The organism is Coleofasciculus sp. LEGE 07092 (assembly GCF_015207375.1).
Classification (GTDB): domain Bacteria; phylum Cyanobacteriota; class Cyanobacteriia; order Cyanobacteriales; family Coleofasciculaceae; genus LEGE-07092.
Genome location: NZ_JADEWY010000043.1, coordinates 1 through 45,353, shown reverse-complemented (window position 1 = coordinate 45,353; position 45,353 = coordinate 1). Strand labels below are relative to the sequence as shown.

At 45.0% G+C, this 45,353-nt stretch carries 43 protein-coding genes, 1 tRNA gene and 1 pseudogene; 21 read left to right on the top strand and 24 right to left on the bottom strand.

Annotated elements, in window-relative coordinates:
- The first annotated feature begins 281 nt into the window (after positions 1-281).
- Genes IQ257_RS12855 through IQ257_RS12845 form a run of 3 tightly spaced genes read left to right on the top strand, consistent with a single transcriptional unit; the run spans position 282 to position 2,644 of the window.
- Positions 282-818, top strand: coding sequence for a hypothetical protein (locus IQ257_RS12855; protein ID WP_193878133.1), 537 nt, complete (start codon positions 282-284; stop codon positions 816-818).
- A 14-nt stretch (positions 819-832) separates the two neighbouring features.
- The gene (locus IQ257_RS12850) at positions 833-1,666 is read left to right on the top strand and encodes a DUF1822 family protein (protein WP_193878135.1); all 834 of its coding nucleotides are present in this window, start codon (positions 833-835) and stop codon (positions 1,664-1,666) included.
- A 33-nt stretch (positions 1,667-1,699) separates the two neighbouring features.
- Positions 1,700-2,644: an Rpn family recombination-promoting nuclease/putative transposase gene (locus tag IQ257_RS12845; protein WP_193878155.1), complete on the top strand. Its 945-nt coding sequence runs from the start codon at positions 1,700-1,702 to the stop codon at positions 2,642-2,644.
- A 93-nt stretch (positions 2,645-2,737) separates the two neighbouring features.
- On the opposite strand, the gene IQ257_RS12840 is transcribed toward IQ257_RS12845, so the two are convergent.
- The 8 genes from IQ257_RS12840 to IQ257_RS12805 form a co-directional block, all read right to left on the bottom strand.
- Positions 2,738-3,934, bottom strand: coding sequence for a hypothetical protein (locus IQ257_RS12840; protein WP_193878137.1), 1,197 nt, complete (start codon positions 3,932-3,934; stop codon positions 2,738-2,740).
- A gap of 51 nt (positions 3,935-3,985) precedes the next feature.
- Positions 3,986-5,176: a tetratricopeptide repeat protein gene (locus IQ257_RS12835; protein WP_193878139.1), complete on the bottom strand. Its 1,191-nt coding sequence runs from the start codon at positions 5,174-5,176 to the stop codon at positions 3,986-3,988.
- Positions 5,177-5,464: 288 nt separating this feature from the next.
- Positions 5,465-7,234 (bottom strand): hypothetical protein, encoded by a 1,770-nt coding sequence (locus tag IQ257_RS12830; RefSeq protein ID WP_193878141.1) that lies wholly within the window; start codon positions 7,232-7,234, stop codon positions 5,465-5,467.
- 18 nt (positions 7,235-7,252) lie between these two features.
- Entirely contained in the window at positions 7,253-8,872 is a 1,620-nt protein-coding gene (locus IQ257_RS12825; RefSeq protein WP_228060668.1) for a glycosyltransferase family 39 protein, read from the bottom strand.
- Between the two features lie 55 nt (positions 8,873-8,927).
- Positions 8,928-10,490, bottom strand: coding sequence for a glycosyltransferase family 39 protein (locus IQ257_RS12820; RefSeq protein ID WP_193878143.1), 1,563 nt, complete (start codon positions 10,488-10,490; stop codon positions 8,928-8,930).
- 347 nt (positions 10,491-10,837) lie between these two features.
- Positions 10,838-11,146, bottom strand: a complete 309-nt coding sequence (locus IQ257_RS12815; RefSeq protein WP_193878145.1) for a hypothetical protein — start codon at positions 11,144-11,146, stop codon at positions 10,838-10,840.
- Positions 11,147-11,397: 251 nt separating this feature from the next.
- A tRNA-Ser gene (locus tag IQ257_RS12810) sits at positions 11,398-11,482 on the bottom strand.
- Positions 11,483-11,504: 22 nt separating this feature from the next.
- The gene (locus IQ257_RS12805) at positions 11,505-12,455 is read right to left on the bottom strand and encodes a TIGR04168 family protein (protein ID WP_193878147.1); all 951 of its coding nucleotides are present in this window, start codon (positions 12,453-12,455) and stop codon (positions 11,505-11,507) included.
- A gap of 180 nt (positions 12,456-12,635) precedes the next feature.
- Between IQ257_RS12805 and nadA the strand changes: the two genes are divergently transcribed.
- The 3 genes from nadA (at position 12,636) to IQ257_RS12790 (ending at position 15,228) form a co-directional block, all read left to right on the top strand.
- Positions 12,636-13,607: a quinolinate synthase NadA gene (nadA, locus tag IQ257_RS12800; protein WP_193878149.1), complete on the top strand. Its 972-nt coding sequence runs from the start codon at positions 12,636-12,638 to the stop codon at positions 13,605-13,607.
- Between the two features lie 137 nt (positions 13,608-13,744).
- Positions 13,745-14,425 carry a TIGR04282 family arsenosugar biosynthesis glycosyltransferase gene (locus IQ257_RS12795; RefSeq protein WP_193878151.1) on the top strand — a complete coding sequence of 227 codons (681 nt, stop codon included), beginning with the start codon at positions 13,745-13,747 and terminating at the stop codon, positions 14,423-14,425.
- A 119-nt stretch (positions 14,426-14,544) separates the two neighbouring features.
- Positions 14,545-15,228 carry a TIGR04283 family arsenosugar biosynthesis glycosyltransferase gene (locus tag IQ257_RS12790; protein ID WP_193878153.1) on the top strand — a complete coding sequence of 228 codons (684 nt, stop codon included), beginning with the start codon at positions 14,545-14,547 and terminating at the stop codon, positions 15,226-15,228.
- Positions 15,229-15,376: 148 nt separating this feature from the next.
- On the opposite strand, the gene IQ257_RS12785 is transcribed toward IQ257_RS12790, so the two are convergent.
- Both IQ257_RS12785 and IQ257_RS12780 read right to left on the bottom strand, forming a co-directional pair.
- Complete coding sequence (locus IQ257_RS12785) at positions 15,377-15,673, bottom strand: hypothetical protein (RefSeq protein WP_193882651.1); 297 nt, start codon at positions 15,671-15,673, stop codon at positions 15,377-15,379.
- Positions 15,673-15,960, bottom strand: a complete 288-nt coding sequence (locus IQ257_RS12780; protein WP_228060667.1) for a hypothetical protein — start codon at positions 15,958-15,960, stop codon at positions 15,673-15,675. Before IQ257_RS12780 ends, IQ257_RS12785 begins: the two co-directional genes overlap by 1 nt.
- 191 nt (positions 15,961-16,151) lie before the next feature.
- Here IQ257_RS12780 and IQ257_RS12775 point away from each other — a divergent pair, with 191 nt between their 5' ends.
- Positions 16,152-16,538, top strand: coding sequence for a hypothetical protein (locus tag IQ257_RS12775; protein ID WP_193882655.1), 387 nt, complete (start codon positions 16,152-16,154; stop codon positions 16,536-16,538).
- Between the two features lie 183 nt (positions 16,539-16,721).
- On the opposite strand, the gene IQ257_RS12770 is transcribed toward IQ257_RS12775, so the two are convergent.
- The 4 genes from IQ257_RS12770 to IQ257_RS12755 form a co-directional block, all read right to left on the bottom strand.
- On the bottom strand, positions 16,722-19,703 hold the full coding sequence (locus IQ257_RS12770; RefSeq protein ID WP_193933058.1) for a tetratricopeptide repeat protein: 2,982 nt from the start codon (positions 19,701-19,703) through the stop codon (positions 16,722-16,724).
- Positions 19,704-19,778: 75 nt separating this feature from the next.
- Positions 19,779-20,219: a hypothetical protein gene (locus tag IQ257_RS12765; RefSeq protein ID WP_193882690.1), complete on the bottom strand. Its 441-nt coding sequence runs from the start codon at positions 20,217-20,219 to the stop codon at positions 19,779-19,781.
- Positions 20,220-20,468: 249 nt separating this feature from the next.
- Positions 20,469-21,794: a DUF2254 domain-containing protein gene (locus IQ257_RS12760; protein ID WP_193882693.1), complete on the bottom strand. Its 1,326-nt coding sequence runs from the start codon at positions 21,792-21,794 to the stop codon at positions 20,469-20,471.
- Between the two features lie 69 nt (positions 21,795-21,863).
- A complete protein-coding gene (locus tag IQ257_RS12755) occupies positions 21,864-22,085 on the bottom strand; it encodes a hypothetical protein (RefSeq protein WP_193877131.1) in 222 nt (73 codons plus the stop codon).
- A 150-nt stretch (positions 22,086-22,235) separates the two neighbouring features.
- On the opposite strand from IQ257_RS12755, the gene IQ257_RS12750 reads away from it, so the two are divergent.
- The 4 genes from IQ257_RS12750 to IQ257_RS31195 all read left to right on the top strand — a co-directional run bounded on the left by IQ257_RS12750 (position 22,236) and on the right by IQ257_RS31195 (position 25,024).
- Positions 22,236-22,544, top strand: coding sequence for a hypothetical protein (locus IQ257_RS12750; RefSeq protein WP_193877133.1), 309 nt, complete (start codon positions 22,236-22,238; stop codon positions 22,542-22,544).
- Positions 22,545-23,000: 456 nt separating this feature from the next.
- The gene (locus IQ257_RS12745; RefSeq protein ID WP_193877135.1) at positions 23,001-23,609 is read left to right on the top strand and encodes a leucine-rich repeat domain-containing protein; all 609 of its coding nucleotides are present in this window, start codon (positions 23,001-23,003) and stop codon (positions 23,607-23,609) included.
- Positions 23,610-23,666: 57 nt separating this feature from the next.
- A complete protein-coding gene (locus IQ257_RS12740) occupies positions 23,667-24,749 on the top strand; it encodes a hypothetical protein (RefSeq protein WP_193877137.1) in 1,083 nt (360 codons plus the stop codon).
- 95 nt (positions 24,750-24,844) lie between these two features.
- The gene (locus IQ257_RS31195) at positions 24,845-25,024 is read left to right on the top strand and encodes a leucine-rich repeat domain-containing protein (RefSeq protein ID WP_193877139.1); all 180 of its coding nucleotides are present in this window, start codon (positions 24,845-24,847) and stop codon (positions 25,022-25,024) included.
- Positions 25,025-25,180: 156 nt separating this feature from the next.
- Here the strand turns inward: IQ257_RS31195 and IQ257_RS12730 are convergent, their stop codons facing one another.
- Positions 25,181-26,140, bottom strand: a complete 960-nt coding sequence (locus IQ257_RS12730; protein WP_193877142.1) for a GAF domain-containing protein — start codon at positions 26,138-26,140, stop codon at positions 25,181-25,183.
- Positions 26,141-26,550: 410 nt separating this feature from the next.
- On the bottom strand, positions 26,551-27,651 hold the full coding sequence (locus tag IQ257_RS12725) for a pentapeptide repeat-containing protein (RefSeq protein WP_322744308.1): 1,101 nt from the start codon (positions 27,649-27,651) through the stop codon (positions 26,551-26,553).
- Positions 27,652-27,781: 130 nt separating this feature from the next.
- Between IQ257_RS12725 and IQ257_RS12720 the strand changes: the two genes are divergently transcribed.
- The 7 genes from IQ257_RS12720 to IQ257_RS12690 all read left to right on the top strand — a co-directional run bounded on the left by IQ257_RS12720 (position 27,782) and on the right by IQ257_RS12690 (position 34,397).
- Positions 27,782-28,705, top strand: coding sequence for a nucleoside hydrolase (locus tag IQ257_RS12720; protein WP_193877146.1), 924 nt, complete (start codon positions 27,782-27,784; stop codon positions 28,703-28,705).
- Between the two features lie 462 nt (positions 28,706-29,167).
- Complete coding sequence (locus IQ257_RS12715) at positions 29,168-30,250, top strand: hypothetical protein (protein WP_228060666.1); 1,083 nt, start codon at positions 29,168-29,170, stop codon at positions 30,248-30,250.
- A gap of 202 nt (positions 30,251-30,452) precedes the next feature.
- Positions 30,453-31,172: a metal ABC transporter ATP-binding protein gene (locus tag IQ257_RS12710; protein ID WP_193877149.1), complete on the top strand. Its 720-nt coding sequence runs from the start codon at positions 30,453-30,455 to the stop codon at positions 31,170-31,172.
- Positions 31,173-31,257: 85 nt separating this feature from the next.
- The gene (locus IQ257_RS12705; RefSeq protein ID WP_193877151.1) at positions 31,258-32,145 is read left to right on the top strand and encodes a metal ABC transporter permease; all 888 of its coding nucleotides are present in this window, start codon (positions 31,258-31,260) and stop codon (positions 32,143-32,145) included.
- Positions 32,146-32,295: 150 nt separating this feature from the next.
- Positions 32,296-33,456, top strand: coding sequence for a DUF58 domain-containing protein (locus tag IQ257_RS12700; protein ID WP_193877154.1), 1,161 nt, complete (start codon positions 32,296-32,298; stop codon positions 33,454-33,456).
- A 63-nt stretch (positions 33,457-33,519) separates the two neighbouring features.
- Positions 33,520-33,885 carry a ferredoxin-thioredoxin reductase catalytic domain-containing protein gene (locus IQ257_RS12695; RefSeq protein ID WP_193877157.1) on the top strand — a complete coding sequence of 122 codons (366 nt, stop codon included), beginning with the start codon at positions 33,520-33,522 and terminating at the stop codon, positions 33,883-33,885.
- A gap of 77 nt (positions 33,886-33,962) precedes the next feature.
- Positions 33,963-34,397 carry a DUF309 domain-containing protein gene (locus tag IQ257_RS12690; protein WP_193877160.1) on the top strand — a complete coding sequence of 145 codons (435 nt, stop codon included), beginning with the start codon at positions 33,963-33,965 and terminating at the stop codon, positions 34,395-34,397.
- 234 nt (positions 34,398-34,631) lie between these two features.
- On the opposite strand, the gene IQ257_RS12685 is transcribed toward IQ257_RS12690, so the two are convergent.
- The 8 genes from IQ257_RS12685 to psbD all read right to left on the bottom strand — a co-directional run bounded on the left by IQ257_RS12685 (position 34,632) and on the right by psbD (position 43,044).
- Complete coding sequence (locus IQ257_RS12685; RefSeq protein WP_193877162.1) at positions 34,632-35,126, bottom strand: CAAD domain-containing protein; 495 nt, start codon at positions 35,124-35,126, stop codon at positions 34,632-34,634.
- Between the two features lie 343 nt (positions 35,127-35,469).
- Complete coding sequence (locus tag IQ257_RS12680; protein WP_193877164.1) at positions 35,470-36,342, bottom strand: 6-carboxytetrahydropterin synthase; 873 nt, start codon at positions 36,340-36,342, stop codon at positions 35,470-35,472.
- 135 nt (positions 36,343-36,477) lie between these two features.
- Positions 36,478-37,179 (bottom strand): J domain-containing protein, encoded by a 702-nt coding sequence (locus tag IQ257_RS12675; protein ID WP_193877166.1) that lies wholly within the window; start codon positions 37,177-37,179, stop codon positions 36,478-36,480.
- A gap of 2 nt (positions 37,180-37,181) precedes the next feature.
- Positions 37,182-38,150, bottom strand: a complete 969-nt coding sequence (cysK, locus tag IQ257_RS12670; protein WP_193877168.1) for a cysteine synthase A — start codon at positions 38,148-38,150, stop codon at positions 37,182-37,184.
- A gap of 77 nt (positions 38,151-38,227) precedes the next feature.
- Positions 38,228-38,683 carry an RrF2 family transcriptional regulator gene (locus IQ257_RS12665; RefSeq protein WP_193877170.1) on the bottom strand — a complete coding sequence of 152 codons (456 nt, stop codon included), beginning with the start codon at positions 38,681-38,683 and terminating at the stop codon, positions 38,228-38,230.
- A 139-nt stretch (positions 38,684-38,822) separates the two neighbouring features.
- A complete protein-coding gene (locus tag IQ257_RS12660) occupies positions 38,823-40,844 on the bottom strand; it encodes an iron uptake porin (RefSeq protein WP_193877172.1) in 2,022 nt (673 codons plus the stop codon).
- A 316-nt stretch (positions 40,845-41,160) separates the two neighbouring features.
- On the bottom strand, positions 41,161-41,442 hold the full coding sequence (locus tag IQ257_RS12655; protein WP_193877174.1) for a 4a-hydroxytetrahydrobiopterin dehydratase: 282 nt from the start codon (positions 41,440-41,442) through the stop codon (positions 41,161-41,163).
- A gap of 543 nt (positions 41,443-41,985) precedes the next feature.
- A complete protein-coding gene (gene psbD / locus IQ257_RS12650) occupies positions 41,986-43,044 on the bottom strand; it encodes a photosystem II D2 protein (photosystem q(a) protein) (protein ID WP_193877176.1) in 1,059 nt (352 codons plus the stop codon).
- 542 nt (positions 43,045-43,586) lie between these two features.
- On the opposite strand from psbD, the gene IQ257_RS12645 reads away from it, so the two are divergent.
- The 3 genes and pseudogenes from IQ257_RS12645 to IQ257_RS12635 form a co-directional block, all read left to right on the top strand.
- Positions 43,587-44,153, top strand: a complete 567-nt coding sequence (locus IQ257_RS12645; RefSeq protein WP_193877178.1) for a photosystem I assembly protein Ycf4 — start codon at positions 43,587-43,589, stop codon at positions 44,151-44,153.
- Between the two features lie 75 nt (positions 44,154-44,228).
- A complete protein-coding gene (locus IQ257_RS12640; RefSeq protein WP_193877180.1) occupies positions 44,229-44,996 on the top strand; it encodes a peptidylprolyl isomerase in 768 nt (255 codons plus the stop codon).
- Between the two features lie 31 nt (positions 44,997-45,027).
- Positions 45,028-45,353, top strand: a pseudogene (locus IQ257_RS12635) (beta-ketoacyl-ACP synthase); the annotation flags it as partial.

Sequence of the window (45,353 nt, the reverse complement as noted above, 5' to 3'; positions counted from 1 at the left end):
GTGGTGGGGTTGGCGGTTGGGAAACAGCCGTACAGCTTATTAGGCTGACACTACTGAGTACAATGGGTAGATGTTGAAGTTTCATGGTGAGTTGGGTTCCTAGAGTCGTTTTCAGTGGTAAATTAACCTTATTTAGCAGTCTAGAAGCAGGCTATACCCAACAATCAACCCAACAACCCAACAAAATCGGTTAAAAAAGTTGGAAGTTTCCTAAGATAGGTTTCTGGGGTTTATCTGCCCTAAGCAAATTGGGTAGTCTTAACAAAGAGAGGATGGACAAGATGAACCGACAACTTTGCTTAGAATGTAGGGAAGCGGAGGAGGAATCAGGAATCGATATCAATCGCCTCCTAAATGAATTGGCTTTAATCAAAGGCAAAGGACATCCAACTGAACTGTCTGAGAAAGAAACCCTCTATTTATGTCTATCGCTGTGTGGGTGCAGCAATTCTGAAACAGCCTATCGATATTATCTTGATAGGAAGCCAAATGAGGAGGAGTTGGCTTGTCAAGATTATATTAAAAGACTGAGGAGAAATATGAATGCTGAAATGTCTGATAAAGTCAATGGATATATTAAAGAGCTTATGGGGATAGAAGCCAATAAATATAAACCCACTTGGTCGAAAGTTAGGCAATTTTTGAGCAGCCATGGATATGCGCGTCCACAGAATTCGCCTCAGGTTCAGCCCAAAGACATGAGAAAGGCGGTGATGATAGTCGAACTTCAAGAAATTGTTGTTGAGGATGTGAGAAAGACATTAGAAGATAAATACGGAATAAATATTAATATTTTACAAGTTTTAGACATAAAATAAGGAGAACTAAAATAGTGACTATCAATCAAAAGAAAGGTAGAGTAATTATTTTTGAAACCTCCTCGGAGGAATTAGAACAGCTTCAAGCGCTTTTTGAATCAGGAGAGTTGAGTAGAGTCCTAGGTATTCAAGTTTCGGATATCGGTGCAATAGCTGAATCAAACCCCACCGCCCCTGTATCAATCGGTGTGCAGTTACGGCAATGGTTTCAGCAAAATGTACTGGATAAATGGGAAGCAGAAGCAACACTGATTGGTACATTCCTCGCCCAAGAAATGAATGATACATCCAGTTGGCGTCAGGAATTAGAAGGAGTGCGGGGGGGGTCGAGATCAGGGGTGATTCGTCGCTATATAGAATTACTGGATAATCCCGATAAACAGGTGAGTTTTCAAGCAGCCTTGGAATTAGGGGAAACAGGAAATCCTGATCCAGCGATTATTCAGGCATTAGTCAAAGGATTGCAAACCTGTCACCATGAGGAAACCTCTTGGCAAATTGCGTTAAGTTTAGGAGAACTGGAACCCAGCCATTCGCAAGCCGCATTTGCCCAACATAAAACGATAGAATTAGCTGGACAAGCGGTGGAGTTATTGGTGGGGGTGAAGCGGAATTCAGAACAACAGATTGATGTTGTGTTGCAGGTGTATTCGACAGAGTTAGAGGATACATTACCGGAAGGGTTAGAGTTAACTGTATTGGATGAATTGGGGCAAATTTGGCGAAAAATGACAGCACAGGCGGGGGATTATTACAGTCAGGTGGGATTAACGATTCCTTTGGGGAAAGGGTTTACAGTTGAATTGGGATTAGGGGATGTTCGGGTTAGGGAAAGTTTTGTGGTTTAACGTTCGCTTTTCAAGTGTTGAGGAATTATGAAGCTGAGATTTATTAGCCCTAAAACCGACTTTGCTTTCAAGAAAATATTTGGCTCAAACGACAGCAGAGATATCTTGATTAGCTTTTTAAATGCCTTAATCTATGATGCCAATCCTGTGATTCAGGATTTAGAAATCATTGACCCTTATAATCCCAGAGATGTCGTTGATCTCAAAGATAGCTATCTAGATGTAAAAGCCTTACTAGATAATGGCTCAACCGTATTAATTGAAATGCAGGTACTCAACGTGGCATCCTTTGAGAAGCGTGTCATTTATAACCTAACCAAAACTTATGCGAATCAACTCAAATATGGGGAAGGATACTCTTATCTTAAACCCGCTATTGCCTTAACCATTACCGATTTTCTCATGTTTAACCAAACGCAACGGTTCCTGACACGCTTTGGCTTAAAGGAAACACAGGAGTTGTTTGATTATCCTGATCCGGAAATCGAGTTGATTTTTGTGGAATTACCCAAATTCACGAAAACCCTGGATGAATTAGACAGTTTAACGGATAAATGGATTTACTTTATTAAAGAAGCTCCCAGCTTGGAAGTCATTCCACCCACATTTAGTCAACTTCCGGCACTGGATAAAGCCATGAATATCGCGAATCAAGCGAATTTAAGTGTAGAGGAATTGGAAAAATTGCGTAAACAAGAAATGTTTCTCGAAGACCAACGGGGATTTATTATTCAGGCAGAGCAGGATGGATTAGCTAAAGGCTTGGAGCAAGGATTAGAGCAAGGGCGTCGAGAGGAAGGAATCCGATGGACACTCCGTTTACTGGAGCGACAGTTTGGATTAATTGCTCCAGAAATTATTAACCAAATTCAAAACTTGTCCTTTGAACAAGTAGAACAGTTAGGAAATGATGTTTTAGGTTTCAATAGTTTAGAAGACTTATCAAACTGGCTACAAGAAAATGGAATGAGTCGGTGATGCTATAGCGCTACGCGCCAGGGAATAGGGAATAGAATCATGGTGTGTTAGCGAAGCGTAACGCACCCTACAATTTATACAATTTATAAAATTTCAAAGGGAAGCATATTTGAGATCACCGAGAGGATTTTCGATACTTAGGAAAGATAAGGATGGGGATTGAGTTCGCTGGGTGGCTTTTCGCTGTTGGTTGTCAAGTCCGACTTTGATACTGGGGAGATAGGTAATCGTAAAGGTATCGAGAAATAAGCCATGAATTGGTAATAAGTGCAAGTCTCGGTGGGGAACTAAAATTAAATGGGTGATGGAGGGACAATGCTGCTTGAGGTGCTGCCTAATTCCTGGAATATCCAGCAGTTCCTTGAGGCGTTTTAAGGATTTGGGCATAGTTTTTGCCCAGCGCTTCTCCTCGTCTGAGGGAATACAGGGTTGAGGATTTCCCCTGTCTCTGGAATTGGCTTGGTTGCGCCGTTGGTCAAATTGGCGATAAGCTTGATAATCCTGTTTCCAGGTTTTCATCCAGTCTTCAAATTTGAGCAGTTGTTGAAAGGATGGGGGCGGGGATTGGGGATGGTTATTTTCAGTGGCTGGATTCCTGGGTTTGAGAACATGAAGTGGCTGTTCGTGTCCCAGGATAAATGTGGTAATCGCCGCCGGACTGATGTGCCAGTAAATAATCGCGGTATGGGGATTTAATAGGTGTTGCATTTGCTGATAACTGGAACTGTCTTCGGTAGATTTATAAGTACCGTAGCGCAGCCAGCGCAGGCAGAGATTTTTGCGTTCTTCGGCTAATTCCAGGGCTTTTATCGGGTGAGTGGGTTCGGGGGAGTGGGCGAGTTCATCAACCCGCAATTGCACCAAGCTGGCAAATTTTCGGGAGAGTCTGATTTTATCAGCGTCTAAGGACATTTCTTGCAGTAAACGTCCCAGTAAGTCGGTGGCTTCTGCGAGTAATACCTGCACGTCTTGGGTTTGATTTAAGCCACGGTAGACTTGAATGAGATCTTGTAAAACTTCTAGACGCCGTAATCGTAAATGCGGTGAGGTGAGGAATTTTAGGGCTTGTTGATAACATCGTTTGGCATCACGCCAGTAGGGTAAACAGTTTTGTTGTTGTTGTCCTTGGGAATAGTAGAATTGACCTTTTTTCCAATGTAAATAGCCACACCCTTCGTTATATTCGGGGTTATCGGGTTGGAGGGCTTGCAATCCGTTATTATAGTTTTGAATTCTTGCTTCATAACCATCTATATAAGAGACAGCTAAAGCTCGATTCGCCCAAGCCATCCAATCTTGATTATTAGTTAGCTGTAAGGCGTGGTCATAAGCATCAATGGCTTATTGATATTGACTGAGCATATAGAAAACGCTTCCCTGTCCATACCAAACAAAATAATAATTTGGTTGTATTTTCGTGGCTTTTTTATGACATTTTAAAGCTTGTTTGTATTTTTTTAGGCTATAAAAAATATTGCCTTTTTTATTCCAAGCTGAAGAATCGCTTGATTTTAGAGCAATAGCTCTGTTATAACTATATAGCGCTTCTCTATAGCGTTCTAAGGCACTGAGAGTATCACCTATTCTCAGCCAATCATCATAGGATTCTGGTTGAACTTCTAATATTTTTTGTTGCAATTGCAAAGCTTCATGATAGCGTCTTAACTTATAAAGAGCAAAAGCTTTTTTTCGCCATGTAGTATAATATCCTTTTCCTTGTAAATTTAACGCATAATTATAGCAATACAGTGATTCTTTATACTGCATTAACTCTGAAAACACATCACCATTAGTTATCCAATCGTCATAGTTTTGAGGTTGGAACTGTAGTGCCTGTTTATAGCTAGCTTGTGCTTCTTTATAGCGTTTTAAAACTTTGAGGACTCTACCTTTAGCATCCCATGAGATAGAATAGTCAGGTTTAATAATCAGTGCTTTTTCATAGCACGCCAAGGCTGCCTCATAGCATCCGCAGTCTTTTAATAGATTGCCCTTGTTATGCCAGATAATATATGCATCTGGCTTTATTTCTAGTGCCTTTTCGTAGGACAGTAATGCTTTTTCATGATCTCCTAATTCTTTGAGAACATTTTCTTTACCATGCCAGGGACTGGAGTCATTAGGATTAATTTCTATAGCTTTTTCATAGCTAGCTAGGGCTTCTTTCCAGCGACCTAAGCCATGGAGTACAATTCCATAATTATTCCAGGCATTGTAGTTATCTGGTTGTTTGGCTATTGCTTGCTCCAAGTAAACTAATCCTTCTTCGTAGCGCCCTAATGCATTGAGAACTAAACCCTTGCCATTCCATGCAGCAGAGTCGTTAGGGTCAATCCTTAAAGCTTGTCCGTAGCAATCCAAGGCTTCTTCATACCGCCCTAAATACCATAAACAATTGCCTTTGTAACACCAAGCTTGAGGGGAGTCAGGTTGAATCTCCAACGCCCTGTCAAAACTAGCCAATGCTGCTTCGTAATTCCCCGCATTATATTCCTGAACACCTTTGTCATACCATTGTTGTGCTGTCTCCATCGCTGACCTCACCCTGCTACAGCAAGCCTTACGCTAACTCTCTATTGTAGAAAAACCCAAGAGTACGTGCGCTTTCCTCCGCCAAATTTTAACCCACCTTCCGCACTTCAAGATGTAATATAACAGAAACATAAAGAGCGATCGCTAAAACGAGGTAGTGACTGAGTAAAAATATTTAGTTGGTTGACTAGCCAAAATTTGACTAAATGAATCAACACCCAAGAGGGACAATCGAATTGCCGCGAATTCTAAGTTAACTGAGTATTTTTACTTGATTCTTTGGGTCGGTTAGCGATCATTTTCAGTATGTTTTTTCTGTGTTACAAACTGAAGTGCGGAATGTGAGTTCAAAATACAATCTGCCTTCAGAACCACTAAATCTTGGGTTTCTAAGACGGAACAAGGTACTACTAAGGGTTTTAGGGCGGGTATTTTCCCGGCTTCTAGTTGGGCGATCGCTTCGTTAGCAGCGGGTTGGTATTGCATCAGCCAATTATTATTGGCAATAGAATCAGGGGTGAAAGGGGTAGCGGGTAACAGCCAAAAATCGATACCATATTTTTCAATAAAATCGCGCACGACTCTTGGATTTGGACTGTACTGGGCGTTAATTAAATCGAGGGTACGCTGACGAAATTGACGATAGTAACCCCAGTGGTAGGGAACGGCATATTCTCGACCCACCAATATAGACCGTTGGGCGAAGGTTGGCAAGTTATTGGCTTCTTCAGCTAGGGAGGCAATCAGAGTATGTTGGGGTTGCTGTTGAAAAAATTCGTATAACTTGGGGACGCCTCCGACAGTATAGTAAGTCCAGGGGAAGGTATTTAGGGCTAAGTGGGGGTATCCCAGTAAGGTAATACTGATGAGTGCCGTTGAACCTAGGGCTAGGATTTGCCGGAGTTGAGTTGATTTAGCTCCTAAGGAAATTGCGTCTATTAAGAGGGTGAGGGTGATTCCTGCGGCTAGTGCGATCGCAATTCGCAAGCTATGTTGAGTATAGCGACTGGGGAGGTGGAGCTTGAATAGCAGGGCGTGGGCGGCAAAAAATAGGATACCAGAAGCGAGTAATAGTTTGGGTAATACTCCGATACCCCTTGTTATCTGTTGGGTTAGGGGAAAGCGCGAGGGAAGGTTTAATAAAATTGGCAGGAGTAACCCACTATAGGCTAAGGGGGGAGCTAATGCCGTATCGATACGGATACCACTGCGTCCATTGAACCAAAATTCCCAAGCATCCTCAACAAAAAAACTGGTTCGTCCTTGGGGTAAGAAGTCGGGTAAGGTTTTAGCTATGGCGGCGGTTATGACAGGGCTAAATTCTGAAATGCTGAGGGTGTAGGGGAGTAACACCAAGAATGCGACAGTTAGACTGGTGAGGCAGAAAATATAGTCACGGCGATTTTGAGTCAGATAGGGTAATTTTCGGTTAAACTGCCACAGTTGCAGAATTAATAGGGCAGCGCAGACTAGGACGAGGGAGGGGTAGAATAACCCTAAAAGAGCGATCGCAATTCCAACTCCTACTAGGGACTGTCGTAATAAATAATATAAAAATGCTAGCAGAATTGGGTAAATAAAGGCTTTAGGTGTTCCCGATACCAATCCATCCTGCATCCAGAGATTTTGATTCAGGAGTAAGGAAGAAATAAATCCTGTGAGGGGTACGGGAAGCAGTTCCATGGAAACGGCAAAACAGTAACCCGTCATCACCAGCCCTAGAAACAAAGGCAGGATTTTGCTGAATACCACGGGTTCAATACCTAATGTTGCCATCAACTGGTACAACGCCCTATAGCCTAACGGTGCGACGGATTGGAAATAGTCGGCGATTAAATCCTTGGGAAATAAGGACTCATCTAAAAACCGCCGCATCCAAAAGACGTGCTGACGCGCATCGTCTTGCACAATGTAGTTGCTGCTGAAAGCCTGTTGCAGTGCCAAGATACCGTAAAGGGCAGCAAATATCAGGCTGAGGGTGAGCCAAAAGAGAGTGCGGGGGCTGGATTTATGAGGAGTTGGTGCTGTAAGAAATTGGTGCAGGCGGGTTATCCACATGGGGAAAAGCGTTGGGTGCTAATCGGTGCGCTTGTATATTTTTATCTCTGGATTAATTTTGTCAAAATTAGATTGGATGTAGCGCTGTCGGACTTTAGTATATTCGACTTTCTCCCGATTAAATAAATTTAAGCTGGGGTTGGATTGATATTGCAATACTAAGGTGTAATCTAGCTCTTGATTCTCTAACTTTGAGAAAAATTCGTATTCCTTTGTATCGGGTTCAAATCGCCGTCCATCAAATGCCTTAGAGACGATAATGTAGTCTGGATGATAGTGCTGGAGAACGTCTAGGGTTAGTTCCGTGTCAAGGATAGAGTTAAAGGGTTTGAGTCTGGGTAAGAATTTGACATCGCTTGCCCCAAAAACCAAAGCTTTTTTATCGATATTTTGCTCCATCCAGTTCTCAACATAGTATCTGGAATCACTGTGCATTAAAACGTTTACGGTTAAGGCATAAAAGAAGCTGTACGTTAATATTGCCGTCACTAAAATTATTTTAGTCTTAAAGAAGGAATGAGAGGGTTTAAGAAAATCAGCTAGGAATTTGCCGCCAAAAAAGGCTAAAACTATACAGCTTGATAGTAAGTAACGAACGTCGTTATAGAGAACAACAGTAATAAAAAATAGGTAATAGGATAAAACGGGAATCCAGAGATACCAGAGCAAGTAAAGCTGATCCAGTTGCCATAAGCTTCTCAGTAATCCCAGGATACAGACAATAAATAGCGGCAGTCCCAAGGAAAATTTAAGATGCATAAAGCTTTGAACAAGCATATCTAAATGCTCAAAGAGTTTATTTCCAAAACGAGGATGTATACTTGCTTGTCCTTCTGTAATTAATTCAATGCGTCCTAAAAACCCTTCTAAGTTAAACAATAAATTCTGCAAAATAGCAAACAAAGCTACACCTAGCAGCAAAGAATGCGTTATTTTTCTATCCAGCAAGGACTCTTTTAAAGAAATACTGGGATTCTTATGCTTTAAGTATAAATGATGATTAATAACTAAGACGATTGGAGTCAGGATGTACAATCCATACGCTTGATCTTTTGTGCAAACGGCAACCACAGCCATCGCTGAAAATAACAGGTAATCTTTATATCGATGATGTTTAAGAATACGGATATAGAAGAATAACGATACTATAAACCAAAATAAATAAGGAATATCTAAGTTAATCATCTTAGAATAGTACGTGAAAGGCATAATTAATGCCGTAATCAAGGCAGCAAAAACAGCGGCTCTTTTTTCGTAAATTTCTTTTCCGCAGAAGTAAACAATAATTAAAATAGAAACAGCTAAAATTACATTCAAGAATCTACCTATGCAAAAAAGTAAGGTCTGAATCGGTAAACTATGAACATCGACAAAGTTGAGTAGATCTAGAATTAAAAGAGGCGAATATAAAACCGTTAATACATAAAAATGGAATGGGGGATATTTATAACGCCAACCATTAGAAAAGCTGCGCTCAACTCCTTTGAGAACTATCGATGGTGTTAACTCATCAGCCGTCCAGCCCGTAACGCTAGGCAATCCCCAATCGATTCCATAAAGGTACACCAAAAAGCTGAGCATTAAGATGACAATCAGCGCTTTGGGAAGTTTTCTAAAGGGTGTAAGACTAGCTTTCAAAGACTTAACCTCTGTGGGAATAGAAACCGTTTTTATCTAACATTCGGATATCAAATTATTGCTTTTCTACGTTCCACAACCAGGATTCAGAATTGGGCTCTACCTCTACCGTCCAATTTAGCTTTTGCTCAATCCCTTGTTTAAGTTCGTCAGAGGGGCGATATAAAAAAATAGGTTCAAAATTTTCGGGAATTTCAGGGATATTCGGTTTAACCACGAATTGTAGATGAGTGTTGGGTTTTAGCAGATGACTTAAGGAAAACATGATACCAGGAATTTGGTCACTAATCACCAATGGGTTTTCAGCTTGGTTGATAATACCAGCAACGAGGGGATTATATTGACTTTTGCTGCGACTTTTGTGCCACCAGACAGGTAATTGAGAACTGACAACACCCGAAACAATACCACAAAATACTAGAGCGATCGCAACGTACCGCCAGGGCTTAGAATTCCCCCTATCCTGGTTAATCGTCGTACTCTTGGCAGCAATCAAATAGGCAACAGCAATCTGAATTCCCAAATAACTGGGAATGGCATAGCGGGTGATACTGGAACGACGACCCCCTAAAATGAGATCAGGTCCAATAAGTGCTAGTCCTGTCACTCCCATTAAGGTGATAATAAATACCCAAGCGTTTAGAGATGCTTTTCGGTACAGATAGTAAAGCGCGTATCCGGCTAGGAATGCACTCAGATAGTGAAGGGGACTAAAGGCACTAGTGCCTTGATTGAAATCAAAGAAAATACGGCTGAGATTCAATCCCCAAAATAACGGTAAAAATCCTTCTCGACTGGCGTTAACCGATGCGGTATTGCCAACAAATTTGGAGAAATGGTCAACAACAACAAGCAGCCAAGGTACAAAGACTAGTAATCCCCCTAATGACGAGAACAAATAACCAGTCAGCCGCTTACTCCACCGGAATTTTTCAGTTACTAAGACATAAATGCCGTGTCCGATAGAGACGAATGCAGAAAAGGGATGGGTGTAAAGTCCGAGCGCTACACTAATCCCGTAAATTCCCCAACTGAGTAAACTTTTGAGCCGCATTGCCCGCAATAATGCCGCGCTGGACAATAAAATTGTCACCGTCCACAGGGCATATTCTCGCGCTTCTTGGGCGTAGAGGATATGAAAGGGAGAAATAGCAAGGATAGCAACGGCTAGCCAACTAACTGTAGATAAGCCAAATACTTCTAGACACAACCAATAGATGCAGGGGAGTGCCAGTAAACTGATTAATGCTGATAATAATCGGATACTTAGAACTGAATGACTAAAGATTTGTAACCAGAGCCGTGCTATCAGATAATAGAATGGGGAATGCTCGGGGTTGCCAGCTAGGGCGTTAAGGGTATCGTTTAAATCTTTTTCGGGGCTAGGATATTGATAACGTTCTAGGAAATTATCAACGGTAATAACCTCACCATCAAAAGCCTGCTGTACGACTTCTTCCTGGGTATAACCAGAAATTCGCATGGAAGTCATGGTTTCGTCATACCAGTATACTTTACGGTCTAGGTTGTAGAATCGAAAGACTATCCCCAATACAATAGAGACAACGATTAAATTTCGCAACCACTTCGGCTGCTGGTTCAAGGTTTTTAATAGCATTTGCTGGGTGCTTATTTCAGGCTGATTAATATTCGGTTCACTCGCCCTGTTTATACTTCTTGCCGCTATTCATCTTTATAATTTTCTGGAGAGGTACGCTTGCCAAACTCTTCCCACCCACTCCCCTCAGTGCCGGAAGCGAGAATGGCGTTATCTATCGCCCAGTCTTTGCAAATTCTTACGGAACATCAGTAGTCAGACAAAATAAATTACACAACATATAACCTGAAAATCCCTCCTTGTAAGGCTTGTCAAAAATTACCTGTGTAAATAGTTCTGTCCAAGTACTTAACAGTATCAAGATAATTAATACCTAAGTTTTGTCTTGATATATTCCTGAAGTTCCACTATAACGTTTTAGTTCCGATAGCCTCAGTATGTTTTTGAGCTGCGCTCCACATTTCATAAAAAACACACCACTCAAAGAAATCGATAGCATCCCCTAACTCCCCAGAATGAAAACGTTGATAAAAAGTGTCTGAAGACATTTGATATTGAGATTCAAAGTGCTCCAAACGATTTTCTAATTCCAATATTTCTGCTTGAATGGAGTGAGAAGCTCTTGTAACATTGATTGTGCTGTAGAGCAGGCTTCGTTCCTCTTCAGAGAGCGCTAGAATAACCTGAGCTAGAGATTCAACCAATTTTGTATTCATACTTTTACAATCCTTCAACTTCTCACAAGAAAGCGTAAGCAACAAGTGCGTCAACTCTCTCATTGCATCTTACGCATCTATAGCGTTTCTCTATCTGGTGAGGTACACCCTGATGAAGGCAGGGAGTAGGGAGCAGGGAGTGGGGAGTAGGGAGTGGGACTGTACCTCATGTAAGTGAGAACCGCGATATTCACACCCGATCAGTTTTTCCACAAAAGGGCTAAACCGATACTTCAAGCCCAGGCTAAAAACGGAGAGGGTGGGATTCGAACCCACGGACTCTTTCGAGTCACTCGATTTCAAGTCGAGCGCATTCGACCACTCTGCCACCTCTCCGAGCTTATCTATAATACCAACCTTACAGCGCTGATGACGACTCCCTCAACGGCGATCGCATTCCTACAGGCTCAGAACGCTGGTACAGCAACTGTTCAGATACTACAGTATACTCACTTCCTACCCAAACTAGAGAGATTTTTGAAACAACTCCCTCTTCTAAACAAACCACTGAAAAATTCCGCAATCGTTGAGTTTCCGTTTCAACAATCCGGGGTACGCTTGCCGAATTCAAATAAACCGTTCCCTCCAAGCTAGTCGAGATAACTGTCCGCAGTCGTTCCTTGGTGTGCCGCAACCGATGATGCATATGACCAAAGGTAACGAAGGGAATAGTCTTACCTAAAGCCTGGGTTTGTGCGATCGCAACCTCAAAATCTGGATCACCATGATCGCCACCCAACGGTTGCCAATCCTTGCCACAAGGGGCTTCTGGTTCATCTCCTAACCCTGTCGGTCCGTTATGACCCACAAAAATAATGGTGTCATATGCCGTCGCTTTTGCCGCTGCCACAATCCGGTCAACCGATTCTTCAAAACTGCCAACCCCGTACCAATCCCGATAAAACTCCTCATTTTTCCAAGTCGTTCCCCCCCAACTAAACGGACGACTTCCCACCACCGAAAGCTGGAGATTCGGAAAATCTAAATACCCATAACCGATATGTGCTTCTCCCAGCAAGTCTAACTGTGCCTGCACCCAGTTTTCTTCGTTCCGGTCGTAAGGACATTTTTTTCGCCCCCAATCCGATGCCGTATACCAAGCATCGTGATTTCCCATAATAGCTACCTTGGGAATGTCAACTGCCGCAATCCGCCGCACCACCTCCACCGACTCATTGCCAAAATCCCCCACAAACAGCGCCAAGTCAACCCCCAACGCCCTCAGTGCGATCGCATCCTCTGCTTCCCATTGGTTGTGAACGTCTCCGACGACAGCAATGTTGACAAGTTGCTTCTGATGACTGGTCATAATACCCATATTCCCCTTGTTTACCCTTTTCCAGCATAAAAAAGCCTTGCTCGTTTTGGCAGTTTTGGATAGATTGCGCAATAAGTTCATAATTCATAATTCAATGACCTCCCGCCTGCCATTTTTGGTAATTTTTACTATAATTACCGTGAAACCTATTATTGTGGGTACTTCACACCATTGTTTACAACTGCACTTCCTCAACAGACTACAACCTTTGGGTCTTTACCCCATGACCTGTTTGATGCCATTGACGTTCTCAAACGAGAACTGAATGCCGTTGTCCTCGCTCACTACTACCAAGACCCCGATATTCAGGATGTAGCAGACTATATTGGGGATTCCCTCGGACTATCCCGCAAAGCGGCTGGCACGGATGCAGATGTCATCGTTTTTGCTGGCGTTCATTTCATGGCAGAAACCGCCAAAATCCTTAATCCCGATAAACTCGTACTCCTGCCCGACTTAAACGCCGGTTGCTCCTTGGCAGATAGTTGCCCTCCTGATACCTTCGCCCAATTTAAAGCAGAACACCCTGATCATCTCGTTGTTTCTTATATCAACTGCTCCGCCGAAATCAAGGCAATGAGCGATATTATCTGCACCAGTTCCAATGCAGTCGATATTGTCCGCCAAATTCCTGAAGACAAACCCATTATATTTGCCCCCGATCGCAATCTCGGACGCTATGTTATGGAGCAGACAGGGCGAGAACTCTTACTGTGGCAGGGTAGCTGCATTGTTCACGAAACTTTCTCAGAACGGAGAATTATTCAGCTCAAGCTCGAACACCCAGACGCGGAAGTGATTGCTCATCCTGAATGCGAACCCCCCGTACTGCGCCATGCCAGTTACATCGGTTCAACAACTGCCTTGCTCAAGTATTCTCAAACCAGTCCCAAGCAAACCTTTATCGTGGCGACAGAACCGGGAATCATTCACCAAATGCAGAAGCAGACGCCTGAAAAGCTCTTCATTCCAGCACCAGGGCTCAATAACTGCAACTGCAATGAATGTCCGTTTATGCGGCTCAACACCCTAGAAAAATTGTATCTAGCAATGAAAGACCGCCAGCCGGAAATTACCATGCCAGAACACATTCGAGTTGCGGCACTGCAACCCATTCAGCGAATGCTGGAGATGAGTGCATAGATAAGGTTATAGGTCAATGGCACTGACTTAAGTGTTCGTAGTCAGCGCTTTAGCGCTTGAGGCACGCTTTGTGCCAACTATGAACTGACTTATTTCAGTGCCATTTGGTCATAGGTATTTTCTCGTTTTAGTGATTGATGACTTCAAACCTAGTAAAAGAACGCCTGATTGTTTTTACTCGCTATCCAGAACCAGGAAAAACGAAAACTCGCTTGATTCCAGCACTGGGGGCGAAGGGAGCGGCAAATCTACAACGCCAGATGACGGAACATACAATGGTTCGGACAAGGGAAATCAAAAGGTTACGCTTCTTATCGGTAGAGGTGTATTTTTCAGGGGGAAATCCAGAGTTAATGCGGCATTGGTTGGGTTGGGATATTACCTATCAACCCCAGTGTGCCGGAGATTTAGGAGAACGAATGGCATCGGCATTTCAGGTATCTTTTGCGGCTGGGATGACAGAGGTAGTCATTATTGGCACCGATTGTCCCGATTTAAATGCATCGATAATGACTCAGGCATTTGAGATGTTAAAGGAAAAGGACTTAGTGTTGGGTCCTTCACAGGATGGAGGCTATTATCTGATTGGATTGCGGCGGTTGGTTCCGGAGCTGTTTAAAGGGATTCACTGGAGTACAGCAGAAGTTTTGCAGCAAACGGCAAGAATTGCTCAGAAACTAGAGTTAGCAGTTGCTTACCTTTCCGTACTCAATGATGTCGATTGTCCCGAGGATTTGTGGGTTTGGAATTCCGATGGTTTCTATCGCTCTTCTGTCACTCTGGGAAAAGAAAAGTCGCAGCCAACTGATGAAAGTTAAACCCCATTTATTACTAAGAATTAACGTGATTACAGATTTATTCAAGGTTTAAACTTATTGTCGTACCCATAAGGGTCTTGTTATGGTGACGATAAATACATTAACTCCTTTTTGATTTGATGAACGCCACCAAAATTTCAATTATTATTCCTACCCTTAATGAGGCAATAACTCTTCAAGAAACGCTAATTCACCTCAAAGATATTGCGGGTGTTGAAATTATCGTTGCTGATGGGGGGAGTCAAGATGAAACGGTGGAAATTGCGCGATCGCTCGGTGGTCGAGTTATTGTTGCCCCAGCAGGACGCGCCTCTCAAATGAATGCAGGTGCTGGTGTTGCTACTGGCGATATTTTTCTATTTCTCCACGCCGATACTCGCTTGCCCTCTAATTTTGATATCTTAGTCCGCCAAGCCTTGCAATATCCTACCACGATTGTCGGTGCTTTTGAATTGCGTATTGATGCTCAAATACAGGGACTGCGGCTGGTTGAGAAAATGGTAAATATGCGATCGCATTTTCTAGGAATGCCTTATGGGGATCAAGCTATCTTTTTGAAAGCTACTGTATTTCACGATATTAGTGGTTTTCCTGACTTACCGATTATGGAAGATTTCGAGTTGATTCGGCGCTTAAGACGCCTGGGTAAAATCGCCATTATTCCAGCACCTGTCCTCACATCAGGACGGCGGTGGGAAAAGTTGGGGGTAGTGAAAACGACGCTGATTAATCAGGTTATCATTGCTGGCTATTTTCTAGGAGTTCCGCCGACGCGACTGGTGCAGTGGTATCGGGGAAGATGATTCAAGGGGGCTGTAGGGGCAGAAAGTTTTATACCTCACACCCCATATCCCATTCCCCACTCCCCACTCCCCATTCTTACGGATGGCTTATCGGGAATTTCAATAACTTATCCGTTACATCCGTTACCCCATCCGCTGCCAACTTCATCTAGTTTTGTAGGATGTACTGACCAATAATTTCTTTGAGTTCTTGAGGCGCTTCAATTGCTATTGCTGCTCCCAAATCTGGGCGGACAACCCACCACCAAGTTAGGGTTTCCAAACGGCTTGGGGGTTCATCATTGGGACACCATTCGATGTAGCTTTCATTCACACCAATAATATTGGCACAAAGGTCATTGGCTATGGCGACACGCTTGTCGAGTTTGTTGAACTCTACAATATCTTGCCAACGGACTTCAGTTGGAATTGAATCTAAAATAGCTTGTACGTCTAGGGTAAGCATTAAACTGTTCCTCCAAAAGCTCGAATAACTCGAATGCCAAAGTCTTGTTGTTCTTTAAAAGACTGAGTGTTGAGCCACTCTCTAACGTTGATATTCGATAAGCCAGTTAGATCGGGTTGTAATGAATTGTAGAAATTGCTAATTTCCTGATGAATTGAACCTTTCCCATGGGGGAGTCTGACAAGATTACCTGTATTATGAATGGATTCGGCACCAAAGCGTTGTAAATTTGAGGTGGTTTGTCCGACGATATGATGCCAAGCTTGTCCTGTACCAGCAGCGCCCATTGTTCTTTTGAATTCACCAAATGTTTTAAAGCCTTGACCAGATCTCCTGGGGGGAATTACTGTTCTTGATGCTAGTTGTCTAGCAAGTTGTCGGGCTATTTCCTGTCTAGTTTCGTCTGTCACTTAGGTTAGTTTGATTGCACTCCTCTACTTAATCTTATCCTTTGCGATCGCTCTTTAGTCGAGTTTAGTTGGCAACGGATTATATAGCGGATGTAACGGATGAGTTATCGGTAATTGCAATAACTTTCAGAGCGATCGCACTCCAAGACTGGTTGACGAGTATTCAAGACTCGCTGACGAGTATTCAAGACTCGCTGATGAGTGTCAAAGACTCACCGACGAGTGTCAAAGACTCACCGACGAGTGTCAAAGACTCACCGACGAGTACCAAAGACTCGCTGATGAGTATCCAAGACTCACCGATGAGTACCAAAGACTCACTGATGAGTATCCAAGACTCACCGACGAGTGTCAAAGACTCACCGACGAGTGTCAAAGACTCGTTGACGAGTGTTAGAATATCGAGGAGTGATCGCCAAGACGCCTGGATGAGTATTTTAGTCTACAGAGCCTAGACTTAAGCGATGAGCGAGAAAATTGATGCTCCTGTTGGCTCTCTTGGCAGAACCTAATCCCGTTTTAATAGCGGACGAGTTATCGGTAATTTCGATAATTTCTCGGTGACATCAATAACCCATCCGTTACATCCGTTACCCCATCCGTTGCCAAACTCTTCCAACCCACTCCCATCAGCACCGTCAGGGAGAATGGCGTAATCTATCGCGCAGGATTTGCAGATTATTACGGTAGAGAATAGTATTGGGATGATTAGAGCCTAACGTGCGATCGGCAATGGCGACAGCCTCTAGATAAAGCGGTTCTGCTTCCTGGTAGCGTCCTTGAGAATAGTAGAGTCCTGCTAAATTATTCAGGCTTTGTGCAACATCGGGATGATTTTCTCCCAGCAGGCGTTTTCTCAGCGCTAAAGCCTCTAGATAAACAGGTTCTGCTTCCTGGTAGCGTCCTTGAGAAGAGTAGAGTTCTGCTAAATTATTCAGGCTAGAAGCAACATGGGGATGATTTTCTCCCAGCAGACGTTTTCTCAGCGCTAAAGCCTCTAGATAAAGCGGTTCTGCTTCCTGGTAGCGTCCTTGAGAAGAGTAGAGTTCTGCTAAATTATTCAGGCTTTGTGCAACATGGGGATGATTTTCTCCCAGCAGGCGTTTTCTCAGCGCTAAAGCCTCTAGATAAAGCGGTTCTGCTTCCTGGTAGCGTCCTTGAGAATAGTAGAGTCCTGCTAAATTATTCAGGCTAGAAGCAACATGGGGATGATTTTCTCCCAGCAGGCGTTTTCTCAGCGCTAAAGCCTCTAGATAAACAGGTTCAGCTTCCTGGTAGCGTCCTTGATAATAGTAGAGTCCTGCTAAATTATTCAGGCTAGTAGCAACATCGGGATGATTTTCTCCCAACAGGCGTTTGAATAGTGCTAAAGCCTCTAGATAAACAAGTTCAGCTTCCTGGTAGCGTCCTTGAAAAAGGTAGAGTAATGCTAAATTATTCAGGCTAGAAGCAACATCGGGATGATTTTCTCCCAGCAGGCGTTTAGTCAGTTCTAAAGCCTCTAGATAAACAAGTTCAGCTTCCTGGTAGCGTCCTTGAAAAAGGTAGAGTAATGCTAAATTATTCAGGCTAGTAGCGACAGAGGGATGATTTTCTCCCAGCAGGCGTTTTCTCAGCGCTAAAGCCTCTAGATAAAGAGGTTCAGCTTCCTGGTAGCGTCTTTGAAAAAGGTAGAGTCCTGCTAAATTATTCAGGCTAGTAGCGACAGAGGGATGATTTTCTCCCAGCAGGCGTTTTCTCAGCGCTAAAGCCTCTAGATAAAGAGGTTCAGCTTCCTGGTAACGTCCTTGAGATTTGTAGAGTCCTGCTAAATTATTCAGGCTTTGTGCAACATCGGGATGATTTTCTCCCAGCAGACGTTTTCTCAGCGCTAAAGCCTCTAGATAAAGCGGTTCTGCTTCCTGGTAGCGTCCTTGAGAAGAGTAGAGTTCTGCTAAATTATTCAGGCTTTGTGCAACATGGGGATGATTTTCTCCCAGCAGGCGTTTTCTCAGCGCTAAAGCCTCTAGATAAAGCGGTTCTGCTTCCTGGTAGCGTCCTTGAGAATAGTAGAGTCCTGCTAAATTATTCAGGCTAGAAGCAACATGGGGATGATTTTCTCCCAGCAGGCGTTTTCTCAGCGCTAAAGCCTCTAGATAAACAGGTTCAGCTTCCTGGTAGCGTCCTTGATAATAGTAGAGTCCTGCTAAATTATTCAGGCTAGTAGCAACATCGGGATGATTTTCTCCCAACAGGCGTTTGAATAGTGCTAAAGCCTCTAGATAAACAAGTTCAGCTTCCTGGTAGCGTCCTTGAAAAAGGTAGAGTAATGCTAAATTATTCAGGCTAGTAGCAACATGGGGATGATTTTTTCCCAAACGCTGGCGAATGACGGATAAACAATCTTCATACCAAGGTTCAGCTTGATTATAGAGTCCTTGACCTTTATAAAAACGACTCAAACCACCAAAAGGCATTATTAAATCATCATCCATCAACCAGTCTTGTTGACTCGTCGCCGCTTCTGCAAGATGAGGAATAACCGGATTGACTGCTTTAATCTCTGCCAATGTCGGTGTCTCCGGAATTTTATCTGCCTCCCCTACCATCACCCGACAAAAATCCCGCTTCAACTCATCCGCTATCCCTGACGCTTCCCGCTTACTGATCAAAAATTCCCGAATCAACGGATGTAATTGATACAAATCCTTCCCTTGACGCTGCACTAAATGCAGATTCACTAACCCATAATCCCTAATTTCCTCCAACTCCTCCCCATCAATCTCCGCCAAACACCCCTCCACCAATCGCCAGGGAATCGGTGCAGAAGCAAATAAACTTAACCCTATCCCCAATTCCCGCGCCGACTCATCCAACTCTTGCCAACTCAACTCAAACGCATCTCGTACCCCCAATTGCGCCGTCATATCATCCTCTGACTTCGGCTTTTTCAGCGCTAACTGTTCCAACCGTTTTGCCTGCAACCGAGACAGCATCTCCTGTAACGATAAATGGGGTTTCCGCCCCAAATATCGCCCCACCAACTCCAACCCCAACGGCAAATATCCCAACCAGCGACAGAGTTTTCGCCCTTCCCAGGGTTCGGGTTGCAGTTGTTCTCGTCCAATAAAGGATTTTAATAAAGCGAATGCGGCTAAGGGTTTCAGCACATCCAGCGCGATATGGGGAATTGACGCACCCAACTGTAACCGCGTCGTGATGAGTACCTTAAACCGAGACGTATCTGGGGGCAGATATTGCCGCACCTGCTGATAATCTATGACATCATCAATGACGATAAGAACCCCCCCTGTGTCCCCCCCTTGGTAAGGGGGGATTGGGGGGTGGAACCAATTCCGCCAGCAATACGCCACCTGAAGCGGTAACTCTAACCCCTCCGGAATCGATAATTGTAAATAAGTTCTGGCAAACTCAACAATCTGAATCCCCAAATCGACTCCCCGCGCCTGCAACCAGCACACCCCACCGGGATACGTCCCCTGCTGCCACTGTTCCCCAGCATATTGCCGCGCCAATTCCGTTTTCCCAACACCCCCCATCCCCGCAACTGCACAAATCGCTACCCGCTCGTTTTCCTGCAACTGCTGGTGTAGAGTATTGAGTATGTCTTCCCGTCCCACAAACTTAACAACGCCGCTGAAGGGAAGATTTTGTGGCGGATTTAACGTTACCCGTTCCGGTTCGGGCGACTGGAGTCAGAAGTGAATGCCACCACTAAAATCCCGAAAGGTATTACCAAAAACGGCTTTTTCAACGACCTCTGCCACCTTACCAAATTCCTGTCTAGTGGTAGGTTGTTGCGCCTTTATCGCCGCTTCTATCGCTTCCAGTTTCTGCACAATCTCGGCATTCGCGTTATCCTTCGCCGCCGTCGCTACCTCCTGAACTGCTTCTGCCACCTCCGGATCTGCCTGCGCCGCTGCTTCAATTTCCAGCACCGCTTCCCCCCAATCTTCCGGTTTCTCCTCCACCCGCGCCAGTGCCGAATCTGCCTTGGGAAATCGCTCTTTCAGCAATTTTACCAACTTCCCGCCTTGCTCCAGTGCCTTTTCCCCCAAGACTTCGCCAGACTTTTCAAACGCCTTGGTGATTACCAGAGTTGCGATCGCTGTTGCAGAAAGTGTGATCGGGTCCATAACTTAATCCTGAAAAGCTGCTACAGAGTATAACCCCCTACTTCCAGTCTACAAGCAATCTTTAACCTTATTGATGTATTCGTGAAGTTCCACTATAAAGTTTTGGGGTTTTAGTTTTTCTATCAAATTTGACGATCCTGTTGTGAAGAGTGCATACAACTCCTATCTTGCACCACCAGTAGATCACAAACTCTTCAGCAAAGGGCGCGACTCGGTGAAGCAGAATTCCCTATTCCCCACTCCCCATTCTTACCGTCGTAGCACCTTCACCGCCGCCAAATATCGCTCCTCAATATCCTGGCGATCGCACTCCTCCGACACTGCCTCTTGACTACCGCGCTTAATCATTTCAGCATGACGCAGCAGCGCGGTTCGGTCTTTCTTGTTACGAGTCTGGGTGGCAATAATTGCGATCGCTTCTAACAAGCGCATTGTTACTGCGACATCAGAACTACCATACTGTCGAATTTGGTTAAACGCTTCATCGATTAACCCTACGAATGTCACTGGGTTAGCAATCACCCGCAGATTGTTATCCTCATCGTAGCGATAAGGGGAAGGGAATTCTTTTTGAGCCAAGCGGTTAAGTCCGGCACTGAGCCTGTCAATACAGCGAATGGCGGTAAACGGATCGTTGATAGCAGGGGAGATGGCTCGTAGGGCAATTTCCACCAATTGCTGAATAGAAAATTCCACATCCTGCTGCTCGGTGCGCTCCGAACCCAGAATAAATGCATCATTAATTTGATGAGTGAGTTTCTCATTCACCCGTTCCCCATGCCAAACCCTCACAATTTCATGTCTATGCACGATAAAGTGACCTGGGCGATAGTTGAGACGCAGCAAGAGGTCTTTTGACTTGGCAATCTTCAGCAACTGCTCCTCATCTATCGCCAGAAGATAGCCACTGTTAATTGCCAAAATTGGCGAAGCTTCTTCGTCAAAATTTACAGGAATTTCTTCAACCCACCGCCGCTTCTCTGGTATGCCATGCCCGATCTGTTCTGGGAAGAGGTGGTCAATGGCATAGTCTAAATCCTTATTTACCTCTCTAATAACATACCAGGATTGAATCGAAGTAGAGGCATGATGGATAAAGTAAATCAGCACACCGATGCTGGCTATGCCTAATAAGATACCAACTGTTACTGAAATCTGCGGTACAAATACATTGTAGTCATCTCCCCGCACAGTCCGCAGAACGAGCAAGCAGTAGATAAACGTGGCGATGAACGTACCCAGCACCACCTGATTACCCGTATCCTGCATAAAGTTCCGCAGCAGTCGTGGACCGAACTGTGAGGAAGCCAGTGTAAGAGCAACAATGACAATCGAAAAAGCAGTACCCGCAACGGTAATCATCGAACCCGCAATCGTTGAAAGCACTGTCCTCGCACCATCGGGTCCCCCCGTGTATACCCAGCCCAACTTCTGAATCGGTCCAGATTTACCGGACTGGTCAAGCGTTACTATCGTAAACGCTAGAGCGATCGCTCCCCCTGCCATGAGTGTTGGCACAAACCAGTAGCTAGAGCGCAGCGACTCCCAAAATGTACTCAGTTTGATATTTTTCATTGCTCATTGTTAGGCGCTTCGGGTGTGGGGTGTGGGGTGTGGGGTATCTAGAAAGCGTTAACTTCGGCATCAATTCCCTTCGCAAATCCGAAAAGCTTCTTCTTCGGCATCTTTGAGCGTTTCCATCACTACAGCCTGTGCGATCGCTTCTTTCTCTGTATCCTCTTTGGCTAGCCCATAAAGAAACTGCTGATAGTCTTTCTGAGCGGCGTCTACTGTTTTTTCAGCATCTGTACAAGTCTGGAATGTTACTTGATCGATCTGGTCGAAACAGCCAGAACATAGAATCATTATAAATACAAGTCCTGTACTAAGTTTAACTCTTTTATTATTTTTATTACGATCAGTCGTTAATGCCATAATTGTAACGAAAGCTTAAGGTAGGAGCTACTATAAGCTACTTAAATTCAGGCTCCTTTCAGGACGATTTTTTTATTTTTAATGTCAGGATTTCGGGGCGGAAATAGTAGTTTTATTAAAAAATTATCTGATGCGGCTATGGTTGTTGAATCTCTAGTTGGTACGGACTTCAGCGAGGGTAACCAGTTTCCAAATGCCGACGATTGGGCGCTCTTAAGACTCGATAAGCCGTTGGGAGAATTATACGGCGTGCTATGGGTGAATCCTTTTCCAGTATCGGTGCTGGCTGAGGAACTTTATTCTCAGCTTGATCATGGTGGGCTACTCTGGGGATTTCCCAGCAGAGAATCCCGCACAACGGAGATTTCTCTTTCCCTAGATTCACTATAGTCATAATCATCGCCGACTTCCCTCCAAATTGACAAAGCTCGCTGGTAGTAATCCAACGCCCGATCGTCTTTTTCTATTTCTTCATAAACTTGCCCAATGTAGGTGATAAGAAAGCAGGAGTTACCGAAAGCAGCATACTGGCAAAGCAGAGGCTGACTAGATATAGACGCATGATTCAGTCCTTCATTAAGAGAAAGTACAGATGGCTGTTAATTTATCTATCTCTCATCGAGAGTGAGGATATGCAGTATGTTTTTGCTAGGTATTAATACTGAAGGTTAAAAAATTAGATTTATTGCATAAGTGTTCAGCATTCAGTAATAGGCACTATAGCAGCCCTAAATAGTTCATGAAGGGAGAACCTTGACTAAAGGGTTACGTTTTAAGGACTGGCTGAGATAGTTGCTCGGAAGTTCGATAACAATCTAGACAAGACTTATGGGGAGTTCATCAACTATGAAATCGACTAGTGCTGTTGCTGTGATGATCAGTATGTGGGTGTTCAGTGGCTGGGGAGTCGCTCACGCTGCTGAACCCAGTCTTGGGAGTTCTTTTAAAGAGTGGTGTCAACAAAAAGCAAGTTTGTCAGCCGAAGCGAGAAAAACAGTAGAGGCGCTGTTAGAAGCCGCAGGCACAAGTGATTGTGAACAAGCTGCCGAGAATCTGTTAAGTCGCACTGAGCTTTCCCTCAGTGGCTACCAAATTACAGATGTCAGTCCTCTGGCAGGACTTCCTAACCTAGAGGTGCTTTACCTCAGAGATAACCAAATCACAGATGTCAGTCCTCTCGCAGAACTTATGAATCTGGAGGATCTTGGCATTCCCGCTAACCCAATCACAGATATTAGCCCTTTGGCAGAACTAACAAACCTAGAGTCTCTTATCCTCATCGCCAACCCAATTTCCGATTTCAGTCCCCTACTAAAATTCACAAACCTAGAGTTTCTTTACGTCGGTAACAACCAAATAACAGATGTTAGCCTTCTCACAGAATTACAAAACCGGATGTTTGTGACTTACATTCAAGGTGATCCAGTCGCGGAGCCAACTTGCAAAATCAATTAGCAGTTTGCAAAGACACGTATTAACTGTAGTTAATTATCACTTGGATAAGGTTCATCAATGAAAATTGTAGAGAATACTTCAACTCATCTGAGTCTTCAACAGTCAGCGATCGTGACTGGGTTGGTAAGATTATTTTGTGGTGTAGTTTTAGTTCTTGGGAGTATCGTTTTGATCATTAATCACATTAATGAAAAAAACATTTCGATTTTCTATACGTCTGGACTCTTTGTGCTGTTAGGTGGCATCGGGATATTTTTTGCTCCACACAAAACCTTTTACTTTGACAACAATCAAAGTAAGTTAACCATTGAATCTGAAAGATTATTGGGAAAACATTTTCGAGAATATTCTTTCAAGGATATCTCGGTAAGGGTAAAAAGAACCGCAGCCCAAGGAAAGAAAGGAGAAGTCGTATTAGTATTCTATAAAGTTATTTTAGGAACAATATCTCATTCAAGAAAAATTAATTTTTCTTGGCTCTTATCGGCAAGTTATTTCTGGCAGCGAGAGCAAGCGCTTGAATTTGCAGAGCTGATCCGTAGTTTTCTGAATACATCTTATGGAAAACCACTTCAGCAGCAAGTTTCTAATAATCTAAAGCAAAAATGGGATGTAGATGGAGAAATTCCCATAAAAATTTTACAACATACTCCGACTCACTTAACTCTTAAAGACCAAGCTAAATTGATTTGGACAGTGAGATTGATATCTATTCCCTTTTTGATTCTTGGTATTTTGGGACTTTTGTTATGCATTAGTGAAAAAATTTTTCCTAATTTACCTATCATTATTTTTCTTGTCTTGGGTATCCTAGGAGTTTTCTTTCCCTCTAATAAAAGGGTTGAATTTGACAAATCTGAGAATAAGTTAAGTATCAAAATTGAAAGATTTTTATATGTAAAAAAAATGAAATATTCACTGGATGATGTCAATGTGTTTACCCCAAAGAGATACAAGACTCACAGAAGAGGCTTACGGCATTACGAAACCGACTCATGGGTAGTTATTTTACAAATAGCTTCTCACTCCAAAAAAATAAATTTATCCGGCTATGCCTTTACTAGATATGCCGCTAGTGAAATTGCCGACCTCATCCGCTTTTTCCTGAATAAACCTTTGGAAGAACCACGTCAACACTAAGCATCTGGCAATTTAAAGACAATATTTTATAGGGAGTTCATCAACCATGAAATCAACTAGTACCGTTGCTCTGATGATCAGTATGTGGGTGTTCAGTGGTTGGGGATGGGGAGTCGCTTCACCTCCATAATAACCAAATCACAGATATCACTCCTCTAGCAGGACTCATAAACCTAGAATCGCTTTCTCTTGGAGACAATCCGATTCCTTCGGATAGCTCCGCTAACGCACTGCCAACTTGCCCAGTCAGTCCCCCAAATATTTGCCAGTTTTGAGAACTTGCCTGATGACTGATATGTTTACCCTGCAGGGAAAGGCTCCGAGGAGTGCGATCACGAAGCGAGTAAAGCGTTAGCGGCACGAAGTCCGGCGTAGAGAATGCGGGTAAAGACTCCCTCCCACAATCTTTTCCATAGCACCATTTGTTGGGCTTAAATTCGTTGGAGTATTTGCCGCAATTGTTTCTCCTGTCGTCTGAGTTGAGCAATGAGTTCAGACTCTTTTAAACCCACACCCGATTGAAAGGGGGCAATGTCTCTGCTCAGTTTCTGGGCAAGTTGATAGCAAAACTGGCATCGTTCAAGAACTTTAATAATTGAAGGGACAAATTTAGCAAACACCGCTTCATCCTCTGATGTAAATCCATGCGGATCAATTCTTATTAATAAATCATCGTTTGGGTTATAATTTGGCTTTAGCTTGTTAAGTAATTGCACAACGGCTACTAAATCTTTTTGTTCATTTAACAGGGGCCAAGCCAGAATGGTATAGGTACGGTATCCTGTCCTTTCATCAACACGTTTGGCGACTTCAGAGCGTGGATCTTCATAGACATCAAATGGAATATTAATAGTGTTTAAGGATGTAGCAGCTAAACTGGCTATTCCTTTATCCACAGGTAAATCGATTAAAAGAGAACCACCACCACCATCTTCAGCAATGATTGAACCGAGTTGTTGGCGTTCTCTATCCAGTAAAAAAATACTAGTCCGGTCTGCCTTTAATAAATCTCCAGCTTTTCGGGTTATCCGGCTTAACATTTCACAGAGTGTTCTGACTAAATCTCTTAGGGCTTCATCAACAATCCTACTCTTTTCTGATGGATTGAGATTGTCATCCATTTCCAAAAGCTTCACTTCTATAGGTGAAGTAGTTAGGGCATTTTCGGGTATATTCATCCCGGCAATTTCTTGCCAATTCATCCCTAATACTTGGCAGATTAATACAAAATTTAGCTGCGCGATGGGTTGACCCTTTAGGAAAAGATTAACCGTTTGCAGCGATATCCCTAATTCTTCAGCTAGTTGGTGATCCCATCCATTACTCTTGCGCTTCCAGGCTAATTGAACTTTTTGAATGGAGTTAGGATGTACGCTATAATAGTTTGACATATAAAAATATTGAAAATCTAATTCAATCCAATCATAGACTAGAATGCCTAGAATCAAGAAATTTTCTATGGTTTAGGGTAAAAATCTTTACGCTCCCTGCTGATCATCGAGACTACTGACTTTTCAAGGTTAATACTACCGCTACTATTAACGGTAAGTTGAGAATTCTGTCTCTTAACCCCAGTTGATGACAAGGTTTGATAATAATAATCGTGATAAGTAGGGAAAAAGGCGAGTACAGCTAGTTTTTCTCCCACTTGTCAAGGGTATGATTATCATTCTCCACAACAAAACCATTGAGTATATTGACTCATTGACAAAAAGCACACTTTTTTAAATTGTTACCAATAGTGGTTTTAACCACTGGCAGATTGTTGCAATTGGTGCAAGATCTTAGATTCACCCAATCTTTAGTCTGGCGGTAAGTTTAGTTTTTTGCGGAGTTGCTCATTATAGTTACCGATCTGCCAATTTTGCGCAGATTTAATTTGGGCTGGAGTTAAAAACTTGGTTGTGTGCAGGTTAGTTTTCTTCAGGTTTGCACCAAAAAGCTCGGCTTCACTGAGGTAGGCTCCTAGGAGATTCGCTTCGCTCAAGTTGGCTCCACTCAAGTCGGCTCCACTCAGGTCAGCTTCGCTCAAGTTAGCTCCACTCAAGTTAGCTCCACTCAGATTGACTTCACTGAGGTCGGCTCCACTCAAGTTGGTGCCAATCAGGGTTGCTCCACTGAGATTGGCTCCACTGAGGTCGGCTCCACTCAAGTCGGCTCCACTGAGATCAGCTTGATTCAGGTTGGTGCCAATCAGATCCGCTCTAGTCAAGTTGGTTCTACCAAGGTTGGCTCTATCGAGGTCAGCTCTACTGAGGTCGGCTTCCTTCAAATTAGCTCCCATCAGGTTGCTTAGACTGAGTTGAGCGCCAATGAGGTCAGCTCCACAAAGGTCAGCTTCACTCAAATTAGCTCCAGTCAAATTGGCTCCACAGAGATCAGCTCTATTGAGGTTGGCTTCACTGAGGTTGGCTGCATTGAGGTTAGCTTTGTTCAGGTTACTGCTACTGAGGTCGGCTGCAAGGAGGTTGGTTCCTTCGAGGATGGCTTCGTAGAGAAACGCTCGATGTAAGTTAATCCGTTGTAGATCAACTCCAGGACTGTTTAATCCTCTTAAGCTGACACCCTCTTCGTTTAAATCTTGCAGTGCTTGAACTCTTGCATAGCTGGTTTTTAATCCGTGCGCTGTATCTATCGTGCGCCACGCTTGGTAGTAAAATTGCTTTTTTCGATTAGGAGTTTCTTTGAAGAAGACAACAACAGCGGCAAGAATACTAATTGCTTCAACATTATTCAGAATCTTGGAGAGTTGAGGTTGTTCATCAGTAGTAAGGATAACTCCTATTAAAAGCAGGATTGCACCCACAACAACTGACCAAGTTGGTAACTTCCACAACCCGTTGACTAGCTTAAACGAAAGCTTCCTAAACCAGAGGATAAATCTATTGAGTATTTTCTTCACCAAATCACTATTTCACCTCGCAGTACTTAAACGTTTCCGCGAGAAGTCCCATGTCAAACCAGGACAAATAACCAATGACAAATGACGACCCTCACTTGTTAAATTTAATGGTGCTGAGCTACTTAACACTATGTCCAAACCACTGGTAATTCTAGATCACGATGGCGGTGTGGATGACTATCTCGCTACCCTACTGCTGCTGACGATGGAACACATCCAACCCTTAGGTATCATTGTCACCCCTGCCGACTGCTACATTCAACCTGCTGTCAGCGCCACTCGCAAAATTCTAGATTTGATGGGACGTTCGGATATTCCTGTTGCCGAAAGTACAGTACGGGGTATCAATCCCTTCCCTACTCTCTACCGCCGCGATTCTTTTATTGTCGATCATCTGCCGATTCTCAACCAACACGAATCGATTCAGACTCCTCTGCTGAGAGAAACGGGTCAAGACTTTATGGTGCGATCGCTTTTAAGTGCTGCTCAACCTGTCACACTCATGGTAACAGGACCATTAACGACCCTTGCCACCGCCCTCGACCTAGCACCGGAAATCGAAGCCAAAATTGAGCAACTTGTCTGGATGGGAGGAGCTATCAACGTTCCTGGCAACGTTGAAAAAAGCCTAGAAGCGGGACAGGACGGTTCAGCCGAATGGAATGCCTACTGGGACTCTCTCGCCGTGCATCGGGTTTGGCAAACCCAGATTCCCATCATCCTGTGTCCCCTCGACATCACTAACACTGTCCCCGTTACCTCCGAGTTTGTTCGTCAGTTAGGTAAACAGCGTCAGTATCCTCTCTCAGATTTTGCCGGACAGTGTTACGCCCTTGTTATCCCCCAAGATTATTACTTCTGGGACGTTCTGGCTACCACCTATCTCGCTCATCCAGAGTTTTTTGAACTGCGGGAATGGGAAAGTGCGATCGTAACGACGGGTTTGAGTCAGGGAAAAATCAAGCTAGAGAAGGATGGCAGAAAAATTTGGGCTATGGATAAAGTAAATAAGGAGCTATACTACGCTTATCTCTTACGGCAATGGGCGCAGTAACTTGTTCAAAGTGATCTAAGTCACTCATCCATTCAGCCCATCAGGTTTCTGAGAGTCTCTAATCCCTCATCGCCAGTCACTCTAATAGCGATCGCTATTAGGCTTATCAAGCTTTGACACCCCTTAGCTTGTGCCAACCTGCCAGAACATAAATGAGAAATAGTTATTTCTTTTAACAATCAACACTTTAATGTATTATGGAATACAAAAAAAGTAAAAATATGACAAAAGCCGTTTTTGAGCCAAATCAGGGTAGCAACTCGAGAACCGTCCTAGGGCTGAGGGATATGCATAGGCACAATCGGCTCTCCTAGAACTCACTCCAAAATCTAAACTTTAAAATCCAAAGAGGAAAGGATGCTTCCCTAGTCCTCTACCTCTCCTATTCGTTAGCAGGCAAGAGAGACTTACCTCTCTATCCTTTTCATCCAAGGGAATTTAGTTTCCACCAGGATTTACTTTATGAATTATCCATTGGCATCGCCAGGACATTCAGCTTCCAAATCTCCCGTTGAAGACCGTTCTTCTTTAGACACGACTTCCAAAAACACGACTTCCCAAAAATCAAATGTTCATTCTCTGGCAGTTCTCTGGGCGCGGAAATACTATGTTTCCGTTACTGCCCAAGAGGACGAGTCGTCGCCGTTAGAGGAAACCGACGATTTCAAGGAAGTAACCTCTAAAGAGGGTCGAGAACGCACTACTGAGAAGCTAATGCAAAACCTGACCTTAGCCAGTGCTCAAGCTTGGTCTGAGACAGAAAACTTACTCTCTGAAGAAATTCGGCGTCACGGCGTTGACCCAAACTTAGTCAATCCTTTGGAAATTGCCGCTGATACTCGCTATCTGTTTCACAAAACCCTTGATGCCTACGCTCAAGGCTTTACCCCTCGCCGCCTGTCCGTAATTGTGGGGAAAGACTTCGGTCAAGTTCGGCAGAAATACACCAGCGTTGACCGCCGTGCCATTGGCTTTGTTAGTATGCAGTTTCACTACACGGGGCAAAAGTTACTCAGTTGGCTTTCACGTGCGGAACAAAAGCTGTGGTCGCCTTACCTAAAGGTGATGGATGACCATATGTATATGCCACTACACGCTGCCTATGGAGCCGCTGCCAACCATCCCTTTAATTCTCCGTCTCTTGTTGCTGTTCAGCATCTTCTACCCGCTAGTTCTAAAATTGCCACATCGGTTTGCCAGCAAGTCTGCCGTCTCAATCCCAGCTATGAAAGCTACAGCGGTCGTCTCAATAGCAATATCGTCAAAATTGCCAGTATCCGCGATGTGGAGATGTTCCAGATTTATCTGTGCCTTTGCGTTTTAGAAGATGATATCCGTTCGGTGCAGCGAGAACTCTTTCCCCTTTGCATCATGTTATACCCTCGTTTACGGGTGAGTTGGAGACTAGTGCAGGAAATGCTGAAAATAATGGGGTGGGAAATGTACAATCGCTTGCCCCCCGACGATATGGCAGTGTTTTTATCCTACCTGCGCACATTGACGGAGATGTTTTCTTCGGAAGTCTTTCAGGACAGTGAGGAATAGGGTTCTGTTCTATTGAACGATTGAGAGCGAAGAACCCCTTTGAATGATAATCATTATCTTTATAAGGACAAGAGTCACCCTTTGGTTTTCTTTGGCGGTAAGCCTGTTATAGCTATAACTAACTCTCTCAATTAAATACGAGAATGATTATCCTTATATTTAAGGCATAATTTGTTAATGGTAGTCATTCTCATATTTAGTAATGCTCGAAGTCCAAAATTTGGCAGTTCGGTATCGGGATACCGAGGCGATTAGCAGCGTCTCCTTTTCCCTGCAACCCGGACAACTGACTGGTTTGTTCGGTCCTAACGGCGCGGGTAAAAGTACTCTGCTTAAGGCGATTCTAGGACTAATTCCCGTAACTAGCGGTGTGGTAAAGTTTTGCTCAAAACCACTGAAAAGCCAATTGCGGCGTGTGGCTTACGTGCCGCAGCGCAATCAAATAGACTGGGATTACCCAATCGCGGTGCGAAATGTAGTGATGATGGGTCGTACAGTCCATACGGGTTGGTTTAGAGAACCCAGCCGCCAATCTAAAGAGATTGCTATAGATGCCCTGAAACGGGTTGGTATGTTGGAGTACCGCAATCGTCAGATTGGTGAACTGTCGGGTGGACAGCAGCAGCGGGTATTTCTGGCAAGGGCGATCGCTCAACAAGCCGATTTGTTATGTTTTGACGAACCGTTTGCAGGTATAGATAAAAAGACCGAAGAAATTATTTTTGACATTTTATCTGAACTCAAGCAGAACAATAAAATCATAGTAGTGATTAGCCACGATTTAGGAGAAAATTTAGAGTACTATGATCGCTTTTTATTGCTAAACAAGAAAATTATCGCTGTGGGTTCAAAGACAGACGTTCTAACCAGAGAGAATCTTAAAAATGCTTACGGTCAAGTAATGAGCCTTGTCATGGTATAGGTAATACTCACAATTATCGGTTACTTGAAAAATAGTCTGAGAGATAGCTATCAGGCTTCGATTTTACTAGTTGTGGGGTAATTTTATGATAGCGTGGCTCATTGAGCCTCTCAGTTTCGAGTTTATGAGAAATGCGATCGCTACGGCAGTTTTACTCGGTATTTTAAGTGCCGTCGTGGGCAGTTACTTGATTGTGCAACAAATGAGTATGATTGCCGCAGAGATTTCCCATGCCGTCGTCCCCGGACTATCGATTGCCTTTTTTTTTGGAGAGCAATATCTGTCTTTAGGTGCGTTTATTTCGGGTACTCTCAGTGCTTTGTTGGTTGCAGGGATTCACAAGCGATCGCGAATCAAATTAGACGCAGCAATGGCACTGATTTTAAGTAGTTTTTTGGCGTTGGGAGTTATTCTCATCTCCTTACTGAAAACAAATCAAACCGACCTAAATTCTATCCTTTTTGGCGATATTCTAGGAGTCAGACCGTCGGATGTTTGGCAAACTTTGGTCATTACGGTTGTAATTTTGCTATTGACTAAAGTTTTTTACAAAGAACTTTTGTTTTATACCTTTGACCCGCTGGGAGCACAAGCTAGTGGCTTACCCGTAACGAGTATGTATTTGGGTTTAGTCTGTGCCATTACGCTCACCATCGTTGGCAGTATGCAAACCGTGGGAGTTCTGTTAGTCATTGCCCTGCTGGTTGGTCCGGCAACTACCGCCTATCTATTAGTCAAAGAACTTCATCACATGATGGGATTGGGTGCGGTAATTGGGATAATTTCTGGTATTGGTGGAATGTATTTGAGCTATCACTTCGATTTGCCATCAGGTCCGGCAATTGTTCTGGTTATCTTTGGTTTCTTCGTTCTAGCATTTTTGTTGAGTCCTACCCAAGGAATTTTGACAGAACCGGGAACTGTAAAGTGGGTTGCCAAAATACTGGAACAGCTAAAAGGGAGTAGGGAGTAGGGAGTAGGGAGTAGGGAGTAGGGAGTAGGGAGTGGAAATTTCTCTCATTACGCAATTGAGCTACAAATTTGTATTAATTAGAGGTATGTGATGATAGAGAAAGTATCCTATCAGGCGATCGCAAGGTTCAAAACTTAGTGCTGGATGAGAATGAGTATTATCAATCGCACTACTGACTGGCTAGAAACCCACTGGGTAAATCCCGCCTATGCCGGTTGGTTGTTGGGGGGCATTGCTGTTTCTTTCTTTGGGGCAGCTACCAATACGATGGCAGGGTGGCTGTATGTCATCAGCGGCATCATTTTTGCCCTGTTGGGACTGGCAGCACTTCTGCCACCGCGATCTCTGCGCCACCTCCGCATCCAACGACGCCCCATCTCACCAGTAACAGTAAATGATCAGCTTACGATTGAACTGGAAATCGAAAATCCTACGTCTAAGCCAAAAAATCTGTTGCAAGTGCAGGACGTTTTGCAATCGGAACTGGGAAAACCCGTACAAACACCCGTAGAAAGCATTCCGCCTCACAGTACCCATCACTGGGTTTATTTCCATCCCACTCACAAACGAGGCGTGTATCGATGGCATGAAGTACAACTCAGAACCGGCAATCCTTTGGGATTGTTTTGGTGCCGTCGCAGTCAGACTGCCTTAGCCGTAGCCATTGTTTACCCGACAGTACTACCTCTAGTTAATTGTCCTTTAGTGGATAAGATGGGTCAGCAAGATAGTCCCCAAATTTATAGCCATCGGCGCTCTCACGCTGCTACAGAAGACCTGACGCGATCGCTTCGACCTTATCGGGTGGGAGATTCTACCCGACTCATTCACTGGCGCACTAGCGCTCGTTACGGGGAATTGCTGGTACGCGAGTTAGAAGTCTTTACGGGTTCCCAAGATATTATCATTTGTTTAGATAGTTCGTTCCATTGGCATTGGGACGATTTTGAGGCAGCAGTCATTGCCGCCGCTTCATTGTACTTCTACGCTTGTTCTCATGGGCTAACGGCAAGACTCTGGACAAGCAAAACGGGTCTTTTGCATGGCAATCAAGTGGTTTTAGAAGCCCTAGCTGCAACCCAGGCAGAGGAAGATGCCGATGCTGGTGAGCCACCGATGCTGCCCTTAATTTGGCTCACTCAAAATCCTGTCAGTCTCAACTCCCTACCCCCTGGCAGTCGCTCGGTACTATGGTCATCCACTTCAGCTAAAAGTAACCTGACAGCAACAGCGCCTCACAATTATGCAGGAATTGTCATCGATAGCGAACAACCTCTGCAACGTCAGCTACAACAACCTTTGCAAAAGTAAGGCAGGAGGCAGATTCACCCTTGCGTTAAAATGCTAAAAAATGTTGAACTATCGAGCTTTAGGATGACTACACCAAAAACCACCAATACCTCCAGTCATAAAACCCTGGCGGCAATGAAGAATTTTTCCGAAACTTATGCCAAGCGGACTGGCACTTACTTCTGTGTAGAGCCTTCCGTGACTGCTGTGGTGGTTGAAGGACTTGCCAAACATAAGGATGAACTGGGTGCTCCTTTATGCCCTTGTCGCCATTATGAAGATAAAGAAGCAGAGGTGAAAGCCGCTTATTGGAACTGTCCTTGCATCCCCATGCGAGAGCGTAAGGAGTGCCATTGTATGTTGTTCCTGACGCCAGATAACGAATTTGCTGGCGATAAGCAGGATATTGCCATTGAGGAAATTCAAGCTGTGCGAGACAGCATGACCTAATATCCCCTGTTGTCGCTGTTCATTGGTCATTCGTCCTTTGGGATGACCAATGATTAATAAGTAATCATAGATGACCGATGACTGAGGACTTTTGGCGAGGTGTCGAGCAGTTCAATCAGCATGAGTTTTATGCCTGTCACGATACCCTAGAGGCATTGTGGATGGAAGCGGTAGAACCGCAAAGGCGTTTTTACCAAGGCATATTGCAAATAGCCGTTGCTTGTCATCACTTGGGTAATCTCAACTGGCGCGGTGCAGTTGTTTTGCTAGGTGAGGGAATCGGACGACTCAGAGACTATCAACCTGCTTACGAAGGGGTTGATGTTACTGCGTTAATGACTGAGAGCTTACAGCTATTGAAGGCACTGCAACAAACACAACCCGAGCAATTGGCTGATTTTGTCAAAGACTTAACAGAGATTTCAACGAGCAAGAGGGGTGAGGTGGGTGACGAATCTGTTAGGGGTTTGCCTAAGATCCTGCGAGTTGAAATTTTGGGGAGTAGGGAGTAGGCTTTTGCCGTGAGCGTCAGCGTTCGACACTTCGAGAAGCCTCAGTGAACACTGAGCGTCTCCGCCTAAGACCTGTCGAAGGGTCACGCCGAAGTCCGAACGGGAGTAGGGAATGTCAGCCCATAAAACAACTGTAGGGACACAAGCAATGCCTGTGTCCCTACGATAATGTGTGAATAATTTTGTGCCGGGGCAGTTGTTAAACTCGGATGCCTGATGATTGTTTCAACAGGATTAGAGCTGGGATGAATTTTTGCCTAATAACTGTCCCTTGAGAGAGTTAAACTCCACTCCTAGCTCCTTGCGGCTTTCAGCTTTCCACAGGTAACGGGAAACAAACCAAATCGTGTAGCCAATCCCCACCAGTTCAAAAATAGGTGCCAATAGGGGAATGTCATTGATGGCATCGAGTACTGCCAGTGTAATGTATACGGTGATAAAGCCTGCTAGTACCAGTCCAACAACAAGGATTGATTGTTGGTACTCATAATAAAATCCACTGATGATAGCAGGAAGTTTCGCCACGAAGTCCAAAACAGGTTGCACCCATTCCTGCCAAGGTTCGTCAGTTGGACGGCTTGCAGGCGGCAGTTGTGCGACTGTACCGGGTTCGTCAACGTTTACGTCTACTCTACTATGCTCTTGGGCTTCTTTAAGAGCTGGCGTTGAAGCCGTGACTTCTGGGGAAACGCTTTCGGTATATTCAGATTTTTGCGGGTTCGATTCCATAGTTCCTCTACTGTTACCTCAAATAGGACATTTTATCGTTAGAGCGCGGGATCTGGGTATGATGACAGGATGACTGAGCTTTTGCCCATATTACCAAAAGTTTTCTAACGACTTGATCTAGAGCAAAAGGCTTGTGTTATAATCTGCTATACCCCGGTCATTGACTCTTCACTCATCAATCGATACAGAAGAGATGATTGCTCATCCGGAAGTGATTTTACCAAGTATTGGGTGAGCATTTGTTGATCAAGTTTAGAGACTTTATTTTTGGAACAAGATAAGGGTACTAAGTATTACTGTACCCCCATAGCCGTCAAGCAATACTTTGTCTAGGATAACTTTCTTACGCAGAAGTCAGCATCGGCTCGCTTGCCCTCACGGTTTCGGAGGATGAAGCGGCTTGGGTGCAATAGACTTCGCAGGAGTTGTTGGGACTTTCGACTAGTTTAACTTTGTAAAGCTCGGCTCCTATCTGGTGGATGGGCTGTTGCAGTAAGTTCCGGATATAGATGGCGATATTTTCGGCGGTAGGCACAATCTCAACAAAGTAGGGAATATCTTTGTTGAGGAATGTATGGTCAAAGGGTTCCACCACATAGTCATCAATAACTTTCTGCAAGGTTCCCAGATCGACAATCATACCAGTACGCGAGTCGATTTCACCCTTAACGGTGACTTCTAAGTGGTAATTGTGTCCGTGACCATTAGGACGGGCGCATTTACCGTAAATCTCGCAGTTTTCTTCGTAACTGAGTTTGGGATGAGCAAGCCGATGAGCAGCGCTAAAGTGGGTAGAGAGGGTCAAATGTGCTTCCATGCCGTTTCCTTGATAGTCAGCCCAAAGTTCTGGATGTTCAAATAGCTGGATGTTTACGAGGGGTAGGTGAGGCGCTAACCGTTGCCAAATTACACGGGCAATGTTTTCAGTGGTGGGTAGGCTTTGTTGGAATTCTGACCAAGTGTCATTAAGATAAGCGTAGTCCAGTTGGCTGGTGACTTCCCGCTTGATCACCTTTTTGACTTCAGACAAGTTTTGCACCATACCATAGTCATCCAGTTCGCCTGCTAGGGAAACAAATAGGACATAGTTATGACCATGTCCAGGAAATCGAGTACCCAGACCAAACTTTTCAATGTTTTCAGCTTCGCTGAGTTCCGGCAACCAGTAGCGGTGACTGGCAGAGAACTGGGCGCGGCGGTTAATGATGCATTTCATTAGGGGTGCGATCGCTTGCGGATAATGTAAATTTCCGTGAACTGGCGCTGTTTCCAGAATAATCGATTTTTGGGAATTCTGAATTTTCTCTACGTCTCTTCGTTAAGGGGTGTGGGCTGGGAATTGTCCCCCCACTCATACAATCCCTCTAAGCGCCTCTCTTGCCTCACAGCGCAACCCTGTGGCAATTCTGAAGAGTTCTTGACCCGTATGTAGGTAATGCTCGTCGTAGTTGAAGGTAAACCGTTCTAACTCGTCGATACCATCCCCTAACTGATTGAGGCAGTAGTAGAGGCTAGCAGCAGCACCGGCGACAAGGGCAGGATTGGGTTGAGAGCGAAAGGTGAGCTGGGCTTGATTGAGATAGTGACGGCAGTTTTCTATATAGTCCTGAAACTGAGCCATGAGTTCATCATCAAAGGGATCGGCGGCGAGTTGATCGATTTGCTCGTCAAGAACGTTCAGGATGGGACTAATGAATTGGTTGACGGGTTTGTAAACGTGCTGCAACCACTCATGAACCTGGACATCAGTATCTTTGGTGCTTTCTCGATAACGCCGATACTGTTGTTGAGCATCAGCCGCGCGTTGTTGGCGGTTTGAGCGCCTTGGTTGCAGCCATGGAACTCGAAGTTGCTGGTCGTAGGAACGGCGGCGCTGAGGGTCTCCTAGTACCTCATAGGCGGCATTAATTTGGATGATTTTTTCAGGGTCGATGCTTGTGTTCTGGCGATCGGGATGAAAGAGCTTGGCGAGACGCCGATAGGCTTGTTTGATTTCTGTGGGTGTCGCTTGAATACTGATATCGAGGGTTTCGTAATAATTGGCGTGTGACATAGCTAGCGTTCGTTCAAGACGGCTGGCATTTGTAGGGCTGGGTCTTGAAATAGAGGAGTGCTGAGGTAACGTTCCCCGAAGCTAGGTTGAACCATAACAATCAGGCGTCCTTCATTTTCAGGGCGTTGAGCGACGCGGATGGTAGCGCACAGGGCAGCCCCCGTAGAAATACCGGATAGCAGTCCTTCTTCGCGGGCTAGACGACGACCGTAGGCGATCGCTTCGTCGTCTGTCACGGCAATCACCTCATCAATTAGTTTAACGTCTAGAACTTCAGGAATGAAGCCAGCACCAATACCCTGAATTTTGTGGGATCCAGGAGAACCGCCCGATAGAATAGGGCTGCTGGTTGGTTCGACAGCGATCGCTTGGAAACTGGGTTTCTTGGCTTTGATTGCCGCCGCCACGCCAGTAATCGTCCCCCCTGTCCCAACTCCAGCCACAAGAATATCAACCTGTCCCTCCGTATCTTCCCAGATTTCTTCAGCCGTAGTCAGTCGGTGAATGTCTGGGTTAGCTGAGTTGCGGAACTGCTGGAGCATATAGGCATCGGGCAGGGAATCAACCAGTTCCTGTGCTCGCCTGATACAGCCGCTCATTCCCTCAAGACCTGGCGTCAATTCCAGTTGTGCTCCATAAGCTTGTAACATCGAGCGGCGCTCTATGCTCATCGTATCTGGCATGGTTAATATCAGCTTGTAGCCTTTTGCCGCCGCTACCATTGCCAGGGCAATGCCAGTGTTTCCTGATGTCGGTTCTATCAATACCGTTTTGCCTGGGGTAATTAGCCCTTGCTGTTCTGCGGCATTAATCATATTGACCCCTATTCGGTCTTTCACAGAAGCCGATGGGTTCATCCCCTCCAATTTCACAACAATCTCAGCTAAACAGCCTTCTGCTTGGGGAATCCGATTTAACTGAACTAGAGGCGTCCGACCAACAAGTTCTGTAATAGTTCGAGCAATTCGCATGAGTTTTGTCCTTTGTTCTTAGTCATTGGTCATTTGTAAAAACCCACAACCAATGACCAATGATCAATGACCAATGACTAGATGTAATACATAATATTGAGCTGCCGTCTGTTATCCCGTTTCTCACATAGATCCTGGAGCGTGTATTCTCGCAAAACCTCATTGGCGCGATCGTGAACTTCCTGCCAAATTTCTTCGACGACGGCACTTTCTACGGTATTAGCTGTGGTATCACTGGTCGATACTTTTGACTCCGACCCCTCCAGGCAATTAATGACATCTAGAAGGGTAATTTTCCAAGGTTCTCTGGCTAGGATATAGCCACCTTTGGCTCCTCGCTGGCTGCGCACTAGATTGCCGCGCCTCAGGGTTGCCAGAAGCTGTTCTAAATAGCGATCGGGGATAGTTTGTTGAGCGGCAATCTGCCTGATTTGCAGGGGTTCCCCTTCGTTATAGTGATCGGCTAGTTCTAAGAGGGCAAGTAGGGCGTATTCCGTCTTACAGGAAAGTTCCACAGATCCTATGATTCGCATTAAGTGCAACCTTTCCAGTATATCCCGGTTCTCCGGTGGGGTTTGTTGGTTTTGCCTGTAAAAATTGAAAAAACCCCGCCAATTGGCGGGGCTTGACGATTAAAAAAGGGTCAGTATTGCTTGACCTTTAACCATCGCGTTAGAACTTGAAGGTCGTTCTGAGCGTACCGACAAATGCATCGTCGCCACCCTGGTTAGGATTCATCAGCCAAATCACACCAGGAGTTACAGAAATATTATCTGTCACTTGGTACTTGTAGAATGCTTCGACGTGCCAGGGCAAGTCATCTGTGTCTCCCCGTCGGAAATCCTGACCCGGAGTGTCAGTATTTCCTAGATACGGTTGCACACCACCGAAGACTCCCAGGATGTTTCCTTCTTTACCAAAGTCGGATAAGGCTACCCCAGCTCCGTAAGTCCAAATTTCAGCACCACCCTGACCGATAAGAATTGCATCCGTATAAGTTCCGAAACCACTAATTGAAATGTTTTCACTTAAACGGAATGCAAGTTCTACACCATAGGAGTTGGTTACTGTTGGAGTCTCATTTAGCACACCTGGATTCAGCAACGATGCAACCCCGCTTGGATTATTTGCTAAATAGGTTCCAACTACAGCACCACCATCACCACCACCTAGGTCGAAGATATCACTACCAGTGTTATGGTAAGCGTGAACATAGGTTGCACCAATACCAATTCGGTCGCCGAGATTGAAATTGAGCTGGGCTAGGGCTGCATATTCACCATTAAACACCCCATTGTCATCACCTGGATTTGCCGCATCTGGACCGGCTAAGTAGCCCACAGTCAGGGTACTTGGTCCCAAAACCCTCTCTAGCGGACCGACGCCCAGGCTAATTGCCCCACCTGCACCACCACCGATACGATAGATGGGGTTTTCGGACGCAAAGGTCGAAAGTGCGCCATTACCACCGTCGTAGTCTTCAAAGTAAGGGTTGAGAGTGGGAGCGTAATCGCTGTGAATCCCGCCTGTGGCAGCCAGGTAAACTTTTGAGCTGCCGAAGGGAAAGTAATAGGCTAGCCAGTCTATTATGACATCGTTACCAGTATTTCCAAGGTTGAAGGTCTGGAATGCTTCGGCTGTATTGAAGCTCTCACCATTGATTGTCGGACTGCCAGGGCGAAAAGCATCGAGGTTCCCAGCCGCGAGACGAGTCACCAAACGATCTTGACCCGTGAAGCTGGTGTTGAGTTCTAAACGTACCCTGTCACCGAAGATGGTATTGGTGTCATCATCAACATCGATCTCAGTACCCGCAAATTCAAAGGTTTCATCATCACCTCCGAAGGTATCAGTGAGCGCAAAAATCACCTCACCCGATAACTTGGTGGTTGTAGAGAACTGATTATCTTCCAAGAACGCGACGCGACCTTCCAGGTTATCCACCCGTGCCCCTAGGGTTGCCAGTTCTGCTTCAAATTCTTGAATCAGCCGCCGCAGGGTTTCTAAGTCTCCGTCTCCCGTGGGACCGCCACCAGCAATCAAACGCTCGATTTGCTGCAAGCAAGCATTCAAACCAGCAGCAAACTCGTAGCGAGTTAATGCACGATTGCCTCGGTAGGTTCCATCGGGATAACCTGCAATACAGCCGTAGCGCTCTACCAAGCTGCGCAGCGCTTCATAAGCCCAGTCACCTGGAGAAACATCTCGTAACTGACCCACATTGGTCACTTGACCTTGGGAGTCCCCTGCACCTTCGCTGCCGTAGCGGTTGATTTGATCTAAGATCTGAGCGTCGTTTGGTGCTGCTGGCGTAGCCTGAGCGAGAGTTGGCTCCACTACTGGCTCTACCGACATGGGTGCCGTTGCTTCAACTTCTGCGACACTAACTTGATCTAGATCTAGTTGAGTGGCGCTGAGTGCAACTTCCTTGGCTACTTCAACACCTGCAACAACTGGCTCCGATGAGACAGGTGCTGCCTTGGCTTCTGCTGCCATTGGCACAGATTTGTTTTGGGTGCTTTCCACTTCAGCCGTTGACAACTCAACAGCTCCAGTTACAGCTTGCTTCTCAGCCAGAGGGGGTTTGATGCTATCTGCTGCACGCGCTCCCAATGTAGAAACAATTAGCGTTGCACCCAACACCGTTGGGCTAATAATTAAAGACTTCCACAGTATCCACAGTAAGTTAGACATCTTCATTCTTGTCCTCACACCGTTACAAAAAGAGTTTTGATTGCCCTTCTCGAACCATGGTACATCGTCTAAGTAGCAGATGCTATGCCGATGATTATTCTATTTTTTTCTGCAAGCTTGCCCTTCCCACAATCCCAATCCACGAGGAGCAGAATAAAGTAGCTGGCGCTCTCACTCTGCTCTACTGCCTGAGTTGCTTGGGGGGAAGCCCTAAGAGCAATCTAGTTAACAACCTCATGATTGAGTTGAATTTCACCAGACCTTTACATAAAATTCTACATCAGTCAATCTTTTTGAGGGATTTTGTCAGGTTTTCTTAACGAATCTGAGAAAGTGTTTGAGCCATGTCAAAATCCTTTGAAGTTAAGCCACCTGCATCATGAGTAGTCAGAGCGATCGTTACCTTGTTATAAGAAACACTTAAGTCGGGATGGTGTCCGGCAGCTTCAGCGGGTTCAACAACTTTGTTGACAAAGTTAACAGCTTCTACGAAATCGTTGAATTTGCAAGTCTTACGCAGTTCTTTTCCTTCTACCGTCCAGCCTTCTAGCTGAGTTACCCGTTCCTGAATCTGTGCATCACTGAGTAGTTCAGCCATTTTTCTTTTCCTTATCAACTTAGGAACACCTCTAATTGCCCCTAAAAAAACTATCCGCTCCCACGGAAGTGTTTTGGTTAAATCCATAGCACTTATGTGAGAGCGGTCTAGCGGGTCTTCTGATTGAAACCAGACTGCCGGGAGGAACTCTGAGCCAACCCAGCAGATCAACTAATGTGATTCTCCGAAGAGAACCGAGCTGACTGCTAGAGAACAGCCCCGGCGCACAGCCGGCTAACTCCAACCAGATGACCCATAATTTTATTACTATCGATCATGGGCATCACCTCCTTTGGTCCCTGTACGGTTTTTTGTCCGTAGATCACTAGGTGTTTATCACCTTCGATTAAGATAACACACTCTTGAGAAAATGGCAGAGAGGAGACACCGAGAGAAAACATCTGAGATATTGGATCATTGTCAATCACTGATTTGACCCCTTCCTTAGTAAGGCAGATCCGTAAAATTTTCGATCCTTCCCCCTCTCAAAAAAAATTCCCCTACCCAAAGGCAGGGGAAAAAGGCTGATTGTCAAACTAACTTTTACAGAGCGTTACCGCGAGGCAGAACTTCCTCAGGGAATACAAAGTTTTTGTGAGGCTGATCTTGAGGAGCCAGCCAAGCCCGGACTCCCTCGTTCAGCAGGATGTTCTTGGTGTAGAACGTCTCAAATTCTGGGTCTTCAGCCGCACGGATTTCCTGGGACACAAAGTCATAAGCCCGCAGGTTCACCGCCAAGCCAACTACGCCCACAGCACTCATCCACAAGCCCGTCACCGGCACGAACAGCATGAAGAAGTGCAACCAGCGCTTGTTAGAGAAGGCAATCCCAAAAATTTGAGACCAAAAGCGGTTAGCCGTCACCATTGAGTAGGTTTCTTCGGCTTGAGTGGGGTTGAATGCCCCGAAGGTGTTGGCTTTGTCTCCATCTTGGAACAAGGTGTTTTCCACCGTCGCTCCGTGGATGGCGCACAACAAGGCACCGCCTAAGACTCCTGCTACACCCATCATGTGGAAGGGGTTCAAGGTCCAGTTATGGAAGCCTTGGAAGAAGAGCAGGAAGCGGAAGATGCCCGCCACACCAAAGCTGGGAGCAAAGAACCAAGAGGACTGCCCCAGAGGATACATCAAGAAGACGCTGACGAACACGGCAATCGGAGCGCTGAAGGCAATGGCATTGTATGGACGAATGCCTACCAGTCGCGAGATTTCAAATTGCCGTAGCATGAAGCCAATCAGGGCGAAGGCACCATGGAGGGCGGTGAAAGCCCACAGACCCCCGATTTGGCACCAACGGGTAAAGTCCCCTTGGGCTTCGGGTCCCCACAACAGCAGCAGGGAGTGTCCCATGCTGTCAGCGGGGGTGGATACGGCTACGGTCAAGAAGTTGCAGCCTTCCAGGTAGGAAGATGCCAGACCGTGGGTGTACCAAGAGGTTACGAAGGTTGTACCGGTTAACCATGCCCCAATTGCCAAATAAGCGCAGGGGAACAGTAGCAAACCCGACCAACCGACGAAGACAAAGCGATCGCGTTTAAGCCAGTCGTCGATGCCGTCAAACCATCCCCGTTCGCTCGGGGCGCGTCCAACTGCAATTGTCATGCTTTCAAATCCTCTTAGATTAAGGGTTTACAAGGATTTTTCGTTTGACTGTTCCGCAGCTAGTGTTAAGCTGGGAATTCTGAGAAAGTCAGTCTATTGACTAACCGGAGCTGATTTGGGATATATCAACTATCCCAGTGCTTTCAGCTAGCAAGCTAGCTTGGAGCTACTTAATGTTTCTTAAACTATCACATTTTTGCACTGTTACCCCGATTTCCACTAGAAAAACCAGGGCTTTCAGTGTTTACATACACTATAAATGGATAGCAGAAATTTTACAAATTGACATATATTTACTCAGAATTCCTCAAAGTCGATTCTGGCATCCTTAACTCAGAAAAGCAGGGACGGAGTAGTTTACAGTAATGAGTGAACGAATCATGCAAATTTTGAGACTGAGGGGACAGGTATAGTGTCGTCAGCACCCCGCACTGAAGTAAGGGGGCTTCGTAGCTCTACTTAAGGGGTAGGCGGTTAAAACCGCTATCTCATGTTCCTACCCGGTTTAAAAACACGGAGTTTTTCACAACGAAAGTTTTTCTATGACAGTAACGACAACCCAACTAGATAAGCAAGTTATTCGTCAATCGGTTTTAGGGTCTCGCCGATTCAGTAACTCCTTTTGGGCAGTAGTTGCCTCCATAGGAGGTACGGGCTTTCTCTTAGCAGCGCTTTCGAGTTACTTTAAACTCGATCTGCTGCCTGTAGGAGATACAAGGGGACTACAGTTTATCCCTCAGGGGGTGGCAATGGGATTCTACGGCGTTGCCGGTCTACTTGTGGGGCTTTACTTGTGGCTGGTGATTCTTTGGGATGTTGGCGGCGGCTACAATGAATTCAATAAACAAACCAGCAAGGTTAAAATTTTTCGATGGGGCTTTCCTGGGAAAAACCGTCAGGTTGAGTTTAGCTGTCCCCTTGAAGATGTTCAGTCGATCCGAGTAGAAATTAAAGAAGGGCTCAACCCTCGTCGATTACTCTACCTTCGGGTTAAAGACCGCCGGGAAGTTCCGCTGACTCGCGTTGGTCAACCTCTATCCCTGTCGGAACTAGAAAATCAGGGAGCTGAGTTAGCTCGTTTCCTGGCAGTTCCCCTTGAAGGATTGTAATTGATCAAGTTAAACAGGTTCATATCTGTTTATGATGATTTAGTAGCGAAAGCTACACAAAGGGTAGATTTTAATATGCAGGTAACAATCCGGCGCTGGTTAGTATTACTTGTGGTAGTTGGGGGTCTAGTTTTAGGAGGATGTAGTACGCCTCAAGTAGCTTCCCTCGACTCGACAAGCCCTTCAAATGCCGAAACGACAGCTAGTTCCGTCACGGAAGCTGCCAATTCCCAAGTCAGCGATTTACCTAGACTGGAAGGAAAAGCAACGGTAGTTCTGACCGTGAAAGGTTCGCCTATCACCATAGAAGTCAACGGTGATGACGCTCCTATTACAGCAGGAAACTTTGTTGACTTGGTTGAGCGTGACTTTTACGACGATCTGGTATTTCATCGGGTCGTGCGAGAGCCGCAACCGTTTGTTGTTCAAGGAGGCGACCCCCAAGGAAAAGACCCCAATTTTCCGGTGGAGCGTCTGGGAACAGGGAGTTTTATCGATCCAGAGACATCTCAAGCTCGTTATGTTCCTCTAGAAATTAAGCCAGAGGGCGCAGCAGAACCTGTTTACAGCAAAACCTTGGAGAAAGAAGGCGTCTCGGCTCCTCCAAAGTTACGACACACTCGGGGGGCAGTAGCGATGGCTCGTTCTTCTGCTCCTGACTCGGCTTCTTCACAGTTTTATATATCCCTTGCGGAATTACCATTTTTGGATGGCAGCTATGCAGTCTTCGGCTACGTCAAGGACGGTATGGATGTTGTCGATAAAATTCAGGTTGGCGATCGCATTGAGTCAGCAGAGGTCACTCAGGGACTCGAAAACTTGAAGAAGCCGAGCGAGGAGTAACGAGTAGGAAGAGAAAGTTGCTTGCAATTCGGTGGAAGTCGTTGTTACGGGTATCGGTCTAGTTTCGGGTCTAGGTCGTTTAGAACCAAGTTGGCGCAATCTGGTCAGCGGCAAGTCTGGCATTCAGCAGCACCAACCCTTTCCTGATTTACCACCCCGCCCCCTCGCACTTATTCATGAGAAACCCCACTCCTTAGCCGCCCTGACTAAGTTAGTGGTGGCAGATGCCCTTGAGGATGCAGGTTTGCTAGCAGTAACAATGCCAGATTGTGGCGTAGTAATTGGGTCAAGTCGTGGCTGTCAGGCTTCCTGGGAGCAGTTGGCAAGACGATTAGGAGCAGGGGGGCGGGGGAGCAG

Bases quoted from the DNA above. Each gene is read 5' to 3' on its own strand.
- IQ257_RS12660 (WP_193877172.1), bottom strand. From the start codon at position 40,844: ATGTCTAACTTACTGTGGATACTGTGGAAGTCTTTAATTATTAGCCCA.
- IQ257_RS12685 (WP_193877162.1), bottom strand. From the start codon at position 35,126: ATGGAATCGAACCCGCAAAAATCTGAATATACCGAAAGCGTTTCCCCA.
- IQ257_RS12815 (WP_193878145.1), bottom strand. From the start codon at position 11,146: ATGAATACAAAATTGGTTGAATCTCTAGCTCAGGTTATTCTAGCGCTC.
- IQ257_RS12655 (WP_193877174.1), bottom strand. From the start codon at position 41,442: ATGGCTGAACTACTCAGTGATGCACAGATTCAGGAACGGGTAACTCAG.
- IQ257_RS12640 (WP_193877180.1), top strand. From the start codon at position 44,229: ATGCAGGTAACAATCCGGCGCTGGTTAGTATTACTTGTGGTAGTTGGG.
- IQ257_RS12740 (WP_193877137.1), top strand. From the start codon at position 23,667: ATGAAAATTGTAGAGAATACTTCAACTCATCTGAGTCTTCAACAGTCA.
- IQ257_RS12805 (WP_193878147.1), bottom strand. From the start codon at position 12,455: ATGACCAGTCATCAGAAGCAACTTGTCAACATTGCTGTCGTCGGAGAC.
- IQ257_RS12765 (WP_193882690.1), bottom strand. From the start codon at position 20,219: ATGGACCCGATCACACTTTCTGCAACAGCGATCGCAACTCTGGTAATC.
- IQ257_RS12780 (WP_228060667.1), bottom strand. From the start codon at position 15,960: ATGGGCGCTGCTGGTACAGGACAAGCTTGGCATCATATCGTCGGACAA.
- IQ257_RS12680 (WP_193877164.1), bottom strand. From the start codon at position 36,342: ATGAAATGCATCATTAACCGCCGCGCCCAGTTCTCTGCCAGTCACCGC.
- IQ257_RS12705 (WP_193877151.1), top strand. From the start codon at position 31,258: ATGATAGCGTGGCTCATTGAGCCTCTCAGTTTCGAGTTTATGAGAAAT.
- IQ257_RS12665 (WP_193877170.1), bottom strand. From the start codon at position 38,683: ATGCGAATCATAGGATCTGTGGAACTTTCCTGTAAGACGGAATACGCC.
- IQ257_RS12790 (WP_193878153.1), top strand. From the start codon at position 14,545: ATGAACGCCACCAAAATTTCAATTATTATTCCTACCCTTAATGAGGCA.
- IQ257_RS12695 (WP_193877157.1), top strand. From the start codon at position 33,520: ATGACTACACCAAAAACCACCAATACCTCCAGTCATAAAACCCTGGCG.
- IQ257_RS12750 (WP_193877133.1), top strand. From the start codon at position 22,236: ATGTCAGGATTTCGGGGCGGAAATAGTAGTTTTATTAAAAAATTATCT.
- IQ257_RS12675 (WP_193877166.1), bottom strand. From the start codon at position 37,179: ATGTCACACGCCAATTATTACGAAACCCTCGATATCAGTATTCAAGCG.
- IQ257_RS12745 (WP_193877135.1), top strand. From the start codon at position 23,001: ATGAAATCGACTAGTGCTGTTGCTGTGATGATCAGTATGTGGGTGTTC.
- IQ257_RS12820 (WP_193878143.1), bottom strand. From the start codon at position 10,490: ATGCTATTAAAAACCTTGAACCAGCAGCCGAAGTGGTTGCGAAATTTA.
- IQ257_RS12730 (WP_193877142.1), bottom strand. From the start codon at position 26,140: ATGTCAAACTATTATAGCGTACATCCTAACTCCATTCAAAAAGTTCAA.
- IQ257_RS12710 (WP_193877149.1), top strand. From the start codon at position 30,453: ATGCTCGAAGTCCAAAATTTGGCAGTTCGGTATCGGGATACCGAGGCG.
- IQ257_RS12690 (WP_193877160.1), top strand. From the start codon at position 33,963: ATGACTGAGGACTTTTGGCGAGGTGTCGAGCAGTTCAATCAGCATGAG.
- IQ257_RS12720 (WP_193877146.1), top strand. From the start codon at position 27,782: ATGTCCAAACCACTGGTAATTCTAGATCACGATGGCGGTGTGGATGAC.
- IQ257_RS12755 (WP_193877131.1), bottom strand. From the start codon at position 22,085: ATGATTCTATGTTCTGGCTGTTTCGACCAGATCGATCAAGTAACATTC.
- IQ257_RS12760 (WP_193882693.1), bottom strand. From the start codon at position 21,794: ATGAAAAATATCAAACTGAGTACATTTTGGGAGTCGCTGCGCTCTAGC.
- IQ257_RS12785 (WP_193882651.1), bottom strand. From the start codon at position 15,673: ATGCTTACCCTAGACGTACAAGCTATTTTAGATTCAATTCCAACTGAA.
- psbD (WP_193877176.1), bottom strand. From the start codon at position 43,044: ATGACAATTGCAGTTGGACGCGCCCCGAGCGAACGGGGATGGTTTGAC.
- IQ257_RS12835 (WP_193878139.1), bottom strand. From the start codon at position 5,176: ATGGAGACAGCACAACAATGGTATGACAAAGGTGTTCAGGAATATAAT.
- IQ257_RS12715 (WP_228060666.1), top strand. From the start codon at position 29,168: ATGAATTATCCATTGGCATCGCCAGGACATTCAGCTTCCAAATCTCCC.
- IQ257_RS12700 (WP_193877154.1), top strand. From the start codon at position 32,296: ATGAGTATTATCAATCGCACTACTGACTGGCTAGAAACCCACTGGGTA.
- cysK (WP_193877168.1), bottom strand. From the start codon at position 38,150: ATGCGAATTGCTCGAACTATTACAGAACTTGTTGGTCGGACGCCTCTA.
- IQ257_RS12795 (WP_193878151.1), top strand. From the start codon at position 13,745: ATGACTTCAAACCTAGTAAAAGAACGCCTGATTGTTTTTACTCGCTAT.
- IQ257_RS12830 (WP_193878141.1), bottom strand. From the start codon at position 7,234: ATGTGGATAACCCGCCTGCACCAATTTCTTACAGCACCAACTCCTCAT.
- IQ257_RS12840 (WP_193878137.1), bottom strand. From the start codon at position 3,934: ATGGCTTGGGCGAATCGAGCTTTAGCTGTCTCTTATATAGATGGTTAT.
- IQ257_RS12645 (WP_193877178.1), top strand. From the start codon at position 43,587: ATGACAGTAACGACAACCCAACTAGATAAGCAAGTTATTCGTCAATCG.
- IQ257_RS12855 (WP_193878133.1), top strand. From the start codon at position 282: ATGAACCGACAACTTTGCTTAGAATGTAGGGAAGCGGAGGAGGAATCA.